Source organism: Halobaculum gomorrense (genome assembly GCF_900129775.1).
In the GTDB taxonomy this organism is placed as follows: Archaea; Halobacteriota; Halobacteria; order Halobacteriales; family Haloferacaceae; genus Halobaculum; species Halobaculum gomorrense.
Genome location: NZ_FQWV01000006.1, coordinates 1 through 56,328, shown reverse-complemented (window position 1 = coordinate 56,328; position 56,328 = coordinate 1). Strand labels below are relative to the sequence as shown.

Below are 56,328 nucleotides of genomic sequence, written 5' to 3'. Positions count from 1 at the left end.
ACGTTCTCCTCGACGGTCCACGACCTCCACGGCGACCGGATCGCAGCCCGGGGGATGGACAACCGCGTCGGCACGTGGGCGGTCGCCGAGGGGCTCCGCCGGGCCGTCGATGCGGACGCCGACGCGACGGTGTACGCCGTCTCGACGGTCCAAGAGGAGATCGGTCTCAACGGCGCGGAGATGGTCGGCTTCGATCTGGACCCGGACGTGGCCGTCGCCGCCGACGTGACGCACGCGACGGATAACCCCGACATGACCGACGCCAACCGCGGCCCCGTCGAGCTGGGCGCCGGCCCCGTCGTCGCCCGCGGCTCGGCCAACCACCCGCGCGTCGTCGAGCTGGCCCGCCGAGCGGCTGACGCCGGCGGGATCGACTACCAGCTGCAGGCGGCGGGAATCCGGACGGGCACCGACGCGGACGCCTTCTTCACCAGCCGCGGCGGGACCCCGTCGCTGAACGTCGGCATCCCGAACCGCTACATGCACACCCCCGTCGAGGTGATCGACGCGGCCGATCTCGTCGCGGTCGCGGACCTGTTCGGCTCGATGGCCGCTCGCGCGCCCGAGTTCGTCCCGTTCGCGGTCGACATCTGAGCCGACCACTCGACCGACTCACAGCCGGTCCCACTCATAAAACCACCACGCCGCGCCGAGCAACAACAGTCCGGCGCCCAACGCCGAGGTCGCCGGCTCCGGGAACACGAACAGCAGGAAGCCGACGATCAGGACGGTCGACGGGGCGATATCGTCCGCCAGCGATGACCAGGAGAGTTCCATCGGTCGACACGTCTCCGGAAGGTCACTTGGTCGTTTCTGCCGGCGCCGCCCGCAGGGGCCACACTGAGGGGCGCGGGCGTCCCGTCCGATCAGCGCCGCCGGAGCTCGATTTCTTGCCCCTCGATGTCCTCGAAGGCGGCGACGAGGCCGCCGACGGTGACGCGCCCGCCGTCCGGGTCGTCGACAGTGAAGGAGGCGACCTGCTCGGAGGCGTCGTACTCGTAGTCGACCACGCTCCCCTCCACGCGGACCTCGTTGCCGGTCTCCACGTCGCGGCCGGTGACGACCGCCTCGAAGTCGCCGCTGACCTCGTGGATGTCCTTCACTGCACGGCGGATGGACGCGTAGGTCCGGGGGAACGGCCGCTTCTCGCCGTCGGTCGAGAGCGTCTCGGCGGTCGACCAGAGAACGGTCCCGAAGAACCCGCTCACGAGGAACCCTAGCGCCGAGCGGTTGAAGATGACGCCGTAGCGGTCGCGGTCGTCGCGGAGCGCGTCCTGGGTCGCGTACACCGAGTACTCGCCGTCGGCGACCGCGATGACGGGTGTGGTGATGCCGCGCCGGCTGCGCGCCTCGGTCGCGACCGCGTCGTAGTCGAATTCGGCGGGTGCGGGCGCCCGGGACGCCGGCGTGACGAGTAGCTCCACGGCGACGCCGTCCTCGATGCGCTGTTGCAGGATCTCGCGGAACCGGCGCAGCAGGTCGGGCGTCAGCGAGACGGCGAGTTCGTACTCGGCCGACTGGATCACCTCTTCGAGATACCGGAGTATCGTCGAGCGCGACTTCACCAGGGACACCGCCTCGGTGTCTCGCGTCGGCGCGGTGTAGCGCGCCTCCAGTTCGTCGACCATCTCCGACAGCGACGAGCGAATGTCCCCGAACGCCTCGTCGGGGTCGACCGCGACGATCTTCATCGGGCGCGACTCCCGAAGCTCCACCTGCCCGCGGTCTGAGAGGCTCCGCACGGTGTCGTACACGCGCGGCTGTGGGATATCCGTCTCCGTCGCGATCTCCGAAGCGGTGAGCTCGCCGTGCTCTAACACCGCGAGGTAGGCGTCGATCTCATACTCCCCGAGGTTGAAGCGCTCGCCGACCCGCTCCATCGTCGTCCTGAGGTCGTCGGTCATACCTCCCTGTTTGCACCCGCACCTAAGGGTTTTACTGAAATCCGAGTAGTACCCGTTTTCGAAAGCGCGTATTCGGGCGGTCGGAGACTGACGGGACTGTGCGGTGCTACATGTACATCCGGTCGGTCGGCTGTTCCTCATCGGCGTGCGCTTCGAGCCGCTCGGCGAGCGTGCGGTAGTACTGGCCGACCTGGGCGGCGAACTCCTCCAGCGGGGCGGTGTCGACCCCGAGGTCGTACACGTGGTCGACGGCGGCGACGAGCCGGACCGCCGCGTCGACGTCCGGGACCTGCGCGTGGACCGGCGTGACGAACACGCATCCCCCGAGGTCAGACTCCATCGCCCGCGCTATCAGCGCCGCGTTGGTCCCGTCGAGGAAGCCGTTCGTCATCGGACGCGCCCCGCCCGGCTCGCCATCGGGTACTGCGTCCGCCTCGGCGGTCGTCGGCTGTCCGCCGTGCTCCTCGTCGTCCCCGCTCGCGGCAGGCGAGCCACTGTCAGGCGCCGACGACACCGGCGCCGCGTCAGGGTCGTGATCGGGAAAGTGCAGCTCCCGGTAGTCGTCGCTGGCGACGTAGAACGCGCGGTGTTCGGTGGGACCGTGCGGGAACGGCGCCCCGGAGAGGACAGCGATCTCTTCGACGGCAGCCTCCTCGGTCCAGCCGAGGATCGCGCGAGAGAACGGCTCGGCCAGCCCGTACGGAACGAACAGCTCGCCCACGAGCACCGTCACATCGAGGTCGTCGCGCGAGAACAGCCGCGTCGGATAGCGCGGTCGACCGTTCTCGAACGGCGTGATCGTCGGCAGCCCCTCGGCGCGAATGTGGCCCGTCTGTTCGAGTTCGAGGTGGTCGACGAGGTAATCGGCCGCGGTCAAGCCGGCCAGTCCGAACTGCGAAAAGCCAGCGATGACGGCGCTGGCGGGTTCGTCCACGGTCGTCACGTGGAAGGTCGTCCCCTCGGCGAACGCGCTCATGTCGCTGGATACGGCCGACACCGTGTTAGCAGTGTCGAGCGCTTCCCCCTTGCGGGTGCGGGACCGTCGCGCCCGCCGAGCGCGTGAGGGGAACGCTTTTTCGGACCGCCGCCGACGCCCGCGGTATGCAGACGGGGACAACGGGACCGCCGGTCGTCCAGTCGCTGCCCGCGGCGCCCGCGCAGATCGGCGGGAACCTGTTGAGCCGCATCGCCGCCAGCTACGAGGCGTTGCTGGCGGTTCCCGGCGTCCAGATCGTGGTCGTCCTCCTGTTTCTCCTCGTGGGGGTGGTCGTCGCGACCTACGTTGTCCGCCTGTTCGCGCGGCCGATCGCACGGCGGTTCGCCCGCGAGTCGGTCGCGCAGGTCGTGCTCCGGGGCGTTCGCTCGGGCGTCGTCCTCCTGTTCGGGTTCGCCGGCCTCAACGCTGCGGGCGTCGAGATCGGGAGCATCGTCCTCTCGGTCGGCGTGTTCTCGGCGGTCGTGGGTATCATCCTCGCGCCGATCGTCGGCTCGATCATCAGCGGCGTGTTCGTGCTCGCAGACCAACCGTTCGAGATCGGCGACATGGTCGAACTTCCCGACGGAACACGCGGGTTCGTGGAGGCGATCACGCTGCGGTACACGAAGGTATTCACCGTCAACAACACCTTCGAGGTGATCCCCAACTCCTACATCCGCGATCACCGCGTGACGAACCTCTCGGCCGAGGACGAACGCACGCGGCTCTCGCTGTCGACGGTCGTGACCTACGAGTCCGACATCGCCCGCGCGCGGAGCCTGATCGAGCGCGCGGCCGCCACCTGCGAGACGGTCATCGAGGGCGGACCGGACATCCGGATCGGCGTCGCGCGCTACCCCGCGAGACCGACCTGCTACATCGACGCATACGGAGACCACGGGGTCGAACTCACGCTGCGCTACTGGGCGAAGAACCCGTACAAGCCGCTCACCGTTCGGTCACAGGTCCAGACTGCAGTCTGGGAGATCCTCGAAGAAGACGGCTCCATCGACGTGGAGTTCGCGTACCCACACAGCCACCTCGTGTTCGATGACACCAGCGGCGTTGCGCAGGTGACGATGCGGGACGGCACCGACACAGACGGGGACCGCTCGGCGCCGGCGACGCCCGGCAAACGACCCGACGGCGGCGACGCTGGCGATGTCGACGCTCGCGGCGACAAGTCCGACGGGGAGGAAGGGGCCGACGCGACGACCGAGACGGCGTGAACGACTCGGGCGCCGCCCGCCCGACGGTCACTCCTGTTGTTCTGCCCGCTGCAACTCGAACGCCACCTCGACTTCCGCTTGGTACTCTCGCCCCTCGACGGCGGCGACCTCGACGCCGAATTCGGTCACCTCGACCCAATGGACCTCGTCGAGCGTCTCTTCCGCGCGGTCGATCGCGTCGTCAGTCGCCTCGTCGAACCCCTCAGTGCTCCGGCCGACGAGCGTGATCTTCTTGAATACCACTCGTCTGTTACCACGTTGTTACAACAGATTGCAGGCTGTCGTACCCTGTGTTTAGTGTTGACATTGCACGCTTCTAGTCGCCGTGTCGTCTAATAAAAATGAGTGCTACTGGTCTTAGGCTCGTTCAATAATTACCAACAGTGTCACGAATTACTCGTCACCTTTTTCGAAGTCGTCGCAGTTGTCGAGGTGTAACAACAAATCGCTCTTAGCCACGTCTCCGTAGGAGTATTTTGACTGACAGCCTCTACACCTCCAAAATCCAGGGTCGTCTTCACATTCGATGAACTGTTCTCGGATTTTTTCTTCTACATTTTTCATACATAAAAGAATGTATTAGAATCCTAAGGGAACTGTGCTGAAATCTAGTCAGTCGTACTTATCCTAATCGTGTGTATTGTGTTCCATGTCGCAGCAGGATTCAGACCCCGATGAAATCGACATGGAGCAACTCTCAGATGAAGCCGTAGAGGAAATTACCAACAGGGTGAGCCGAGAACTGGAGTCGAGGGACAAAGAGCGCGTATCGGCTTCGTTGGGAATGTTCTCGATGCGTATCGACAGCCATGAGTCGCTTACAGAAACCGTAGAAGCGTTTGAGCGTATCTGGGAAGGGCGAATCGAAGAGATGGAACAGTCGAAGCAGGACACGCTGCGTAACAAGCTGGACGAAGACAACTTCGTACTCTTCGGAGGTCAGTGATGTCGGGTGAGCACTGTCAGCAGTGTGGCGAGCAGGTCGAAACTCACTGGCTGCATCAGAATCCTGACGCTGAACCTGCTCAATGCCCTGAGTGTGAAGGATGGGTTTGTGGTGAGTGCTATCCTGAGCTCCCGACGAAGAGCAAGGGTTGGCTCGGTGGTCGTACACTGAGATGGTGCCCCAATTGTAGAGAGCATCGTAATTTTTGATAGAGTGTTCGGGTGGGTCTTCTGGGGGCTGTTGGTAATTTTGGGGTTGGTTGGTGGCGCGCTCTGGCTCGCGTGGTGCCATATCTCGTTGTTTGCCCTACTCTCGCATGAGTTCACACACAAGACATGTGCGCGCGCCCTGGGTATCGAGTATACAGATTTAGGTTGGAACACATCTGGTACTGCGTATCAGCTGAGGCTCGATGAGAGGACCCCGTTGCAGTCGTTGGTGATTTGTTGTGCACCCGTCGCTTTGAGTATCCCATCCGGGCTGTTGCTCTCTTCTGCTGTAAGGTACTTCTCGTGGTCTCTCTCTGGTTTTCTATTGAGTCTGGCACTGCTGGTGTTTGGGTATGAACTCTCCTTGCACAGTCTACCTTCTCACGCTGACTGTCGCTGCGTAACTGATTCCCTGAGCTATTCTAATCCAATTTCTTCTATCATCGCTCTCGCCCTGGTCTCGCCTTTTCTAATCGCTAGTTTACCGGCGCGCTGGGGTCGCTCTTACATATTTTTCGCTGTTCGTCTCTGTTGGATGGGTCTGGTGTTTCTTTTATTTTATAGAGTGGTTTCGTAGTCAGTGGGGGTCCCTTGAGAGGTGTCGCTAAGGGGTTTAGCACTGTCAAAAACGTTAATCTGGTATGTGAATTGAGAGTGTCTAATCTACCAGAGAGTGTTAAATTGGCTTTGTGAAAACTGTAAATTTCAAAACTTAGCCGAGCATCCCGAGTGACTGCATCATCGAGGCAGCCATCTCGTCGCTTTCCCTGCCCAAGTAATTCTGTGTGAACACATCGCGCGAGTCCCATCCTCCCCATCTCATTATGAGGTCGACAGCGTGGTGCGAGTCGAGCGCGTAATAGGTCCGAGTCGCCCACGTACGCCGTAGGTCGTGTGCAGTCAAGTACTGCCAATCGTCGTTGTGTGTCTCTGCGAGGTCTTGCGCGATGTTTCGCACCCAACGCTGCACCGAGCCTTTGTGCACAGATATGAGCTCTTCATCAGCGTGCGCGCTTCTCACGTTCTTCAACATCTTCATACGCTGCACCAGTTCTGTAGAAACAGGAACTTCTCTCCAACCAGTTTTTCCACTTCGCACTCGAAGTTTGTACGCCGAATCTTCGCTGTCGAGTTCTCTTAGATTGTCTGTACAAACATGTTCCAATTCGTCGGCGCGCAGACCGTGTAGCATGGAACGGAGTGCGAGGTCTTTTTCAGGTTCTTCTTCGACTTGTTCAAGTAGTAGTGCTTCTTCACTAGGATTTAACCAGCATCTGAATCCATCTTTGCTAGGATATGGTTCTATTTGCATTGTAAATACTATGTTTGTTTTACTCTAGTATAAGATTAATCCCGACATTCGTTTGTCTGTGAGGACGTTTACCCCCACACTCACGGCTATAAAATTCGATTTAGACGACTCTATGGAACTAAACTGTGCAAGAATAGGTTATTCTCGGACAACAAATCCGAGTTGGAGCTTACAGCTTTATCGTTCGCTCGAATTCTGAGTCCTCAAATACGAGTGAGTCATTACGTTTGACGATACGACCCACTTCTCCCCTGCGATTTTCAACATCCAATTCACGACTCAGCTTCTTCGAAATGTCTCCAGGCATTTCATCTAACTTTTCAAACTTCGCAGAATAGCTAATTGTGCCTGACTCATCGTCCCACGGAGCTTCGTTTATTGAAACAATAATCCCTTCTCCGTCTGATTCCATGAGTTCTTCAATATCAATTCCCATACTGTTCAAATGTGGGAGCAAATAACATAAGTATATGCTTTTAATTATATTTCAGCCTCAATCAGCAGCTAGTCAAACAACACGGGCGCGACACCGTTCAAGAAAATGTAGAAGGGGTCCAACTGCTGGAGTCCACAATTGCACCAGAAAGAGATAAACGGCAGATAGCACATGGTGGCAGTATGGCTTCTAAAGACGAGAGCCTCCTCCAGTATACCGAGGCCGGGGAGACTCTCGAACTCGACACGCTGGAATCTCACCTCTGGGAGGCGGCGGATATTCTCCGTGGAAGTATCGACGCGGCGGACTACAAGAACTACATCTTCGGGCTGCTCTTCCTGAAGCGAATCAACGACCGATTCGAAGAGGAAACGTGGGAAATCGCCGAGGAACTCACCGGCGACGACGAGGAGCCGGACGAAGACCTTCTCGAACAGATTCGAGGCGACCGCGACCTCCACGAGGAGTTCTGGGTTCCCGAGCGTGCTCGCTGGGGACACATCGCCGCGCAGAGCAGCGACATCGGAGCGACGCTGAACAAGGCCCTCGAAGCGGTCGAGGACGAGAACGACGCCATCGCCGACCGCGTTCTCACCTCTGTCGACTTCAACGACAAGGACCGACTCTCGGACGCGACGCTGGAAGAGCTCGTCACGCACTTCTCGAAGCACCGCTACCGGAACGCGGACCTCGATGACCCCGATATCTTCGGGCGGGCGTACGAGTACCTCATTCGGCAGTTCGCCGACGACGCCGGCAAGAAGGGCGGAGAGTTCTACACGCCCCGCGAGGTCGTCCAGCTTCTCGTCGAGTGCGTTGACCCCGAGCCCGGCGACCGCGTGTACGACCCCGCCTGTGGGTCCGGTGGAATGCTCGTCTACTCCGCCCAGCACGTTGAGGACGAAGGTGGCAACCGAGACGATATCTCGCTCTACGGGCAGGAGAAGAATCTGAATACGTGGGCCATCGGTCAGATGAACGTTCTCCTGCACGAGCTGCAGGACGCGACTATCGCAAAGGGAGACACCATTACAGAGACGAAGTTCGTTACCGAGCATGACGAGCTGGAAGTGTTCGACCGCGTCGTCGCCAACCCCCCTTGGAACGACAAGAAGTGGGCGAAAGACTGGGTTCAGGAAAACGAGCCATATAATCGATTCCCCTATGGCCTCCCACCGTCGAACCGTGGCGATTGGGCGTGGATTCAGCTGATGGTCGCCTCATTGTCTGAGCAGGGAAAGGCCGGTATCGTCATGGACAACGGCACATTGTTCCGCTCACGGTCTGAAAAGAAGATTCGCAAACCGTTCCTTGAAGACGACCTTATCGAGGCGGTAATCGCTCTCCCGGAGAATTTGTTTTATAATACCTCCTCGCCGGGATGCCTCCTCATATTCAATAAGAATAAGCCAGAAGAACGCAAGAACAAGGTTCTATTCATATATGCAGAAGACCAGAAACTCCGGAAATCCGGGGCTCAGGTATTTGAAGAACTGTCGAGTCAAAACCAGTTGACCAGTGAGGGTGTTGAATACATCGCGGAGACGTTTCTGACAGGACGCGAGGAGCCACATCATAGTCGACTTGTTGAGATGGACGAAATTGCGGAGAACGACTGGAATCTCAACGTCCCTCGATACGTGGACACGACAGAACCAGAAGAGGAAATCAACGTCAGTGAGAAGCTAGCTGAGTTGGATAGACTCGCAGAGAAGCGTGAGAAGACAGAAGCAGAGTTGGCAGAATACATGGAAGAGCTGAATTATCGATGAAGGAGACACTGGGAACCACGGATAGCCCCGGTGGTTACCGAGAGGTAGAGTTCGGCCCGAAGACGCTTGTCGTCCCAAACGACTGGAGTGTAAGACAATTCGGTGAGGTGTTCCACAGAAGGAGTGAATCCATTAGCGATGAGGAAGGGGAGCCGGTCAAGTACATCGGGCTCAAACATATCAATAGTGGTGAATTAGATATTGCGGGCTATGACGAAGACGGTAGAGGCCGGAGCAGTTCACGCGTGTTCAGGGAAAGCGATGTACTGTTCGGTAAGCTCCGGCCAAACCTAAACAAGGCAGCGGTTGCCCCATTTGATGGAATTTGCTCTTCAGATATTATACCAATATACGCTGAAGACAGTACGCTAAACAACTACTTACCGTATCTGATGCACTCGAAGATTATTCGTGATAGAGTTGTCTCCACGATGGAAGGTACGAACCTCCCCCGAACCTCATGGGATGATTTGGAGTCCACGCCGGTTCCGATTCCACCCGAAGGTGAGCGACGCCGTATCGCGGACGTGCTCTCGACAGTGGAAAACGACATTCAAGAGGCGGACGAAGCGATTGAGCAGGCTAAGAAACTAAAATACGGATTAATGCAAGACCTTCTGATTAAGGGCATTAATCACGACACGTACGAGCAAAAGTATCTCGGGCCTCTGGAGCTCGAAGTCCCAGCCGAGTGGCGAAAGGCACGGCTGAGTGAAGTGAGTGAAATCATCACCCGGGGAAAACAGCCGACGTACGTTGAGGAGGGCGGTGTTCCCGTGCTAAATCAATCGTGTATATACTGGGACGGGTTTCATCTGGGGGCACTGAAGCGTCTTGATAGTGAGGTCGCGTCTGGTTGGAAGGACAAATACTGGGTGAAGAATGGTGACGTGCTAATCAACTCGACGGGAAAAGGAACTCTCGGTCGCGCATTGGAGTGGACCAAGGAGTCCGACACTCACGCGCTTGACTCACATATCACTCGTGTCCACCCTGATGAATCCGTGCTTGACCCAACGTACCTTCGATTCTATCTTGAGTCGAACCACGGCCAAAAGATGTTGTACGCGTTCTGTGTTGCCGGGTCCACTGGACAGATTGAACTTTCGAAAACGGACCTTCAGACGATGCCGATTCTCCTCCCACCAATTGACGAGCAGAGAGAAATCTCTGAAGCATTCTATCGTGCCAATAAACTGACTAACGTGGCGCAGGACGAGAAAAGCGAGCTTCAAGAACTCAAACAGGGGATTATGCAGGACCTCCTTACTGGGACTCGTCGACTCGAAGTAGAGACATAATCTATGAGCGACGAGTACACCGAGACCGAAGGGCCAGCACTCGAATCGCTTCAGACTCTTGGTTGGGAGATTTCCGACCAGCAAGACGCCAGCTGGCAAGACCCACGGGACACCAAGTCCTCGGCTGTACTCGAACCCCGGCTGGGTAATGCTGTCTCTCGTCTAAATCCGTTGCTTTCAGATAACAACCTGAATGCAGTCGTCCGTGAAATTCAGCAGGTTGCCGGGACGAGTCCGATGGACGAGAACGAGCAGATACACGAGAAGCTCGTTCGCCACACGTCAGTAAAACAGGACCGGGGTCACGGCACGAAACACCAGACGGTCAAGTACATTGACTTCGAGAACCCGGAGAACAACGACTTCTTCGCGCTCAGCCAGTTCGACGTAGCAGGCGACATCGAGATTATCAAGCCCGACATCACGCTCTTCGTCAATGGCATCCCGCTCGGTGTCATTGAGTGCAAGGCTCCAACTATCGCGGAACCGAAAAGCGAGGCTCTCGAACAGCTCCAACGATACCAGAACGAACGTACCGAGACCGGGAGCGAAGGGGCGACCGAGCTCTTCCGCTACAATCAGTTCTCGGTCGCGACGTGGTACGAAGGCGCGGTGATGGGAACGTACGGGACACCCAAGAGCCAGTACAAACCGTGGCGCGACACGTACCCGGCGGATGACGACGAGCTCGCCGAGCTCTTCGATATCGACTACGTGTCTCCACAGCATCGGATGCTCTACGCACTCTTCGAGCCTGAGCGTCTCCTCGACCAACTCCGTCACTTCACGGTCTTCGAGACCAAGCAGAGCGGGACCGTGAAGATGGTCGCTCGGTATCAGCAGTACCGAGCGGTTCAGAAGGCCTTGGAGCGTATTGACCATCGGAGCCGTCGGGAAGCACAGGGCGGAGTCGTCTGGCACACGCAGGGCTCTGGCAAGTCGCTCACGATGCTCTTTCTCGGGCTAAAGCTCCGCCGTGAGAAACCTGACCCGACACTGCTGCTCGTTACTGACCGAACGGCTCTCGACAGCCAGATACACGCCACGTTCCAGCGGTGCGGCTTCCCGAACCCGAAGCGGGCGCAGGACAAAGAGGACCTTCGTGAGAAACTGAGCAGCCACGCCGGGGAGACCATCACGACTCTCATCCAGAAGTTCCAGCTTGACGATGACGAGGAGGGTGACTTCCCGGTCCTCTCCAGTGATGACGACATCTTCGTGATGGTCGACGAGGCCCACCGGACGCAGTACGCGACGCTCGCGAACAATATGCGGACCGCACTCCCCAACGCCTACTACATCGGGTTCACGGGGACACCTATCGAGAAAGAGGAACGCGACACCCGTCGGGCGTTCGGGAACTACATCGACACGTACACCATCGACCAGTCGCTCGACGACGACACCACGGTCGAAATCCTCTATCAGGGCCGCCTCGCGGACATCCACCTCGAAGGAGCGAATCTCGACCGCATCTTCGACCGCGTGTTCGCCGACTACTCCGACGAGGAGAAGGCAGAAATCAAGAAGCGGTATGCCCGCGAGCAGGACCTTGCCGAAGCTGAGACACGTGTCGAGGAAGTCGCTCTCGACATCATCGAGCACTACGAGGACGAAATCGCCGACCAGTTCAAGGGGATGGTCGTCACGACCAGCAAGGAGGCCGCCGTCCGCTACAAGAAGAAGCTCGACGAGCTGAACGGCCCTGAATCGCGGGTCGTCATCTCGAAGGGTCACAACGACCCGGAGCACATCAAGGAGTGGACGCCGACGGACAGCGAGATTTCGGAGTACAAGGACTCGTTCGTCGACCCAGAGGGTGAGGTCGAACTGCTCGTTGTCTGTGATATGCTCCTCACGGGGTTCGACGCACCGGTGGCGCAGGTGATGTACCTCGACAAACCGCTGAAAGAGCATAGTCTTCTACAAGCTATCGCCCGTGTCAATCGGCCGTTCCCGGAGAAAAATCACGGCCTCATCGTCGACTACTACGGTGTCTCTGACGACCTCCGCGAGGCGTTGGCGATGTTTAGCGAGGACGACGTGAAGCACGCGATGGTCCCGCTGGAGGACAAGAAGCCTGAGCTCGAAGCTGCCCATCGGAAGGCGAAGTCGTTCTTCGACGACCTCGACGATATGGAGGCGTGTCTGCAGACGCTCGAAGACGAGGACACGCGTATCGAGTTCAAGAACGCCTACAAGCGGTTCTCCAAGCTGATGGACATCGTGCTGCCTAATCCGATGGCGAACCCATACAAGGGCGACCTCGACCGCCTGAGCGAGATTTACGCGAGGGCGAAGCAACGCTATCGTGACGACTCGATGAATCTGGAGGGCACCGGCGAGAAGGTGCGCGAGCTCATCCAGAAGCACATCCGCTCGAAGGGCATCGACGTACTCAACGACGACCCGGTGTCGATAATGGAGGGCGACGAGTTCGATGCTGAACTTGAAGGCCTAGAGAGCGACGAAGCCCGTGCGAGCGAGATGCAACACGCAATCAAGCACGAGATATCCGTCCGGTACGACGAGGACCCCGTTCAGTACGAGTCGTTACAGGAGCGCGTTGAGGAACTCATTGAGAAGTACAAACAGAAACGGCTGAACGACCGCGAAATCATCGAAGAGCTTCGTGAGGTACTTGATGAGATGCGGACACGCGACCAGCAGGCCAAGGCGAAGGGTCTGGAGGACGCCACCGAACTGTCGTTCTACCACGCGCTCGAAGAGGTCCTTCTCACTGAGGACCACGACACCGACCAGCAGGAACTCGTCGAGTTGACGGGCGATATCATTGCCGAGGTGGAGGATGTCGCCGATGTGGTCGAATGGCAGGAGAAGGTCACTGTCCAACAAAAGCTCCGGAAGCGGGTGAAGCTGCGACTGATGAAGGCCGACATACAGATGTCGGGGGAGGAGCGAACCGAGCTCACGAACCGCATCGTCGAACTGGCGCGTGCCCACTACCAGCCATGAGAGAGTATCATATCGGGCAGACGGTGGTCCCGTATGAAGTCGAGTGGAGCCCGGACCGCTCGACTATCGGACTCTCGATGGACTCCTCGATGGAGCTCGTAGTCCGTGCGCCCGTGGAGGCTTCCATTGAGGACGTGGGAGACGTGTTGGAGGAGAAGAAGCAGTGGATACTGGAGACCCTCTACGGCCTCGCCGAGCAGGAAGACCCACCTCTCGACAAGGAGTACCTGAGTGGGGAGAAGCTCCTCTACAACGGGCGGCGGTATCGGCTCAAAGTGTATGAAGACGACGTGCCGGAGCCGAAACTCGACTTCGATGGAACGCGGTTTGAGCTCCGGGTTCCGAACGACTCGCCGGTCAGCGTCAGGCGCAAACGCCAAGCGGTCACTGACTGGTACGTAGAGAAAGCGACTGAAACACTCCCCTCACGTGCAGACCGGTATATCGACAAGTTAGGACTAGCCGACGTAGACATCAGGGTACAGGCACTCCAGCGCCGATGGGGTGAGTATCGACCGGGAGAAGTGGTGCTTCACTGGCGTCTCATACTTGCCCCTCGGAAAATACAGGACTACGTCGTCGCCCACGAACTCGCCCATTTCAGGCACGAAGAACACTCTGACGCGTTCTGGAACACGGTCGGTACGCTCGTCCCGGATTATCGCGACAGGCGAGAGTGGCTTCGGGTGAATGGCAACACGCTTGCTGTCTAATTTCTGACTATAGTGGCAGAAACATACCCAAAGTTTCGATGGCGAACGTTGGAGTTCCTTCCGACGATGAAATAGTTCTAGGTGCTGAGTGTCACAAAGGAGAACATATTCTTGAATCAGTAGTCTATCCTGCTTATTTTGGGTTCTTGTTTGTCTGCGCTACTCAGAAAACACTTAAATTTATATTACACTATTTACTATCATTAATTGATGAATTCGATAGAATACATCTATGACGAGCTGAATAGTACGGGTATATCTGAGAGCGGTTGGCTAATTAACGAGCCAAAATCTGAAAGTGACCGGATAGTACTGTGTGGTATGTCAAGCGATTCGGCTTTCCAAATTCGGATTATCGCTCAGGATTCTGGGGGTATTGTTGTGGAGGGCTCAGAGGGTTCTTACGGGCATTACGGTTTCGTCGACGGCCCGAGTCTGGTTCAGGAACATACGGATTCGCCAGAGGAAGCTTTCAGAACTGCCATGTCTGTTATGTCCGAAATAGAATCAGAGCGGCCACCATATTCCCTCCAACAGACAATAAAAATGCTGAGCGATTGTGGTGCATCTCTAATCACAGTTTACCCAATTTCAGATAGTATCTTACTCGGGACTATCCATACATCAAAGCCACAAAATGAACTCTTACAATTTTCTCAGGAATTGGATGTCGTGGAGATATGTGGAAATGCAATTGACGCTGACTGGTCTGTGACTAATGATTTGAGCCCCGCCCTGAATGCGATTGTCTGCTATAATCCCACCTCAATTGAGGCAGGTCCAGGTCGTATAACGGCGAAAGTCGGGGCTGAGAAGGTAACTCAAATGTATACAGGAAATCAAAGCGTTAGCCCGGTCGACATGTGACGAGGTAGAATTGCTGAACATGCTGAATGAGTTCTGATTGCCGAGTATTTACGCCCATGCTGATGGTTGCTTGGCATCTGGCATGCTGCCGAACGACTCTTGGGTATTAAGACAGATTCACGCTCCGTTGTCGGTACGAGTTCAAGAATATGTTTCTCGGTAGAAATTTCAATGGTGCCAAGCTACTCTTTTTCAACATCCTGCATAATGTTGTGAGCAGTATGTAACGCCAGCCAAAGGTCTGCGTGGTCGTGCGTCTGCGTAGTACTCTCAGTGTGGTCGTGTAGAGTGACTGTCCACTGGCCACCGACTCCTCCCACAACCACTCCTGCATCGACCTCTTCGGGAGGTACTGCTCTTCTGTGGGTGAACACGATACGTACGAATTCAGAATCCTCGCTAATGCGTTCGAGATGCCACGATTTCTCTTTGGGGTTGTACGAGTCACGCGCCGGAGGAAAAGCGAGTACAGACGATGCTACGAGCTTGTGTAAGGTGCGTCTGGTCAGTTCCATGCAGACATATCTACGTAGACAAGTCTACATGAACGACTGACTAGATTTGCAAAAATAAACGGAGAATAGAACTAGGCTTCAGCGTCCCACCAGAAGACCCCCGAATTGTGTTCGAGGGCCAACCGAGCGCGAGTATCCTCACTCGGCTCTGAGGGTCCTGAATCGCCGGATGCGAGTTGGTCTAAGCGCCGTGCAATCTCATCGAGTTCTTCCTGGTTTATGTGTGCCACCATACCCAACAATAACCACCGCTCCCTTATATACTTTCAGGTACAATAGACGCGAAAATAACTAAGAAGATTTCTTAACCAACCAAGTAGCGCATCGGGACTTCGACCACGCTTCCAATTCGACTTCTTGAGACTCCCAATCAATTTGACCAATCTCTGCTCCCACTTTGTGAGGACTCATCCCGAGTTCAGAACCGATATATTTACTTCGCGTAAAGAACTCGCCTTCACGGTCGAGTTTATTGATTAAATACTGTACTATCTCTCGTCTATCTGCTTCGGTACCAACCATATGTTAGAATACGAACTAAAACAACTAAAATGTTTGCGAGGTCTGTAGTGGAATTCATATACAGTATCGAAATCAGTAATCCCTCTCCTTGACATCAGCCCAATCAAACTCATCCACGTTCTGTTCGAGCAACCCAACATCGAACCTGTCACACCTGTTTAGAACGCCGTCTTTGATGCTCCCTAGAGCGTAAGGGTGTGTCCCCTGTTCGTCCCGAGCGCGCTGCTTGTAGGCATTGTGAGAGTCCAAGAGGTCAATATCAGCAACATCGTATTCAACAACGAATTTGCGTAGGATAGGGAAGACCTCGGAGAACTTGAGTCGAATCTCATCTCCATCACCCATTGTCCTCCAGCCTTGTTCTGAACCTATGAACCCTTGCTGTCGTGCTCTTGCGAACAACGTGAAGAATTCATCTAAGTGAGAAATTCGTTGACTGGAACCCATCGAGTTAACGACATCATCCCACGAATTTCTCCATTCATCGTCGGTCGGAGTATCTACAGTAAGTCCAGTGACCGGCAGCGCCACCGATTACGACACCCTCACTGAATTCGATATCGGGTATAGCAGTGCGCTTGTTGAACACGATGCGTAACGTGTCTGAATCTTCGCTAACCCTCTCCAGATGCCATGAGTGTTCAGATACGTCGTAGGTGTCACGGTCGACAGGGAAAGGGAGCACAGACAATCCTACGAGCTTGTAGAGTGTTCTACGAGTGAGGTCCATACAGACAAATAGCGATTGACTGAAAAATAAGAACGACTAGATTTCAATAACAAAACAGAGTATAGAACTAGTCCCAGTCAGACTCCTCAACGAACGCCCCGAGCTCGAATCCATCCACTTGGTCTGCAGCATCATGAGCATCGAAGCAATACGAATTTCCGATAACGTGGTCTGGTGTAGCTTTTTGTGTAGCGTAGTGGTCATCGTCGTCGAATGCGTCACGCAGTCGGTTTTTGTAGTCTCTCGGTGAGTTCAGTAGGTCGTAGCTGTCCAAGTCGTAGTCCTTGACGTAACGAGAGAGCTCGTGGTGCACATCATCAATCCGAAGACGAACTTCACCCGAATCCATCACCCGGTACTCTTCATCTTCTACAAGCCGACCCTTTCGTACGAGCGTGGAAGTGAGGCTAACAAACTCATCGAGGTGTGACGTACGACTCTCCTGACCCATCTTCGAACCGATGTACACCAGTGCGTCTTCAACGTCGTTCTCACCCACGCACAAGTCTGCATTGAACTTCGCGCCTAGTTTGAAGTACATATTCATCCCGAACTGAATCATCGTCAGAGCAGTAAGCTCCAAGTCATCAACACCAGCTATGTTGTGCTCTTCGAGGACGGTGTAGACAGCACTCTGAGCATCTTGCCATGCTTCGTTAGTCGTGCAAGGAGGATTGTCCACAATCCACTGCCAGAGAGCTGTCGCAGCGTCTTCGAAATCAGCTCCGTCTGAGTATGTGACTTGACCATGCTCTGTGTACGAACCACCGAGCAATCGAGCATACGCTTTATTAGTACCTTCAGGCTTCGTTAGCTGTGTCCGAATCATACGTCTCTCCTCGGCGCTACCCTGTATACTCTGTTCGCCACTGAATATCACAGGTGCAGTTAGCCTATAGTTCGTCGTCGTCTGGTCAGCATTTCCGCGTGTCTCACCCCCACAACGAGTGTTCTTTTTGAGGAGGTCCTGCAAGTTGTCGACTTGATATGCACGCATGTCAGATGGTTTGTACTCATCGAACCAGACGGGGACGTTATTCGTTGAGGCCATCCCTTTGATGAGAGCGAAACTAGTGTCTTTAGCTGACCCAGGAGAGCCATTCAAGCCGGTCAGCTTGCTTAGTGTCTGAAGGAACGACGACTTACCCACACCAGTGTCGCCAGACACCATGACCGAAGGTAACTCACCTTCCCATGCTCGGATACTCGGTGCGACCAGCGACGCCATCCACCACCCGAGAGCAGGGACGAAACGCTCCGTATCAGAACGACTCTCAACAATCAGTTCAAGCACTTCAGCGACGTTATGGAAGTCGAACTCACCGTCCGAACCATCGACATCAAGAGCCCACTTGTCATTGATATTTTGGCCAGTATCGAGGTACGTGTGACTGTTACGGAAATCCGTCCAGCAACTACCACCTATGACTCCCTCCGGTGTGACCATCACGCCGTCGTGCAGACCGACCGTAGTGTGGCCCTGGACGTGTTCAGCTGCTTGCTGACCAACGACCTGACGCAGTTCGTTCAAATCGTCAGGAGTCCCACTGAACGTTGTCGTGAGCCCGATACAAACTTCCTCACGGAACGAGCGAGGGTCGTTGAATACACGAGGTGAGACAGTTACACTGAACGACTCTTCACCAGAATCAGGAATCACTTCCATACGAATCTCCAGTTCGCCAGATTGTGTATTTTCGACAAACTCCTGCACATCTAGCACAAAGGATGTGACTGGCTCGAACTCTTTGATGCCACCAGGTAGCTCATCGTTGTCATAGTCGATTTCGATGACACCGTACGTGTTATCACGCACACGTAGGTCTGTGTCGAGACCGTCAGGGATATAGTCAGTGTACGACGCATTCAACCAGCTCATGTTATCTTTCTCGCTCTCAATGAGGTCAGTCCATGTGTCCGCAAGCTCATCGTCATCATATGAGTCAACAGCATCAACAGAGACGAACATCTCTCGCGCCTCATCGAGCGAAGCACCGTGTTCCTCAGCGTAGTCCTTAGCATCGTTAGCCCACTGCTCTAAATCTGAAACTCCGTCTCTGTGCGAAGGACGTAGCTCACCTCTCTCGATAATCATAGTCGAGAGGTAACCTTCATCTTCCGCTAGCGTTTCTACAAGACTTCCCGAATCTTTATTTAACTGCGATACATCATTACTAGTGTCACCTTCTGCAGACATATTTTAATCACCTTTGTTAATCTCTTCTGCCAATTGTTCGATAGCTGCATCTGCTAGACTCCTGAAGCTCGGTTCTCCAGGCGTGGTTTCTTGAATTGCTTGCAGCGTTTCTATACTACTCTCAGATATTCGTACATGTTTTGTTTGGTTACTACTCATCTGTATACATATGTTAACATCGAAGGGTAATAAGTGTTAGGCAACCTTTACATACTAGATTGCAATACCTATTTAATACCCATTTAGGGGGTAAGAATCGCAGTACGGCGAAGTGATTTAATACTTTTAATAGGTTTTCCCAACCACAGCAAGCTATGTATAGAGCTTGAGATGTAATCAGCTCTGACTCTCTCTATAATACACCCTCTATGAAAAAAGTATTAAAAGTATTATAGAGTACTGCCGTACTGCGATTTTCACCCCCTAAACAACCCCCTAAACACCTATTAAATTTAGCACCCTAGCCTAATCAATATCGAGATATGTGCTCACACTTCCTGTGTTAGAATGACCGAGTGTTTCAGCTATCTCTTTCATACTCGCTCCCTGCTCATCAAGCCGTATGCCCAGTGCTTTTCGGAAGCTGTGAACAGCGATTCGGGCTCTCTGAGCACCGTTTTGCATCTCGTCATATTCCTGAATCCCTGCCTCGTCTGCAAGCTCACGAACCGACCTTGTGAGGTTGTGAGGCTGGGGTTTCTCGGAGCTATTGCTCACCCATAGGTATTTGCTTGATTTTCCATATTTAGGCCGTGTCACATCTAGATATTCATCTAACATGAAATAGAGTTCGTTATTAATGGACACAACTCTGGTGTGCTTTTTTCTTTTGGCAGTTTTGACTTTAATATTTTTACTAGTCAGGTTTATATCTGATATTTTTATATTTGCGGCTTCTTTTGCTCGTAGACCTGTCTGCCAGAGTAATTCTGTTAGTAATTCATTTCGAGCCGAAGCGACTTCTCTCATGGCGTCCTTTTCTGACTCTGTGATGGGCCGTACTCCTTTCCCCAAGCGTCCTTTTTGTTCCTCATCATCAGTAAACGAATCTACGGTATCTGACCAATTCACATCTCGTATCAACGATGTGGATACTGCGGATAACCTATCATCGGAAAAGTTGACAATACTATAGTAATGAGATTTTAATGTGTTTTTAGCATATCCTTCTTCAACTTTATCTCTGATATACATTCTAATCTCGTGGTCGGAAACAGATTCTATGTTATTTTTAGCCATCCAGTCAATAAAGTGCTGGATGTTAGTAGAATCTCTGTTCCGTTTGCGATTACCTATACTGAGGAGATATCTGTCCATCTCGTCTCTGAGTTCTTCAGGGGTGAAGTGCGTGAGGTCGTCAATGATTTCATTTAAATCCTCGTCGTTTGCTGCGGCCATCACTTCGAGAGTTGCTTCATCCATCTTCTTCCTCACGTTCTTTGACACCTACAGCTTGCTTTACCACACTTAGCAGTTCGTCGGAATCTATTTGTTCCTGGTAGCTGCGCTCCACTTCTTCTCCGACTGTTTCTACTGCTCTCTGTATTTCTAACAGTAGGTCTACCAACTCTTGGTTGTCTTGCTGGGCCTCATCGTACCTCCCACTGATTTCTTTGGCCACGGCGCCTCTCACAAGTGTGGATAGTCCAGTGTGTTCTGGGTGGTCATCAACGTAGTCCTGCCAGGCTTTCTTTGTTCGTTTGTTGAGGCGTACACGTACCGAATCGTTCAGTTCGTGTTCTTCGTCCTTATCGTGGGCATATGGGACGTTGAGGTATGCCTCTTCACTGGACCACTCCGGAGGTCGCTGGTGTTCGTGTTCTTGGCCGTCGTCTCGGTCAGGCATACACCCACATTGGCTGACTAGTGTTATAACAATGTTGTAATCTTGCAGGTGTAATCTTCTTGAATACCATCCCACATAACTGCTCGTCGTCAGGTGTCAAAAGCGTATCCGTGGGTCCGCCTCGAAGCGTCGAATCCGGTCGCTGATCTGCGAGCTCACTCCGAGCGCGTCTCGCGCCGGCGGTCGAGCCGTTCGGTCACCGCGCCCACCACGTCAGTGAGGTGGGCCGTGCCCCAGACTGCGACGATCACGGCGCCGACAAGGTCGAATATCAGGTCGTAGATCGTGTCGTCGAGCCCGTACTGCGTGAGCACGCTACCGCTTCCCAGGGTCGCGGCCGCGCCGCCGATCGCGAACTCGATGACCTCCCAGAACACGCCGAAGGCGGCGACGAACAGGAGGATGAACGCGAACATGAACCGCGACGGAAGATACACTGCGTCGCTGTGCTCGTCGACGCCGCGGGCGACGGTGTATCCGACGGCGGCGACGACCGACGCCGACAGGGCGTGCGTGAGGTGGTCGTAAAACGGGATCGGGCTCGTCTCGCTGTAGAAGCTCTCGACCACCCCCGGGATGCCGACGACGCCGAGCGCGTGGAGGAAGACCGCCGACGTGACCCACAGCGTCAGGCCCGCGTCCATCGGGAGGTCGAACTCACGTTCGAGCGCGGCCGGGACAAACGTGATCGCGAACGCGACGGCGCCGTTGACGACGACGCCGGTGTTCCCCTTCCACAGCCCGACCGCAACGAACACCGGAAGCAGCAACTGCATCGCGCGTGTCGCCTGCTGCTGGCGGTTTGCAGAAATCCCCACGCCGTCGCGGACTCTCACGCCTCCGGCACCTCCACGACGACCCGCTCGTCGGCGCCGGCACGGCGGCGGAAGTAGTACTCGAACAGTAGCCCCGCCGCGATGCCGGCGACGGTGGCGGCAACGAAGTCCCACATCAGCGCCGTCTCCACGGCGTGTTCTGCCCGTCCGTCCAGGAGGTACGACGTTCCCATGAGGGTGTCGGCGAGGTACCGAACCACCGCCCACACCCCCGCGGCGGCCATGGTGGTCACGGTCACGAAGACGACGGCGAACGCGTAGTTCATACGAACCGGGGTGAACACGTCGAACTCGACGGCGACGACCAGCGCGACCGTCGCGACCGCCAAGTACGTCGTGACGCGCCCCGTGAAAGTGATCCCGCCCACCGTCTCGCCCAGGACGAGCGTGCGGCCGACCGCCGGCAGCGACGCGAGCGCGAGCACTTCCCACGGTAGCATCGCCGTCGCGTCGCGGAAGGCGACCGGTGGGACCACAGCGATTGCGACGGCCCCGAGAACGAGTGCCCCCCACAGCTGTTCACCGACGGCGATCTCCCGGAGCGCGACCGCCGTGATGAACGCCAACACCGTCCATCCGAGGACCGCGTTCGGCCGCCGACTGTCGACGGCTCGACGAAGCCCCGTGTGCCGCTGCATGCCAGCGAGTACGCCGGGGGTGAACCTAAAAACCGCCGGCCGACGGGGACCGTCGGTGCCGGCCGCGACGGGTCAGGGGACCCCCGCGAGGTACGCGACTAGGTACGCGCCCGCCGCGAGCGACACGGCCGTCAGCGCGGTGACGACCGCCCGTTCGGTGCCCGGCGCCGAAAGCTCGGGCGCCAGTGCCGCACGCCCGCGCTCGCGCCAGCGTCCGAGACGGCGGATCCGGATCGGAACCACGGCGACCGCGCCGACCGCCAGCACGGAGAACACGAACGGATACGACAGCTCCAGCGTCGGCGCGGGGATGACGAACGCGCTCGCGGCGTAGCCGGCGCCCGCGAGCGCTCGCGGGTCGAGCCGGTCGCGCAGCCACGCCGGAGCCGCAACACGACCGGCGCGGTCGGCGGCCGCGAGGCGCCCGTCTCGCTGTGCACGGAGTCGGATCCAGACGATCGCTGCGGCCCAGATCGTCGCGAGTTCGATCGCGAAGGCGCCCAGGAGATGGAGCGTCGGGTCCGCCGACAGCGCGACGCGCGCGGAGAGCACCTCGGCGGCGACGGGGTACAACAGCGCCGGCGGCTCGCCCGTGAACACGTCGCCGAACGGATGCGAGACCAGCCCGACGAGCGCGAGCGCGAACGTCGCGCGCGCCGAAAGTTCCGTGCGGGACCGGACTGCCGCCGCCAGCGCCAGCGCGGTCGCGACGAACGCCAGCGTCACCAGCGCGGCCAGCGGACCGCCGACTGCGGCGACGACCGCGACGAGTCCCGCCGCCAGCCCGAGCGCGATCGCCCGGGCGTCCGCCCGCCCGTGAACCCACGCCGCGGCGACGGCGGCGACGACGGGCGCGACCACCAGCGAGTGGGTGACTGCGCGGTGGACGACGTTCCCGGTCGACCAGAACGACTCGGCGAGCCCGAGCGGGCCGGCGCCCCCGCTCGCGCCTGCGGCGACGCCGACGAGGGCGTACCCGATGTCGACATCCGGCGCAGCGGCGAACGCCCCCGCGACGGCGCCGAACGTGAGCGCACGTGCCGGGCGCTCGCCGAGGCGCCGGGCGACGACCGCGACGAGTGCGAACGCCGCCAACGCGTGTCCCACGAACATAACGAACACTACCACCTCATCGGAGTTAAACTCGCGGCAGAACGTGTGTCATGATATTCGGTGACAGTCTATCCGGGGACGGTCGGTCCGAACCGACGATTGGCCCCCCAGTCACGCCGCGTCCAGAATCCGTCCGTTCAGTCGCCCGCGGGTGACGGAGTCTCCTGATCCGCTACGGCGTCCCCGACCTTCGTCCACTTCTTCTCGATCTCGGCGTTCCCGCGGACGACGGTGTCGTCGTCGACCGCGAGGCGAGTCTTGCGCAGTTCGATCGACTTCACGACGCCGACCGTGCCGCCGATGTCGACGGTGTCGCCGGGGTTGAAGTCCTCGTCACGCAGGAGATAGACGCCGGCGACTGCGTCGGCGATCATCCCCGAGGTGGCGTAGGAGATACCGAGCGCAACGAACCCCGCGGCCGTGCCCAGTGAGGTGGCGATGCCGTCGAGCCCGACGATAGAGAGAAACGAGAGACCGACGCCGAACCACAGGAACACCGCGACGATGGTGGCGACGAACTGCCGGTAGACGGGAGATTCGCCGGCGATGGTCCGCTTCAGTGCTTCCCGAAGGGCGGTCATGAACACCTTCATCGCGATGCCCGCGATGAGCAGGAAGACGACGCCGGCGATGACGTTTGGCAGGGCGTCGGCGACATCGGTGAGGAACCGTTCGATCGCCTCCCGTACGAGTGCAGTTCCCGACTGAGCGAGAGGGAGTTCGAGCACGGCCCCGAGTGTGACCGGCCGCCACTTATCTCCCGTGTTCGTTTCCGTTAGTACTGGCTCGCTCGCTTCGCTCCCTCAGCAACACTATTCGTGGGCGGCGTCCCACTCGTCGGGCTTGCGCATGTTGCCGCACTCGTTGCACTCGATGCGGCCCATCGAGTCCATCGCGTTGTTCACCGTCTCGCAGTTCCCGCAGAAGTAGCCCCAGCGGGTCTCGCCCGCTTCGTCCGCGTACACGTGATAGAAGGGCGCTTTCGACCCGCGCTCGCCGCCCGCGCGGTCGACGTACAGCTCGCCGGCCGCCGTCTCGACGACTTCCAGATTCATACCAGACGGAGGCGACGCTGGCTGTTAAAGCGTCTGGGTCGGAGTGCCCCCTGTCGAGACGGACCGACCAGTCGTGAGAATCGGTGGCGTGCGGATCCGATCGTGTGGTCCGTCGGTCCGGCCTACGTTCGGAACGACTCGCCGCAGCCGCACTCGGCCTCGACGTTCGGGTTCTCGACGGTGAATCCCGCGGCCTGCAGCCCCGACTCGTAGTCGAGCGTCGACCCGCCGATGTAGTTCATCGACGCCGGGTCGACGAACACGCGCAGTCCGTGCTGTTGGGTCACGCGGTCGTCCTCCTCGGGTTCGGTGTCGAAGCGCATCCCGTACGACAGCCCCGCGCAGCCGCCCTGCTGGACGAACAGGCGCAGCCCGCCGATGTCCACGTCCATCCCCTCGCCCTCCATGAGCGAGAGCGCCTCCTCGGCCGCCGCCTGCGTGATCGTGACGGCGGAGTCGAGGTCGCCGCCTCCGGACGCGTTGGTACTCATGTATGATCGATTCGGATACTCGGGTAAAACCTTGACGCCGCCTCGCACGGGTCGCCGGTGCCGAGTCGAACGGACGCGCGCTCGAACGCGACGTGCTAGGACTCGTCCCCGAAGTGGGACTCGTCCTCGAAGCGGGCCCGGACGCTCTCGGCGTGCGCCTCCAGGCCCTCGGCCTCCGCGAGCGTCGTCACCGTCCCCGAGAGGTCGCGCAGGGCGTCCTCGGAGAGCCGCTGGACGGTCGACGACCGGAGGAAGGTGTCCGTCGAGAGCCCGCCGAACGCCTTCGCGCCGCCGTTTGTCGGGAGGACGTGGTTGGTCCCGGAGGCGTAGTCGCCGGCGGCGACCGGAGTGTACGGCCCGAGGAACGCCGAGCCGACGTTCGAGATGCGGTCGAGCAGCGCCTCGTCGTCCTCCGCCTGGATCGAGAGGTGCTCGGCGGCGTACTCCTCGGCGAACAGCACCGCCTCGGGCATCGAGCGCGCCACGAGCACGCCCGAGGCGCCGTTGTCGAGGGCGGCCTCGATCGTCTCCGCGCGCTCGCGGTCGGGCGCTCGCGCCTCGACCTCCGCGCAGACCGCCTCCGCCAGCGCCTCGTCGTCGGTCACCGCGACGACCGATGCGTTCGGGTCGTGCTCCGCCTGCGCGATCAGGTCGGCGGCGACGGCCGCCGGGTCGGCCGTCTCGTCGGCGAGCACCAGCACCTCTGAGGGTCCGGCGAGGAAGTCGATCTCCGCGTCGCCGCGGACCTCCGCTTTCGCGGCGGTCACCCACTTGTTTCCCGGGCCGACGATCTTGCGCACGCGCGTCACCGTCTCGGTGCCGTACGCCAGCGCGGCGATCCCCTGTGCGCCCCCGACGGAGTAGACGGCGTCGGCGCCGGCTTCGTGGACCGCCGCCAGCGTCGCCGGGTTGATCTCGTCGGCCGGCGGCGTCACGACCGCGACGTGCTCGACGCCCGCGACGGTGGCCGGGACGACCCCCATGATCGCCGACGAGGGGTACGCGGCGGTGCCGCCGGGGACGTACACGCCGACGCGGTCCAGCGGGCGGAATCGCTTGCCGAGCACGCGGCCATCGTCGAACTCGCGGGTCCAGTCGTCGGGCACCTGCGCCTCGTGGAACTCGCGGACGTTCGCGATCGACTCGCAGATCGCCGCGAGCACGTCGTCGTCGACGGCGTCGACGGCGCGCTCGGCCTCGTCGGTGATGTCGATGTTCGCCACCTCGACGCCGTCGAACTCGCGGGAGAACTTCCGGACCGCGGCGTCTCCCTCGTCGCGGACGCGCTCGACGATGTCGCGCACGTCGCCACGAACCGCGTCGACGCCGGCGTCGCGCTCGAAGAACGTCCGCCGCTCGTCCGGCGAGAGGTCTGCGACCTGTCTCAGCTCCATGTGCGACCACTGGCGGGCCGGGGGTAAACCGTTCCCGGAACGCGCATCGGGGTGGCCACGGGTGGGGGTCGTATGAGTGATGACGCCGCCGGGAGCGCGTCCCCAGACGAAGGCGACCGCGGCGACGAGGGCGACCGGCCCGCACGCGACCCGCGCCGGGAGCACGACGACGTGATCGCAACTCGCGTCGAGTCGACGCGATCGGCCGCGGAACTCCGCCGCCTCCGCGCGGCCGATCCCGCCGTCTCCGATGACCTCGCGGCGCTGGGCGACGACGACGAGACCGGCCGCGCGGTGGAGTGGCGCGAGCGCCTCCCCGACGGTATCTACGGCGGCGACTGGACGGCGCGGGTGTACGGGCGGATCGTCGGCTGAGTCGGCGGCCGAACGGCGGTTGTAGGCGACGAGTCGGGGCGTCGGGAGTCGAGAGATCAGGCGCCGAGTTCGCCGTCGTCCCCGCCGGGTGACTCCTCGGCGGCGTCACACGAGCCCCCCGGTTCGTCCACGCTCCGCCAGTAGAAGCGCGGGCCAAAGACCAGATAGCCGAGCGCGAGGAACAACAGCGCGAACGCGAACGACTCGCCGGCCATCCCCGTGAACGAGATCGCACACGCCTGCACGACCCCCATCACGAGCGCGTCCTGCGGGTGCAGGTCGGGGTACCGGACCGGCGTCACCATCAGCGGCGCCGACGCCGCCGCCAGCCCCAGCACCACCGCGGGCGAGTCCAGCCCCGCGAGCACCGAGGCGGCGATCACCGTCGCCGCGAGCGTCGTCGGGACGCCGTGGGTCGTCTTCGCGCCCTCGTCCTCGACGGTGTAGACGGCCAGCCGGATCACGGCGAACGCGACGTACGCGGCGGGGACGAGCAGCCCGGCGGCGAACGCGAGCGGGGCGGCATCGAGCGGGTACGCGGCCGTCACCGTCGCGGCGACGATCAGTGCAGGGGCGACACCGAAGGAGGCGACGTCCGCGAGGGAGTCCAGGTGGGGACCGACCGCGGTGCCGCCGTAGCGGCGCGCGAGCACGCCGTCGAGCCCGTCGGCGACCGCCCCGAGGAGGACGAGCCGCGCCGCCAGCGTCGGGCCGAACGCCACCGCGGCGGCGGCGAGCGTCCCGAGGGCGGCGTTGCCGGCGGTGACGGCGTCGGCCACTCCCAAGCGGGAGAGGAAGCGCGGCCGGTCGGTCATGTCCGGGGCGACGACGGCGCCGGCCGTATGGCTTTCCATCCCGTCCGACCCGCGCCGGAGGCGGGCGGACCGGCAACGGCAGTTCGCGTGCGCGCTCTTCTCCCGGATCGCGCCGCCTAAACGACTCGGAACCCAACGCGGGCGTATGAACAGACGCCGCTTCCTCGCGGCCGCCGGGGTCGGCGCCTCGATCGGACTCGCCGGCTGTTCGGCCGTCCTTCCCAGCTCGGCCGCAGACGACTACGACATCGGCATGACCGCCCAGGCGTTCCGTCCCTACGAGATCACGGTGTCCGTCGGCGACACCGTCGTCTGGGAGAACACGTCGACTCGCGCGCATTCGGTGACCGCCTACGAGGACCAGATCCCCGAGGGCGCCGACTACTTCGCGACCGGGGGGTACGACTCCGAGGCCGCCGCACGCGAGGCCTGGGACGGGAGCAAGGGCGCGATCTCCGCGAACCAGCGCTTCGAGCACACCTTCGAGGTCCCCGGCGACTACACGTACTTTTGCATCCCGCACGAGCAGGCGGGGATGGTCGGCGTCGTCCGCGTCGAGGAGTAGCCGTCGCTGACCGGCCGCGAGCACACAAAAAACGTCGGTCGTCGGGCGGTCGCTTACTCGTCGACGGCCACGTCGTCGTCGTCCACGTCGACGGCCGCCTCCTCCTCGGCGGCGATCTCCTCGGGCCGTGCCTCAAGCGAGAGCTTCTGGACCTCGACGCGGCGAAGCGGGTACACCGTCTTCGCCTCGCCGTAGATCGCCGACGAGAGGCGTCCCTCGACGACGGAGTCGATGAGCTCCGAGAAGGACCGTTCCTCGGCGGCCTGCTCGACCAGGTCGATCATGATCTGGCGGATGGCCTGCTCCTGCGAGCGGTCGGCCTTCTTCGTCGTGAACGCGACCGGGCTGACGCGGACGCGGTAGTCGTCGGTCGTGCGCACGGTGATGTGCAGGTCGATCTTCGAGGCGCCGCGGCGGACCATCGAGCGGAGGTAATCGCGGGTGAGCTCGTGCTGGATGAACTCGGTGTACGCGGCGTCCGACCCGACGTCCGTGATCTTGAACGTCAGCTTGACGTTGTCCTGTCCTTGGTCACCGGTGATCTCGCCGAGCGTGGTCTCGACCGTGCGGCCGACGACCTGCTCGGGCTCCTCGGCCATCGTGTCGCCGAGTTCGGCTCGGTCGAACTGCTCGGGCGCGAGGACGGTGTACCAGCGTTTCCCCTGTCGTTGTCGTGAGACTGATCGTTCGCTCATGTGTCGTGTGTGTCTGTGTCTGCGGTGTCGCGTGTGTCGTTCATGTCGCGGATACCCTCCGCGTCATTACTCTCGCGGAATCCCTCCGCGTCGTTCGTGTCGCCCTTGTCTCCCCGTCCCGTCGCGACCACGTCGTCGGCCACGTCGAGATTCACGAGATAGTCGTCCACCGAGGCGAGGACGCCGCCGGTCGTCGCCCGCGAGACGCGGGTCACGACCGTCGATCCGTCCGCCTCTGTCCGAATGTCAGCCGTGTTGTCCGGCGAGATGGCCGCGGCGATCGTCGCCGCAGCACCGGCGTCGGCGTGCGTCGTCTCGACCAGCGCGGTGCGCGCGAGGTCGCCAGCGTCGTCGCCGTCGGCGTTCGGGTCGCGGTCGTCGGCCTCGCGCCGTTCGGGCCCGCTCATCGCAGGGCCTCCCTGAACGCGCCGATGAACGCCTGTACGTCGCCGCCGGCGAAGCGCGCCTCGCCGAGGCGGTCGTCGCCGATCACCGCGGCGTGCTCGCCGTCTCGGTCCACGCCGGCGGGGTCGTCCCGGTCGCCTTCGTCGCTGTCCGTCGTGGCATCGACGCCGGCGCCCAGGGCGGCGGTCACGTCGCTCGACCCGTCGCTCGCGGCGGCGGCCGCGTCGTCGGAGACGACGAGTGCCACCGGCTCCGGCGACGCGTAGTCGTGGACGAGCCGCGCGGCGGCCGCGAGCGCCGGCGCGTCGGCCGGCGCCGCCTCGACGCGGGCGACGAACGCGCCGTCGTATCGGCCCGTCGTCGGGTCCGCGAGCGCCTCGTGGACGCGGGCGGCGTGGTCGCGCCACGTCGCCAGCGCCGCGTCGGCCACGTCTCCGCCGAGCGCCAGTGCCACCCCCAGTCCGGGACGCTCGCGGGCCAGCGCACTGAGCACGTCCGCGTGGCCGCCGAGCGTCGCGAACGGCCCGGTCGGCGTCGCGTACGGGCGCAGCGCCCGCTCGACGGCCGAAACGGCCCGCTCGGTCGCGTCGGCGGTCGCGTCGAGTGCGACCGCCGACGCGAGTCGACGGTGGTCGCCCTCGTCGAGGTCGTCGCCGTCGGAATCGGCGATCCCGAGGTCCGCGCACACCTCGCGCGCGGCCTCTGCGTCGCCGGAGTACGGCGTCCGGATGAGCGTCGAGTGCGCGAGTCCGTCGGCGAGGTCCGCCGTGGGGACCGCGACGCCGGGCCGTCGGTCGACGACGCCCCGGCGTTCGGCCTCCTCGAGCAGGCCCCCGCTCGCCCCGTCGCCGGAGACGGTGCCGGCGGCGACGACGCCGGCGAGCCCGACGAGCGGGTCCGGGTCGGCGCCGAGCGCGTCGGCGATCGCGGCCGCGACGGCCGACACCGGACGCGAACCGGGCGCGATCCCGGTGGCGTTCGGCGCGGGCCATCCCACCGCGAGCGCGCTCCCGTCGCCGTCTGGGACCGCGTCACCGCGCGTGGTCCGCACCTGGAACGGCGTGCCGCGCTCGTCGAGCGCGCGGGCGAGGACCCCCGCCGCGGCGAGCGCGTCGCCGGTCGGCCGGGGGTACATGCGGACGAACGCCGCTCCCGACAGCGCCGAGGCTACCCGTTCGGGGTCGGCCTCGGTCGGCGGATCGGCGGCGGTGGACATCTGTGGGTATCGTGGGTGTGGGTCGGGGTCGCTACCTGTCGTCCTCGAGGAGGTCGACGGCGACGTCGTAGCTGTACGTGAACTCCTCGTCGAGTTCGTCGCCGCGGTAGTAGTCGACCAGGCGACGGATCTTCGACTCGGTGTTCTGGAGCGCGCGCTTGTTCTGCGCGTCCTGCTGGTTCTCTTCCATGTGCTCGCGCAGGCGCACCGCGCGGGCCATCAGGTTCCGGAGGTCCTCGGGGAGGTCGTTGGCGGCGTCGTGCTCCTCGAGGATCTCGGTGACCTTCTTGCCGGTCGCGAGCTTCACGTTCGGAACGGGCGTGCCCTTCACGCCTTCGTCGCGCAGTTTCAGGCCGATGACGCTCGGGTCATGGCCCTGTTCGGCGAGTTCGACGACGCGTGCTTCGATGTCGTCGGCGTCCACGTCGCTCCACTCCGGGGGTTCGTCTGCCGCGGGGTTGTCCGAACCGGACGACCCTCGACGGCGGGTGTGCATTCGTGCCATTGTCTGAGGTTGGAACGTCGGCCGCAGAAGCGAGCCACCGCCGGCTGTCGCTCCCGAGCGCGCCGAACCGGCGCGGACCGGGCAACCGACGGGGGCACATCCGCAATCCCAAGCCCACCGCGGGCGAGTCAGAGTTGCGGCCGTGCTGTTCCCAGTACGTTGAACGCGGTCCCGCGCTTAATGGCTTTCCATCCGCGCCTCGACCGTGGTGATCCGTGGCGAGGACGGGCGCAGTCGAAGCTCTTAACTACCGAACCGCGATACTCGGTAGTGTAGGCGGGCTCGTAGATCAGTGGTAGATCGTTCCCTTGGCAGGGGAAAGGCCGTGGGTTCAAATCCCACCGAGTCCACTCCGCTTTTCCGTCGACTCGTCTCGAACAGAATTCGTTCTCTGCCCCCTCAATATCATATGTAATATTAGGGGCGGCACCATTATTACGGAGAACAGCCGTATCGTATCAATACAGTACCGCCGGGGGGCGACTCCCTTCGGGGAGGGCTGTGGAATTAGAGCAATGGACTTCAACGCACTCTTTGACGACGACCGCGCAGTCAGCCCGGTGATCGGCGTGATCCTGATGGTGGCGATCACGGTGATCCTCGCGGCTGTGATAGGCTCGTTCGTCCTGGGCCTGGGGAACAGCGTGCAACAGACGGCACCGAGCGCGAACTTCCAGTTCGATTTCGAAAGTGGAAATGTGACGGCTACTCACACTGGCGGGGATTCAATTCCCGGTGACCAACTGAACATCACTGATGGAACGAACAGCGAGGCATTCCCGCAAACATCTGTGACTGCGGGCGATACATCAGATAAGCTTACATACACCGGTGACACAGTCCGCGTCATCTGGACCTCCGAGAACGGCGACACCTCGCAGACGCTGGCCGAGGAATCGACACCGTAGTTCAGGCTTCAGTCGTACCGAGATTCGGCATTTTTCGACGCGCGTGACAGCTACGGAGAGGCGATTCCGTCTCACGGTCGGAAGCGAACGGACTCGATGTTGATACTCTGAGACGAACCCTTATTACGGTCGTTTGCGGATCCCTTCTTATGGCGTCTTGGGGGGGAGACGACCGCCGAGCGCAGGGTGACGTGATCAGCGTCGTGCTCCTGCTGGCGATCACCGTCGCGGGCGCGAGCGCGGTCGTCGCGCTCGGCGGCGACGCCATCGGCGGCATTCAGGAGTCCGCCACCATGGGCGCGGCCGAGCAGTCGATGACGCAGTTCGACTCGAAGGCGAGCCTCGTCGCGCACGGGGAAAGCGACGCACAGCGCGTACGACTCTCGGGCAGCCCTACCGCCGTCCGCAGCGTTCGCGCCGACCGGGGGTGGCTGAACGTTACCGTTCGGAACGTGACAGACGGGAGCGTCGAACGGGTGTTGACGAACACGACCCTCGGCGTGGTCGAGTACCGCGACGGCGACGCGACGATCGCGTACCAGGGCGGCGGCGTCTGGCGCAGCAGCGAGGGCGGGACGACGATGGTCTCCCCGCCGGAGTTCCACTACCAGGGGACGACGCTGACGCTTCCGCTGGTCACGGTCGCGGGTGACGAGCGCCTTGACGGCGACGTGATCGTGCGTCAGTCCGGCGAGTCCACCGGCGTGTACCCGAACGCGAGCGACGATCTGCGAAATCCACTCCAGAGCGGCGAGGTCGTCGTCACCGTCAAGAGCCGCTACTACGAGGCGTGGGGCCGATTCTTCGAGCAGCGGACCGGCGGCGACGTGACCATCGATCACGCGAACGGCACCGCGACGATCACGCTGCGAACGCCGCCGCAAGTCAGGCCCATCTCCAGCGCCGTCGCCGCGACCGCCGCCGGCGACGACCTCGACATGCAGGGCAGCGGATCCTTCCCCGCGTTCACCGACAGCTACAACTCTTCGAACGGGAACTACACCGAGACCGCCGCCTCAAACGGAACCGTCGTCACCGCGGGGACGGTGAAGCTGAGCGGGAACAGCCTCGTTGAAGGGAACGTTCGTGCCGGCGGCGCGGTCGAACTGAGCGGGACGGCGGAGCTCAACGGGTCGGCCGAGTGGACCACGGGGTTCAGCGCATCCGGCGGTGCGTCGTACGTCTCCGAACGACAGATCGACGGCGTCGAGGCAGCCGACCCGGTCGACAGCTTCACCAGGACCCGGATCTCCGAACTCCGCTCGTCGAACGACAACGACGACACGTCCGCGATCTCCGGTGACCGTCTCAACGATAGCGGGTCGACGGTCACGCTGTCGGCCGGTCAGTACTTCCTGTCGGGGATCGACATGAACGGAGAGACGCTCGTCGTCGACACCGCCGACGGGCTGGTGGAGATCGCCGTCGAAGAAGACCTCTCGCTTGACGACGCGAGCATCACCGTGCAAGGTGGCGGAACGGTCCGGTTCTACGTCGGGGACGACATCTCGGTCGCAAGCGGCTCGAACGTTTCCGTGCCGGGCGAACGATCGACCGGCGCCTGGTTCTACGGAACCGATGACACGGGGACCGTTATCTCCGGGAGCCAGGGGGACACCACCAGGTTCGTCGGCGTGTTGTACGCTCCGTCGGCGAGCAACGACGTGTCGGTACGCCACGCCGACGTGTACGGTGGACTCGTCGCCGGCGAAGTCGATATCGAGACCGGCGGCGCCGTCCACTACGACCAGTCGCTGTCGACGCGCACGCCGCTCCCGGCGGACGCGAACGTCCCGCGGATCACCTACCTCCACATTTCCGTGACCGAGATCTCTGTCTCGGAAGACTGATCCGGTCCGGACTACCGTCGGAGCTCCACGGCGACCGACGTTCGAGTGACGGTGAGCCGGTCGACCTCGAACTGATAGGTGATCTGGCCGTCGTCGGTGTCCCCCTCTAGTTCGGTCAGTCCGGCTGACTCCAGATAGCGCTTCCACGCCTCGACGCGCGGGGATGTCACAGTGAGATTGACGCGGGCCTGGCTCCCCGCGCCGGTGTCGAAGTCGGTGACGAGGCGCCTGGCCCGGACGGTTCCCGCGACAAGCACCGTCGAGCGCCCGCCGAGCGCCGTCGTGTCGCCGCTGTGTGTCGTCACCACCAGCGGTACCAACGCGTGGTCGTCGTCGATCGCCCACCCCGGGTCCGAGCGCATCACCGCGGCGTCCCCGTCCTCGCGGAGAACGGCCCCGAACGACAGCGCGACGGTCGAGCTATCGTGCGTGTACGAGATCGGTCGGGTCGTCGCGCTGACGGTCGCGTTATCCGCCGAATTCGAGGTGTTCACCGCTCGCATCGTAATGGTCGTCGCCCCGTCGACCGCGAGGGTCCCCCCCGTGAGCTTGATTTCGGTTGCCCGACTGGGTGCGCCCTCGTGCGCCATCTCGTCGACGTTGTCGGCGAGCACGTCGAACGCACGCTCCATGTTGTCGAGCTGCTCGTCGGATCGGAGATCCTGAAGTGCCCCGAACCCGGTGGCGTACACCGTTCCCACGGTCAGGATGATGATCGAGAAGACGAGCACGAATCCGATCGCGTCGCTTTGGGCGCGGGTCACCGCGATCGCACCTCCAACGCCCCGCCGGCGTACACGATCGCGACATCGCCGCCCGAGACGGTTCCGGCGGCGACCGTCGCGTTCGTCGCGACCGAGACGGTGACCGAGGCATCGACGCTCCGCGCAGTCAGCGTCAGCGTCGTCGGCGACCCCGGATCTATCTCGATCGCATACGACGAACCGGTGAGCGTCTCGGGGAAGGTCCCGCGGACCGTCACTTCCGTCGCGCCCGCAGCGACCAGCCTGTCGGCCGCGGCCAGCCGCGAACCGACCTGTTGGCCAACCACCTCCATGGCGTCCTGGGTCGTGGCGCGCCGTTGGTCTTCGACGAGTCCGCCGCCGGCGACGAGTAGTCCGCTCGCAAGGAGCGCGGTGATCGACAGCGTAAGCACGTACGAGAGAGCCGTCGTCGTCCCGCGGTCGCGCCGGGGCGACCGTGAGGGATTCGGATTCGAACTCGGTCTCCCGGAGCGGCACCGCCTCCACGGCGCGCTCTCACGCATCGGACTCACCCGGGGCCACCCGAATATCCGTCTCGTACTCCAGTTCGCTCGTCTCGTAGCGGATCGTCGCCTCGACGGCGTACACCGCGGGGACGAAGTACGGGGACTCGGGGTCGTCGCTGGCGGTGCCGTCGGCGATCGCCGCGTCGTTCACTGCGCCGACGCCGCCGCGGACGGTGAGATCGTACGTCCCCGCGGCGCTCGTTCCGTTCCGGAACCGAAGGTCGTAGGCGTCGTCGACGCCGCCGCGCCAGTCCAGTCCGGCACACGCCTCGCCGGCGAGCGTCCCGGTGGTGAACCCGACGGTCGCGCTCGAGGCGTCGACGGAGCACACCTCCGTCGCGCCCGCGGCTCCGACGGGGCTCACCGCGACCGCGATGTGGCCGGTCGTCGCGTTCTCGTACACGTACGCGGTCCACTCGTCGCTGCTGGCGTTCCCCTCGACGACGACGGCGAACGCGTCGTCGAGCGTCGCAGCCTCCGTTCGTGCCAGCGACGAACGATCGACCGTCGCCGCGAACGCCCGCGTTCGATTCACGTCGGTTGCGACCGTCCAGTCGGCCGATTCGGCGGCCGAGACGAACCCGCTGCTCTCGTTGCGGTGTCGGACGAGGACGCCGTCGACGTAGCTGAGCGACGACCGGTTCACGCGTGCGCTCGTGGCGCGGATCGCGGCTGTCCGTCCGATCGCGTCGTCGAACCGGACGACTCCGGCGGTGACGTTCGCGGTCAGCTCGTCGCGATCGGCGTACTCAGCGGCGTTCTCGCGCTCGACGATCCCGCCGACACCGTCGATCACGGTCGCACGGTAGCCGAGCGCCTCGGTGTCGCCGACGCCGCGGTCCCGGGTCGCGAGGTTGTCGGTGAAGATCGCGGTGTTCGTCACGAGCACCAGCGCGACCAGGACGACCGCCAGCGCGAGCCCCGTGATCAAGACGAGCTGTCCGCGATCGCCCCGGCCGCTCCCGTCGCCGCGGTCGTCGGGCGCGGGGTTCAGATCCGCCATACGACGATGCGCACCTCCATGACGTTGAACAGCGGACCGTCGGGATCCGCGTCGGATGCGTAGAACGACCCCGAGGCGGCGGCCGACGAGACGTTCCCCGAGCCGTCCCCGAGCGGGTCGTTGTCGAACACCGCGACCGTCCGGCTGGCGAACACGGCGTTGTCGCTCGGCGACCCCATTCGGATCACCTGTGTCGACTCCGACTCGCCCGTCGCGGTGCGGTAGCCGATCTCCACGTTGAACGCGACGCGGTCGGCTCCGAACGTTCGGTTCAGCGTCGCGCCGAACGGCGTCGGCGGACCTCCGTTCGCGAACACGCCGTCCGACCCGGAGCCGATGAACCGCTCCCCAGAACTGTTCCAGTGCAACAGCGTCGGCGCGAGCGTCCCGTTCGCCTCCGCGGCCGCGAGCGTCCCCTCCGCGACGGCCGCCTGCTGGTTCTCGATGTGTTGGTTGGAGGTGCTGGCCGTCAGCGGCGTCACCGCCGTCGCCTGCAGCGCGAAGACGACGCCGCTCAACACCACGATCGCCGCCGCGAACCCCTCCAGTGTGTGTGCTTGCGCCCTCATAATTACCAGACCCTGACCGCGAGCGAGTACGTTTCACCCGCCAGTAGCGTCGCCCGACGGGCCACTGATACCTCGGCGCCGGGGGGCGGCGATGCGCCAACTGCGAGCGTCGTTCCGTCGACCGTCGCGATCGTCTCACCCGATCTGACGGTCACGTTGAGCGACGGCGCCGACGAGCCGAGTCCGAGCGCCTTGACGAGGTCGCTCCCGTCGGTGTCGTACCGGCACCCGTCCGGCGGAGCGGCGCCGTCGGCGTCGAAGAACGCCGCCGTGCACGTCTCGTTCAACACGCTGGGGGCGGTCGGGTCGTCGACCAGCAAGTCGTTCGCGAGACGGTCGGCGGCGCGGTCGGCGACGACGACCGAGGCGGTGTCGTCGCTCGTGAACGGGCCGACGAGCGACGGGACGAACGCGAACACGAACGCGACGACGAGCAGGAACACGCTCACGCCGACGGCGTAATCGATCGTCGTCTGCCCGCGGTCGCCTTCGAGCCTCGTTCCCGTCACGCGCCCGCGGACGCTCACGCGACCACCACCCACACCCCGAGTGCGACGGTGAGCAGTACGACGACGAACTTCATCCCAGCGACGATGTCGGCGCTGCGGATGTACCCCGCGATGATGCCCGAGAGCACGGCCTGGATCGTCACCGCGTGGAAGAACAGCACCGAGAGGCGGTCGATGTTGACGCCGCCGGCGAAGCCGCCGGAGCCGAGCCCGCCCCCACCACCGCCACCCGTCTCTGCGCCGCCGGCCTGCGCGGTCAGCCCCGCGAGCACGTCGAGGAACCGGAGCTTCAGGATCGCCATCACCGCCAGCAGCGTGAGGTACGTCATCAGGATGATCGCCACCTGCATCCGGGTGCGCGACTTCCGCTCGCGCTCGATGTCGTCTTGATTCTCGGAGGCCTGCGCCGCCGTCGTCAACACGTCGGTGATCTGGCTCGACGCCTGCTGGGCCTCGGAAATGAGCTTCACCGTCCGTGCGAGCCGCGGGATGTGGTACTTGTTGTTGAACTCGACGAGCGCCTCCCGGAGGCTCATCCCGTAGTTCACCTTCGCGTACATCACCTCGAACTCCTCGGCGAGCTTTCCGCTCGACGTGTCGGCGGTCGTTCGGATAGACTCCAACAGCGTCTGCCCGGTGTCGTTGGCCGACGACAGCTTCCGGAGGTTGTCAGAGAGCTTGCCGGTGATCCCGCCACGGCGGAGCTGGTGCCACTCGTAGAAGACCACTAGCGGAATCAGCGTGACGTAGGCGGGGACGTACACCCACACGAACGTCGACCACACGGGGTTGTCGATGAACCCCTGGAACGACAGCGGCGCGTCGCCGGAGGCGATCGCGAACCCGACCAGCACGAGCGCGGCGGGACCGGTCAGCGCAAGCGTGAACAGGGGGTTGTCGCGGAAGAACAGGTGCGGCGCCTTCAGCAGTTGTCCGGTCTTGTAGGTCCCCTCGCGCGACCGGATCCGGTCGAACATCGAGTACTTCCCGGTGAACACCTCGACGAGTCCGAGGTGGAGTAGCCCCTCGCGCTGCTCCTCCGCGAAATGGTCGTCGATGCCGCCGGGGTCGAGGTAGCCGTCGCCGACCTCGTCCTGCTTGACCGTGGAGACGAGCACCAGGAAGCCGACGCCGATGAGCGGCGTGAGGAGGTAGACGGTCGCTGTCAGCAGGAAGTCCTTCCCCTGCCCGAGCATCGACATGATGACGAGGATGATGATGAGCAGGAGGGGAAACAGCGACAGCGTCATGTACATCTCGCCGAACAGCTCCAGCGTCTCCAGCGTCAGCTCCTGCTGCTGTTTCGCCGTGCGGAGGTGCTTTTCTTTTTTGTCGTAGAGGAACCGCTCCATGTCGCCGCCGGAATTGATGATCGACAGCATGTCCGTGAGGAACTGTGAGAACTCCTCGCTGGGCGTTTCGATGGACTGCTGGCGGACCGCGTTGCGGTAGTCCGTGCCGAAGTAGCTCGTCTCTTGGACGATGCTCTGGAACTCTTTTGCGACCTCCCCGTACGTGTCGTCGGCCTGCGCCATCGCCTCGAAGATCTCCAGTTGGTTCAGCCCGCCCACGGAGAGGGCGTACATGAACGAGACGGCGTCGGCCAGGAGCATGTTGATCTCACGCTTTCGGGCGTCGGCGCGCTGGTACGGGATCGCGAGCAGGGTGCCGAAGCCGAGCCCGAAGCCGACACCCCCGAAGACGACGCCGCTGACGAGCACGGCCGCGGGCTCGGTGAGCGACTCCAGCAGCGCCGCCTGCTCCGGGGAACTCGCCGGGATCCCGAGGCCGATCGACTCCGCCTGGATGATCCCGAACGCGAACAGTCCCCACCCCAACACCGTCCCGATCAGCCACAGCAGCAGCCCGACGAGGACGCCGACGCCGAGCGCGCGCGAGATGTACAGCTCGACGGGCTGGTTCATCCGCGCTTGCGTCAGCTTCTCACCGACCGTGGCGACGAAGTCACCCTCCTCGTCGAACAGGAGCCGAAACAGCGGATAGAAGGCGTCGGCGAACCCCCGCGCGCTCTCGAACCCCGCGTCTCTGTCCAGGCTCATCTCCCCGTCCTCCCATCTCCTGAGCCCTCGCCGTCGGTGTCGACGAGGTCGCTGTCGTCGGCGTTGCTGTCGCTGTTGTCGGCGTCGCTCCCGCCGTCGGCGTCGCTCTCATCGTTGTTGTTCCCGCCGTCGTCACTCTCGTCGGCGGACGCGACCTCGCCGAATCCCCAGTCGTCGATCGCCCCCTCGTCGACGGCGTCGGAGCCGTCGGTTCCGGTCGCCCCGGAGTCCGCGTCGGAGCGCGCTTCCCCGCCGTTCAGTTCGTAGTCGGCGTCGATCCGCTCGGCCGGCGCCGTGGACTCGCCGCCCTCGTCGAGGTCGGTCGGACCGTCGGCGTCGTCGAACTGGTCGATCGCATCGAACGCGTCGATCCCGTCGTCCCGGCCGGTGGCGTCGGTACCTCCGCCCACGTCGCCTTCGGCCGCGTCCGGGTCGCCCACGGAGCGGCCGATGTCGAGCGGCTCGGGACCGATGCCGTCGAACGGCGCGCCGGCGTCGTCCGCGAGGTCCGCGCCCGCACCGGGGTCGGCGGCGACATCGCCGGCGGGTTCGACGGCCCCGAGGGCCGCCGCGACGCCGTCGGAGCGATCACCGCGGAACTCCTCGAGGATCGACTCCGCCTCCTCGAGGATCGACTCCGCCTCCGCGGCCTGTTTCTCGGAGGGGTCGGGTCGAGGCACCATCTCCTCTTTGTCCTCGTCGACGTCGATCAGGACCGACTCCATCTCCCGGAGGTCGTCGAGGCTCGCCTCCAGCCGCTCGTTGGCCATCAGCGAGAGGATCGTCTCGGGGTCGTTGATGAACGCCTGCAGCGTCGCCGCGACCTGCGTGTACGTGTTGAGACCGCGGTCGATGAGGTACGCTATCACCGCGCGGCGCTTGAGCAGTTCATCTTCGAGCGTCTGGATATCCCACCCGCGGTCGAACATGATCTCCTCGAGGGTGTTCGAGTCCCCCATGTGGAGGAACTCGTCGGTCTCGGCCTGCCACTGGTACACGTCTTGGACGTTGATCTCGTCGTTCTCTGCGTCGTAGTGGTTGATCTCCGTGAGCGACTTGTTCCGGCGGACCTTGCTCCCCTGCACCCGCGTCGACGTCTGCACCGACACGAGATCCAGCGCCGTGAACATCGTCTTCGAGACGTTGATCGGCTCGGTCGTGAACCGCTTGAGCACCTCGCCGACGTTGTCCGCGTGGAAGGTGGTGTAGGTCGTGTGGCCGGTCGACATGACCTGAAACAGCGTGCGTCCCTCCTCGCCACGAATCTCGCCCATCACGATGTAGTCGGGGCGCTGGCGCAGCGCGGCCTCCAGCAGGTCGAATTCGTCCACGTCGCCGCCGTCGTCGTCCGCGAACGACGGCCGGGTGACGGAGGCGATCCAGTTGCGCTGGGGCAACTCCACCTCGCGGGTGTCCTCGATGGAGACGATCTTCGAGTTCGACGGAATGAACAGCGAGACCGCGTTCAGGCTCGTCGTCTTCCCGGAGGCGGTGCCGCCCGCGAAGATCAGGCTCTTGTGGTTCTCGATGCACAGCCACAGGAACGCCATCTCGTCGAGGCTGAACGTGTTCCAGTTGATGAGGTCGATCGGCGTGAACGGGACGTCCTTGAACTGCCGGATCGTGTAGTTCGTCCCGTGATCGGACACCTCTTTCCCGAGGGTCAACTGAGCGCGAGAGCCGTCAGGGAGCGTGGCGTCCACCTGCGGACGACGCTTGGAGATGCCCTTTCCGGAGCGCTGTGCGAGCTTGACGACGAAGTCGTCGAGCTCCTGTTCGCCGTGGTAGACGTTCGAGATGATCTGCTCGTAATCGGAGTGGTAGACGAAGACCGGCGAGTTGTACCCGTCGACGGAAATGTCCTCGACGTTGATGTCGTGTTTGAGGCCGTCGATGCGCTCGTAGCCGATGAAATCGCGCTCGAGGTAGTACAGCGCCTTCGTCACGGTGTACTCGGTGAGCGTGTCGGGGTCCTCCGCGAGGATCGCGGGTTCGGGTCGCGCGGCGATCCCGTCGATCTCGCCGTCCGTCTCCCGCGGTGCGACGCCGAGCGCACGGATCAGCCGCCCCGCAGTACCCTTGTCGTCGACGTCGACGCCGAACAGATCCGCGAGCCTGTCGCCGAGCCCCAGCCCCTCCTCGCGGGTGTAGAGGTCGTAGCGCTCGAGGAGGTCGTACGTCTCTTCGCGGATCGTCAGCTTGCGGTGATCGTCGTCGGCCGCGACCACACCCTCGTCGGCGTACTTGATCGCCGACCGGAGCTTCCCTTCGAGGAACTCGATCAGGTCCGTCTCGATGGCGTTGCGGTACGGCTCGACCACGTAGTACTTCTTTTCGTTCTCTTTCGTCGAGTGGAAGACGATCACGAACGAGTACGGCTCGTTCACCCAGTACCGCTCCACCTCGCGGAAGTGGCGCTTCTTCGGCATCGGCACCGCCTTCTCCAAGTCGTAGCGGTTCGCAATCGTCGTCGCGCCCGCGGCGTCGCTGAAGAACGCCTCCTCGTCGATGTCGTCGGCGATGTCGACGGTTCGCTCGTCGACCACCGCGTCGAGCTCTGGGGCCCGCTTCGAGAGGTGTCCCAGCGTCTCCTCGACGCGGTTCGGGTCGAAGCCGAGCGCCTCGGCTTTGTCGGCGTCAGTGAACTCCAGCGGTTCGTCTTCCTCGTCGGTCGGCGGATTCCCGTTCTCGTCGAGGAAGTACTCCTCGCGGTAGTCGTCCCACGTGTAGATGTCCTTCCACACGGGCGTCTCGTCGTACGCGAGGAGCGGGTGCCGGCCGGCGATGTCCGTACCGAGCGCGCCGGCCCTCCCGACGGTCCCGGGAACCTCGACGGGGTCGATCCCCAACGCGTCGGCTGCGATATCGGTGACACCCAGCGCGTCGAGGTCCGCTGCGGTCGCCGGGCGGACCTCGATCCGAACGACCTCCTCGCCGTCGTCGTCCTCCTCGACGACCTCGGTTCGGAGGCGGTCATCGAGGGCGTCGGCGACGTTCTCGTGTCCGTGTTCGCGCAGGAAATCCGGCCAGGTGTACTCCCCGACGACAGCCGCATCCCCCGCTTGCGACACCGGACCGATCCCGTCCTCGAACCCGGGGTCGGCGGTCGCATCACCGTCGTCGGTAGCCATTGGGGTGACTCAGCCCTGGCGCCACGTTAAATGCTTGCCCTCTGTATCACTGGTGAGAAAACCCGAATACCGACCCAAAGCGGCGATTTGCGCTGCAGATCTGGATCAGTCGTGTCCGATTATTAATCATTGTGCGAGATCGGAATGAATTGGGTTGTTCGGGTCCCAACACGCTGTCGGGTCTCACCCCACCGAGTGCACTCGCCTACTCCGAATCCACACGCTACGCTATCGGTTTCGCTACACTCGACACGACAGCAAGCGTGACGGGATTCGAACCACGGTCGGACGTGCTCGCTCCGCTGCGCGCGACCTCCCTGATTAGAATCCCGCCTGCCGGTTCGATCACTGCGTTCGCTGCACGGGCGTGACGGGAGTCACGCGAGCGAGGGGAGCGAACGAGTGTGACAACGTCGCGACCGTCGAGTGACCGAAGGAAATGAAGACGGGCGTGACGGGATTCGAACCCGCGATCTAGCGGTTAGGAACCGCTCGCCGTATCCGCTTGGCCACACGCCCCGCGACGGGGAGTGTTCGGCGCGCGCGTAAAAACGGTCCGGGACGGCGCCTCAGTTCTTCTCGGCGTCGGTCTCGACTTCGGCGTCGGTCGACTCCGTCGAGTCGGCCGCGATCTGCGCGTCTTCGTCGGCGGTCTCTCCCTCCTGCATCTCCTGAAGCTCCTCTTCGACTTGCTCGCGGCCTTTCTTGAACTCGCCCATCGCCTGCCCGGTCGAACGGGCCAGCTTGGGGATCTTGTTCGCGCCGAACAGCAGCACCAACACGAGCAGGATAATGAGCATCTCCGGACCGCCCGGGATGGCGCCGAACAGGGGTAGGGTGGTGAGCATCTCTACTCCCGGCTTACCCGGTGGCAATTATAGGCTTTTTGGACCGAACGGTATCACGATTACAGCCGTTCACTCACCCGAACAGCGGCAGAACCACGAACTGAGGAGGGCGATCATATTGGATCCGTAACACGACCCGCCGGTCCCGTGATCGGGAACCTGAACGCACGCAGCGGTCGTCCGATCGCCGTTCGGTCGTGACGGTTCGAACGAGCTGCATCCATCCCGAAGCGAGTGGACGGCGAACGACGGGTACCGTCCGACCCGGAATCCGCTACGCGAACATCAGCGCACCGAAGGCCATCCCCACGACGAGGCTGAGGCCCCCCCAGGCGATCAGCGCGATGCCGTGCGTCTCGTCGTGGTTCTGGTAGACCTGATATCCACAGTACACGGCGATCGGACCGAAGACGATGGGGAGAAGCACGAACCCGACCAGTCCGGAGACGATCCCGCCGACAGTGTACTTCGTCTTCCCCGAGGAGGATCCGCCGGTCGTCCCTCGTGCCGAAGACGTCCCCGTCGTCGAGACGCCGCCGGCCCCACCGTCGGTGGCGACGCCGCAGTCCGGACAGATCTCCGCCCGCTTCTTGATGACCGCCCCGCAGAACGAGCAGAACATCTCGTTGGGTCCCTTCTGGCGCGTCTCAGTCGAGGGGGACTCGACTGCTGCCTCGGCGGTCTCCGAGTCCTCGTGTTCTCCCACTGACTCGTCGACATCGGATTTCTCGACGGATTCCCCGTCGACGCTGTCGCTCGGGCTCCCGACGGATTCGGCGGACTCCTCCTTCTCGTCGGTCGGTTCGGCGGACATGGCTGGCGTGTCTCCGCGCCCAACTGTAAATGTTTCGTCATGATGAGTACCGGACCGACCCGTGCGTGACCCTGTTGGTCGTGCCGGCGGCCGACCGACGGTGGGCACCGGCGGTTCCGCTCACGGGGCCACAGGGCTCACGCGGCCGCAGGTGTGCGAGGGCTTTTGCGGGCGTCGCCCCTCCGCCGTGGTATGAGCGACGACGCCGGTTCGACGGAGAGGAGTTCCAAGGACGGACGAGCCGACGACCCCAACAAGATGAGCGTCCGCCAGTACCACCCCGACGCCGACCACGGCTTCCCCGACGACCGCGTGAACGAGGTGCTGGAGGCGATCGAGTCCGACCCCGAGATCCGGACGTACCTCCGCGCGCAGAACGTTAACGCCGTCACGCGCAAGGGATACAACGACCACGGCGCCAAGCACATCGAGATCGTCCGCAACCGCGCGCTGCGCCTGTACGACCTGCTCAAGCGCGGTGGAGTCGAGTTCAACGGCGCGAGCCAGCAGGGGCTCGACGAGGCCGACGAGCCGGTGATCGTGGCGCTCGCGGCGACGATCCACGACATCGGCCACGTCGTCCACCGCGACGACCACGCCTACTACTCGATCCCGCTCGCCGCCGATCTGCTGGACCGGTTCCTCCCGCAGTTCGACTACTACGGAACCGAGGAGGTCGTCCGCGTGAAAGCCGAGGTGCTGCACGCCATTCTCTGTCACCACACCGAGGAGACGCCGCTCACCCGCGAGGCCGGCGTCATCCGCGTCGCCGACGCGCTCGACATGGAGCGCGGTCGGTCGCGGATCCCCTACGAGAAGGGCGGACGCGGCATCAACACGCTCTCCTCGCAGGCGATCAGCAACGTCGAACTCAAGCAGGGCAGCGAAACCGACGGCGACGACGGCGACGCGATGCCCGTGCTCGTCGAGATCGAGATGGTGAACGCCGCCGGCGTCTACCAGGTCGACAACCTCCTGAAGGCGAAGCTGCGCGACTCGCTCATCGAGGATCTCGTGCGCATCGTCGCGATCAACACAAAAAGCGACGACCAGCTCGTCGAGCGGATCGAACTGTAAGGGCGACGAACGCGAAATTCCCGACCACCGCGGTCCGCCGCGGGCGCCGCGCGAGAACACCCCGTCGCCGGCCGCGATGAGGGCATTTAAGCGCCCGCTGCGTATTTCGGAACGTAACAGTGGTGCAGTTCGGCAACTCCGTCGCCCTCCTGCGCGACAAGGAGTTCTCGGCGCTGGCGGGCACGGCGTTCGCGCGGAGTCAGGCGTATTCGACGCTGCTCATCGCGCTGGCGCTGTACGCCGGAGACTTCGGCACAACCGGCACGGTCGAGGGGCTGTTCGGCACGGCCTTCGCCGTCGTCCAGCTGCTCATCGTCCTCCCGCTCGGGCGGAAGATCGACACGAGCAACGCGAAACACTGGCTGCTCCTCGGACTCGCGGTGAACGCCGTCGTCTTCTTCGGCTTCATGCTCGTCGAGAGCGCGACCCACGTCATCCTCGTCCGGGTGCTCCAAGGCGTCGGCGCGTCGATCCTCTGGATCACGGGGTCGACCGTCGTGGGGACCATCGCGCCCGACGACCAGAACGGGCGCTGGCTGGGGTCGTACAACCAGGTCGCGGCGCTCTCCAGCCTCGCGGGCGACGTGGTCGGCGGCTATCTCCTGTTCGCCGAAGGATACACCTTCACCTACGTGGTCCTCACCGCGGTCACGATCCTCGCGTTCGTCCTCGTGCTCGTCAACCTCCGCGACGACCCCGGGGGCGGAGCCGAGAACGACGCCGGCGGCGGCGTCGCGACGCTGAAGGCGCTGCTGGATCTCCCGATGATCCGCGCGCTCGTCGTCTTCCGACTCGCCTTCTCGGTCGGCAAGATGGCCGTGATCATTTTCCTCCCCATCCTCGCGCGCACCGAGTTCGGAACGACCGCGTTCGCCATCGGGTGGATCCTCGCGGGCGGGAAGCTCACGAAATCGGTCACCCAGGGGTACGTCGGCGACCTCTCCGACCGCGTCGGCAACAAGGAGTACTTCGTCGTCGCCGGCGCGCTCCTGTACGGCCTCGGGACGGCGCTCATCCCGTTCAGCTACTACTTCGAGGGGACGATCGACCCGGTCCGGTTCGCCGCGTTCGGCGGCGAGCAAGTGCTCGGCGGCGCGTTCTTCAGCCTCTTCACGGCGTACATGGTGCTGGGCGTCGCCGACTCGATCCGGCTGCCGGCGTCGATGTCGCTGTTCGTCGAGGAGGGCGAGCGCTACGACTCGGTCGCCTCGGCGATGAGCCTTCGGTCGATCTCCTGGAAAGTCGGGCAGGTCGCCGGGCCGGTCGGGATCGGCGCGATCAAGCAGTACGTCTCCACGAGCGCCGCATTCTACACCGCCGCGGGGTTCATCATCGTCGCCTCCGGCGTCTTCTGGGTCGTCTTCCGGCGGGCGTCGGCGCGCGATGCGGCGCTGGCGGACCTCGAAGACGCGGATCCGGCGGACGACTGACCGCAGCGCCGTCGCTGCGGGCTCGAGGTCGACGAGAAGATGCGCCGGCGGGGATTTGAACCCCGGTCGTTGGCTTGGAAGGCCAAAGTCATACCAGCTAGACCACCGGCGCGCATCGCTCGCTCCGCTCGTGCGCCGTGCCTCGCGACCATTCGGGGTCGCTCATCGTCGGCGCGCCGGAGCTACCCCGTGCTTTCCGGTCCAAGGATAAGGGGTTTACCGTTTGCGTCGGCCGGTGGTCGGGGCTGCCCCGATCAGTCGTCGGCCGCCGCTTCGCCGTCCACGGTCTCTGCCTCTGATCGCGGCCCCGCGGCGTGTCCTTCGTGGGCGACGGCGGTCGCCATGAGTTCCGGAGAGATCGCGGGGACCTCGCTGTCGTTGACGGGACCCAGCTCGCCGATCTCCTCGGTCGAGCGCGGGAACGCGCGCATGTCCATGTGGATCGCGATGCCGCACTTGGCGCCCTCGCCCATCGCGACGGGGATCTGGTTGTGGCCGGGCGTCAGGTCGCCGACGGCGTACACCCCTTCGACGGAGGTGCGGCCGTGATCGTCGACGGCGACCTCGCCGGAGTCCTCGCGCTCCAGGCCGAGCGCGTCCGCCAGTTCCGCGTTGTAGTCCGAGCCGTACATGGGGAATCCGCCTTTGTACTCGCGGACGGTGCCGTCCTCGAACTCGAAGCTCTCCAGCCAGCCGTCGTCGTCCTTGCTCATCTCCGCGATCTCCTCGGAAACAACGTCGATCGGATGGTTCTCCACCATCTCTGCGGTGTCCTCGGACCACGTCGGCTCCTCGTCGCGCAGGAGGACGTCGACCTCGTCGGTGAAGTTGAGCATGATCATGGCAACGTGGGCGGCGGAGTCACCCGTGCCCATCACGTACACCGGCTCGTCGACGAACATGTACGCGTCGCAGTGGAGGCAGTAGTGCAGCCCCATGCCGGTCCGCGGGAGCGGTGGGTCGGGCCGCTCGTCAGAGAACCCCGTCGCGAGCACCACCCGGCGCGTCGTCAGTTCGTCGTCGCCGGTGTCGACGTGGAAGCCGTCTGGACCCCCGTCGCCGTCGTCGTCTCCGTCGCCGCCGCCGAGGGCCTCGATGTCCTCGACGAAGCCGCGGCGATACTCGCCGCCGTAGCTTTGGACCTGTTCTTGGGCGGTCTGGAGGAACTCGTTGCCGGAGGTCTCCTCGGTGACGCCGATGACGTTGTGGGTGTCGCGCATCATCGCCGCGCGGCCGCCGCCGCGGTTCACGACGAGCGTGTCCAGCCCCAATCGGGTCGCGTACAGCGCGCTCGTCAACCCCGCCGGACCGCCGCCGACAACCGTCACGTCGAAGTCGAACTCATCGTCGGGTGTCATCTACACGTCCGTTGCGGCGGCGGCCGTATAAAAACGCGTCCGGTCGTGCGGCGGGGGCATCCACCCGCGAACGGCTCACACAGTGAGACGTTCACACGACATACAGTGAGACGTTTACACGACATACAGTGAGACGTTCACACGACATACAGTGAGACGTTTACACGGATCGCGATCGGCGTCGGCACCGGTCGGTCGCGGCCTCACTCGGACGCGACGACCGCGTAGCAGTTGCCACTGGAGACGACCGACTCGACGATCCGGAGGTCGCTCGCGGTCAGGTCCGCGTCGAACTCTGCCGGCGCGTAGACGTGATAGAAGCGCGGGACCGTCTCCCCGCCAGGCAGCGTCCAGTCGACCGTCGTGTCGAATCCCTCGTCGGCGCCGGCGTCGGCGTCGAACCGGTCGTGGGCGGTGCTCCACGCGCTCACCAGCGCGCGTCCGCCCGGCGCGAGCACCCGCGACAGCTCAGACAGCGAGGCGACCCGGCGCTCGCGCGGGCGGAGGTGATGCAGCGCGGCGACGTACGCCGCTAGATCCACGCGGTCGCTGTCGATGGGGAGCGCGGCGGCGTCGCCGCGGACGAAGGAGACGCCCGCTGCGTAGCCCCGCTCGCGCGCCCGTGATCGCGCCTCGCCGAGCAGTCGTCGGCTCACGTCGACGCCGACGACGCGGTCGGTCCGTTCGCACAGCGGTTCGCAGTGGCGACCGTTGCCGCAGCCGACATCCAGCCCGACCGCGCCCGAGCGGTCGTCGAGAAACGACGCCACCTCCGGCCAGGCGTGTTCGCGCGTCTTCGAGAAGTGGGCCGCGATCCGGTCGTACGTGGCCGCGGTCTCCGCGACCGGAGTCGGCCGGGTCATCCGACGACCACGAACGTGAGGTACGCGAGCAGGAGCATGACCGTCGCGTGTTTTGCTCCGTCGCTGACGCTTCCCTCCCCCAACTGGCCGGCGATGAGCCCGGATGCGACCCCCTGGATCGCCGCGGCGTGGTAAAACAGCAACACGTACCGGCTCGTGTTGACGCTGCCGAGCCCACCGAACACGCCCGTGGAGACGCCGGTGACGCCTCCGGGCGCCGAGAGCTGTGCTCCCTCGACGGCCGGGATGAACGCGACCGTCAGGGCGGCGATGATCCCGAGGAACACGGCGAAGGAGACGTAGATGACGAGCAGGTACGTCAGCATGACCTGCCGACGCTCGCGGCGGAGTCGCCGCGTCGCGCGCGCCTCGTCGGCGGCGATCTCGAGGACCGGCGCCACGTCGCCGCTCACCTCGACGGCGTTCGTGACGAGCGCGACCGCCCGCGACACCATCGGGGATCGAACCCGGTCCCGGAGGCGACCTAGCGCCGTCGTGACGGTTGCGCCCCACTGCACGTCGCGCCACGCCCGCTGCACCTCCGCGGAGAAGTCGTCCAGATTGGAGCGTGCCAGGCGGCCGAGCGCTTCGACGACGCTCACGCCGGCGTCGTTGACGCTGGCCATCCGGTCGAGGAAGTTCGGGACCGCACGCTCGACCGCCCGCGTCCGTCGCTTCTCGATCTCGTAGGCGAGTCCGTACGCCCCGAGCACCAACAGCGCCGCTTCGATCACCGGCGAGTCAATCGCCCGCGCGAACGCGAGGGGGGACGGGCGGAACGACGGCGCGCGTATCCACACCCACACCGCTCCGACCGGGAGGGTGACGAGCGCCGTCAGACCCGGGCGGTCGAGCACGATCTCGCCCGGTCGCTTCGCGGCGTCGAGCAGCGATTCGATCCGGTCGTACGCGGCCAGCCGCTGCCTGCTGGCGGCCCAGCTCTCCGTCGACGCCGCCTCCATCCCCCGCGACCCCGCCGGCGCGCTCGCCGCGCCGCCGTCGGCTCGGGCGACGGGGGCTCCGCTTGAGTCGGCGGCGTTCGACGCGGCGAGAGCCACGACGCGCGGGTCGCGGACCGGGTCGGCGTCCGGGCTCACGTCCCCGGTCGATCGGGTGATCGAGTCGATGTACACCGCGAACCCGACGCTCGCCAGCGGGATCGCGAGGTACACGACCGCACGCAACAGCGCGAGCGTGTCCGAGAGGACGATCCCGATGACGACCAGGATCGTGATGAAAAACAGCGGCCCGGCGACCAGCACCGTCACGTACGCCTCGGCGAACGTCGAGACGAGTTCGAGGTACTGTTCCTGTTGGGACTCGGCCTCCTCCTGGTAGCGTTCGTACTGGTCGCGGAGGAACGAGGAGAGCTCCTGGCCGCTGCCGAGCACGGACGCGAGGTTCTCGCCGAACTCGGCCATGTTTTGTGAGGGCGTGCGCGCGGACATCCGCTCGAGGGCAGTGATCACGTCCGTCCCGAAGGTGTCCATGTCGCGAACGGCGACGCCGAGCTCGCGAGCGGCCTCACCGTACACCGCCTCGTTGTGCGACAGCGTGGACAACACCGCCGGCAGCGACATGCCCGAGCGCGACAGCGCGTACACGAACGCGACCGTCCGCGGAAGCGTCGCTTCGATCCGGCCGGCCCGAGCCTGTGCGCGCTGATCCAATATCTCCCACCGGAGGAGGTACGTTCCGGCGGCCGACCCGATTCCCACCGTCGCCGAGGAGAACAAAAGCAGCGGGAACAGCTCCGCGGCGGTCAACTCGCCGAGCCGGGTGATGTTCGCGAGGAACGCCAGCCCCGCCGGCAGCGACGCCCGGACCGCCTCTCCGCCGATCCGGAGCAGCGCCAGCGCCGCAGCGGCGACGTAGACGCCGAGAACGCTCCCCGAGAGACCCGCGACGGCCGCGTACATGATCGTCTTCGACGCATACGACCGGTGGGTGACGCCGACGTGCGCCGCCCGAAGCCGGTCTTGCTGTCGATGCCTCCGGGGCCGATCGGTGGCGACGTAGTCGCCGAAGGCGTGGACAGCGACCCGCGTCACCGCGAGGTTCGCCGACCTGCTGACGGGCGCCGCCGCGACGGGCGACAGGAGCACGAGCGCGCCGACGAGCGGGAGGAACGACAGCACCATCGGTCACTCCCCGCCGTCGGCGCCCGGTTCCCCCTCACCCCCGTCCGGGCCACCATCGGCGGTGGTCGATCCTCCGGCGGACCCGCCCGTCGGCTCCGCCGCCGTCGCGTCGTCGCCCCCGCGGTCGGTCCGCGCGGCGCCGTACGCCAACTCCTCGCCATCGGCGCCGGCGTCGATCCGGTCCATCACGCGGCTCGGGTCGGCGTAGTACTCGTTGACGAGGGCGGTGAAGCGGCGGTAGTCGGTGACGCCGTTGTCCCGGAGGTGCCCGAGGAAGCGCTGGCGGTCGCGAAGCTCCGAGAGCAACTCCGAGCGGTTCCAGCCCCGCTCCGACTGGATCTCGTCGAGCAGCGACGAGTCCCGCTGGCGGAAGCTGTCGGAGTTGGCCTCCCACTCGAACACCGACGAGTAGTCCAACTCGCCGGTGCGCTGGTCGATCCCGCCGATCTCGCCGACGGTCTTCGCGCGGCGCACGCGCTCGCCCTCGAAGCGGGTGAGCGTCTGCACCGACAGCAGGTCCAGCGAGCGGACCATGGCCCGTGGAACGTTGATCGGCTCGTTCTCCAGGCGGTTGATCACCGTCTCGATGGAGTCGGCGTGCATCGTCGAGAAGGTCGTGTGTCCGGTGTTCATTGCTTGAAACAGCGTGAGCGCCTCCTCGCCGCGCACCTCCCCGACGACGATGTACTCCGGGCGGTGGCGCAGCGCAGAGCGTAGCAGGTCGTACATGTCGATGTCCTCGCCGTCGCCCATCCGTTCGCGGGTGACCGACGAGAGCCAATTGTCGTGATACAGCGACAGCTCGCGGGTGTCCTCGATGGTAAGCACCTTCGACCGCGGCGGGATGAACATCGACACCGCGTTCATCGAGGTGGTCTTCCCGGAGGCGGTGCCGCCCGCGAAGATGAGGCTCTTGTTGTGCTCGATGCACAGCCAGAAGTACGCCATCTGCTCGATCGAGAACGTCCCGTAGTTGATCAGGTCGATCGGCGTGAAGGGCTCCTCTGCGTACTGCCGGATCGTGAACGCCGAGCCGCGCGGCGTGACCTCCTCGCCGAGCGCCAATTCCGCGCGCGAGCCGTCCGGGAGCGTGGTCTCGACGATGGGGTCGCCGACGGAGATGTGACGCCCGGACTGCTGGGCGAGCTTGATCACGTAGTTGTCGAGCTCTTCGGGTCCGAAGGCAACGTTCGTCTCGATGTCGGTGTACGTGTCGTGGTAGACGAAGATCGGGAGGTCGTAGCCGTCGCAGGAGATGTCCTCGATGTGGCGGTCCGACAGGAGCGCGTCGACCTTCCCGAAGCCCCGGAAGTCCCGCCGGAGGTAGTACAGGAGAGTGTGAAAGGTCCGCATCGACGCGTCGACGCCGTACTGTTCGAGCAGCACCGTCAGCTCCGTCCGGAGCGTCTCGTCGTCCGCCTCGCCGACGTCGTCGCGGTACAACAGCGGGTCGCGGATGTCGTTGACGACGCGTTGGAGGAGGTCGAACTCGAAGTCGTCGAGCTCGGGCTCGACGACGTGATACACGTGGTTGTCGGACTCGGTGTCGTAGGTGACGACGACGTAGGCGTAGGGCGCGTTCACCCAGTAGCGCTCCACCTCGTCGTGTCCGGTCGGCGGGTCGAACGACGAAAGCGGGCCGTCCTCGCCGGGGAGGAACGGCCGAACGTCGAAATCGGCGCCTCTGAGGACCTCGAGCGTCCGTTCGAGGCGGCGCCTGAGCGTCGACAGAGGGCGGTCGTCGGCCGGCGAGTCAGCGGCGTTCCCCGACATCGGTGATTGCAGGGCGTAGGGAAGTCCGGTACTTAACTTCACCACCACAGGTCACAGCAGTGATTCTTGGGGCCCCTCACCGGACACGGTCGGCCCGAAGCAGGACGGCGCCGAGCGCGAGCTGCAGCACGGCGCCCACCGGGATCGACACGCCGGGGAATCCGCCGCCGACGCCGAAGCCGATCCCCAAGAATTGCTCGGGAAAGAGCACGGAGGCGACAAAAAACAGCACCGCCGCGGCGACGAGCAGGCCGCCGAGCACGTCGACGGGATCGGTCGCCCAGGCGTCGGCGCGCTCCTCCTCGCGGTAGTAGTACAGCGAGACGGCGAGCGCGAGGAGGTACACGAGCGCGCCGACGAGCCAGAGGCCGTAGGCGACCTGGACCGAGGTTCCCGACTGGAGGAGGTACGCCGACACCGGGGAGGAGACGCTCGTCGCGCGGACGAACGGGACCCCGAACGCGTAGCGGATCTGAAACAGCGGGAAGCGGACGAACAGCACCGTCCCGCCGGCGACGGCGCCGTAGAACACGTTCCACGGGAGCAGCGCGGCGACCCACGTCGAGAGGACGGCCAGTTCCCCCGCGTACTCCGACCGGACCCAGACCATACTCCCCGGAGCAGTCCGCGTCGGGATAAATCGATTGGACCGTCGACCTGACAGGCCGACGCCCGAGCATGCGTGCGTTCCCGGGGGCGTTACGTACTTACACACAGATACCCTACGTCGTCGTACGGAATGAGGCGCGATTACTTCGAGCTGGCTGTGGAGCACGTGGACTGGGTCGATACCGACGCGGACCCCGCCAAGCCGCACGTGTATATCGACTTTCGCGGCCCCGAGGATCTCCTTCGGGAGCGCCTCACTCGGACGGACGGCGACCTGCTCGACGCCGAGGAGACCGACGTGGCGTTCAGGCTCCAGTCCGACCACGAGCGCGACCCCGACGCGACCGGTGTCGTCGGCGTGACGAACCGCCACACGGGAGACTTCGTCCTCGAACTCAACGAGTCCGCCGACGACGTGCTCCGGTTCATCCGGGCGGCCCGCGAGTACGGCCGCGCGAGCGACGGCGACGGTCGCTACCGCGTCGAGATCGAGGTCGACGGCGACCCCCTGGTGGCCTACGAGAAGGAGACGTTCCTCGTGTACGACGCCGAGGGGAACCTCCTGCGTCGCGAGAGCCTGATCCCGTCGGGCGTGGAACTGTAGTCCGGCCCGTCGGCCCGATCCGCATCCGAATCCACCCGCTCGGTCGGCGCGGACCGAAACCGGTTTGCAGCGCTCGCTTCCTACACGGTGTCGTGAAGAACGTCACCGATCGCGTGTCGAACCCGTTCGGACTGTCGCCCGAGTGCGATCGGTTCGTCCCCGGCTACGGCGACGCGAACGCCGACTTCCACGTCATCGGCGACCACCCCGGCGTCCACGGCGGTCTGGAACACGGCGTCCCGTTCACCGGTACGGCTGGCGGCGAGCGGCTCCTCAACGCGCTCGTCCGTGCCGGCCTGCTTGCGGAGGCCGGCGACGCACCGGCCGTCGACTCGACGTACCTCTCGTACCTCCACATGTGCGAGGCCACGGGCGACCGCCGCGGCGGCGACGGCGCGCCGACGCCGTCGTCCTACGGGGACATGGAGCGGTTCTTCGACGCGGAGGTTCGCGCCATCGCCGCCCACGTGCTGCTCCCGGTGGGCGAGCGCGCGACCCGACACGTGCTGGAGCAGTACACCACCCAGGCGCACAAGACGGCGATCGAGATGGACGAGCTTCACGGCCGCGAGATCCGCGGCTCCGGGTGGCTCGTGCTCCCTATCAAAGACCCCGGGGCGTGGACCGACGGCGACGCCGAACCGGAGCCGAACGGCGGAGCCGACGCCGACCGCGCGGGCGATGCCGACCGGCTCGTCGAGGCACTCGACACGCTCCAGGCGACCGACTACCGTCGGGAGTCCGACCTCGGACGCTTCATCGCCGGCTCGGAGCCGTACATGGTCCGGTGATCGGTCGGGAGAGCCGTCCCGACACCGCAGGGAGACGGTTCCGTGAGAGTCGTCGCTCGGCCGCTCACCGTGGCGGGTCGGCGGCCGGCAGCCGTACCGTGACAGCCGTTCCCGTCTCGTCGATGTCGAATTCGACGCTCCCGCCGGACTCCTCGACGAGCCAGACGACGAGCCACAGCCCGAACCCCGACGAGTGGGTGAGCTGCGTCTCCCTGCCAGCGCGGAACGTCGCCAGTTCCTGGTCCGGAATCCCGGGTCCGTCGTCAGCGACGACGATCTCGACGTGTTCGTCCGCCTCGCGGACGGTCACCTCGACGGTCGGGTGCTCGCGATGGCTGTGGACGACGGCGTTCTCGAGGAGGTTGTCGAACGCCGAATCGACGATGTCGACCGCCGAGACCCACGCGGTTCCCGGGCAGTTGAGCGTCACGTCCGCTTCGGGGTGTTGCAACTCCAGCGAGTCCGTCAACGCAGTCAGAAGCCCCACAACATCCAGCGTGGTCCGGGCGGACTCCGTCGCGTCGACCGTCGCCTCCACCTCGCGGACCTGATCGGCCAGATCGAGCAGGGTCGTCCCCACCTCATGGATCCGATCGACGGGAGACGGTCCGTCGTCGTCTTCGGTCGTGTGTTCCCCGCTGATGCCGTCGGCTGACCGGCTCTGGTCGGTCCGGTTTGAGGGCCGCGTACTGTCCGGTCTGCTCCGTCCGCGTTCGGTGTCTGTCACGGGGGAGCCTCCACTCAGCGGGTCGCCCAACGGGGCTTGATCCGCTCGACGGTCCGCTCGGCCTTGCAGCCGCTCTTCCAGCACCTCGGCGTAGCCGAGGATTACGTTCATCTTGTTGCGCAGGTCGTGACGAAGGACGCGATTGAGGACGCCGAGCCGTCGACGGTGTCGCTGTCTGTCGGTAACGTCTCGAAGCGAGAGGATCCGCCCCGAGCGACTCTCGGCCTCGAACGACGAGACTGCGACCTCGTATTGTCGGTTCTCCCCATCTCCGCTCCCGAGGATAGTTCCGACCACCGCTCTTTCCGAAGACGCGTCCCCGACGGGGTCATCGCGTGTCGTGTCTCGGTCGGTACGCCGACTCTGACCGGTCGGCCGTGAGTCCGGTTCGAGGTCCGCCTCGTCGACGACCGAAGCGAGGTCCGGGGCGACCGATTCGAGCGGTTCACCGATCGCCCGATCGGAACTGAGACCTAACGTCCGTCTGGCCGCGGGGTTGCAGTCCAGCACCGCTTCGTCCTCGTTGACGACGACGATCCCGTCGCTCAGCGTTTCGACGACGAGCCCCCGGATCGGGTCGCTGTTCACGGGGATCTCTCCCAGCGGTTCTCGGACCGCGGAGACGGAGCTGTGTCGCGGATGCTCGGTTCCACTCTGAAGTAGCAAGTGATACAACGATTATAAAGTTGTCCGACTGATCGCTGACGCTCGTCGGGCGCCGGATGGCCACCCGGTCTCGTACCGAAGACTCCTCGCGTGAGAGCGCCACACATCTCGCGCCACCGGACGACCCCGCGGCCTCCGGATCGCGCCGGCGTGGCCGACCGACGGTGACCGGGGGCGCGCACTACGGGAATTGCCGGAATCGGCGTACAGCGTTCTATTCGGCGAAGACCATCGCCGTCGTCGGTCACAAGATGAGCAGCCCGACTCCGTGCACGAGCGACGCACCGAGCAGGGCAGTCCCCCCGGCGTACGCGTGGATCCGCAGCGCGCGCCGCCGGTCGGCTCGCCGCGCGTCGGGATCGGTGACGGGCGTTCGATCGCCTCCCTCGTCGGCCACGTTGTACACGCCCAGAAGCGCGTAGCCCGCGCAGAACTGATAGCGACCCTGATAGTACCCCTCCGCCGCGCCGAACAGCGGCAGGAAGGTGGCGAGCGCGAGCGTCTTGGGAAGGTTCGCCGCGTAGATGGCGAACAGGAGCCCCAGCGTCGCCGCGAACGAGACCGCACCGAGCGCGTACCGTCGCCGCTGTTCTCCGGCGCCGATGTTGCAGACGCCCGGTTCGTACTCGGCCATGTACTGGTGTATTGGTCCCGTCGAATATGCCTGTTGTGCCCGATGGCGGTGTTCAGATAAGGATGAAGAGTGAGGCGGAACGATCTTTGAGTGATCTATGCTCGAAATCGCCCGCCTCAACGGAGGTAGCGACTGCTTC

General features: G+C 63.5%; 56 protein-coding genes and 3 tRNA genes (1 of these 59 only partly in view). 17 read left to right on the top strand and 42 right to left on the bottom strand.

Annotated elements, in window-relative coordinates:
• Nucleotides 1-594, top strand: the 3' portion of a protein-coding gene (locus BUE16_RS11325; RefSeq protein WP_073309744.1) for a zinc-binding metallopeptidase family protein. It extends 471 nt beyond the left edge of the window; the window shows 594 of its 1,065 coding nt (coding positions 472-1,065); the start codon falls outside the window, past its left edge; its stop codon occupies nt 592-594.
• An 18-nt stretch (nt 595-612) separates the two neighbouring features.
• Here the strand turns inward: BUE16_RS11325 and BUE16_RS16980 are convergent, their stop codons facing one another.
• The 3 genes from BUE16_RS16980 to BUE16_RS11315 form a co-directional block, all read right to left on the bottom strand.
• Nucleotides 613-777, bottom strand: coding sequence for a hypothetical protein (locus BUE16_RS16980; protein ID WP_200778424.1), 165 nt, complete (start codon nt 775-777; stop codon nt 613-615).
• 89 nt (nt 778-866) lie between these two features.
• Nucleotides 867-1,904 carry an HTH-type sugar sensing transcriptional regulator TrmB gene (gene trmB / locus BUE16_RS11320; RefSeq protein WP_073309742.1) on the bottom strand — a complete coding sequence of 346 codons (1,038 nt, stop codon included), beginning with the start codon at nt 1,902-1,904 and terminating at the stop codon, nt 867-869.
• Nucleotides 1,905-2,010: 106 nt separating this feature from the next.
• Complete coding sequence (locus tag BUE16_RS11315) at nt 2,011-2,880, bottom strand: proteasome assembly chaperone family protein (RefSeq protein ID WP_073309739.1); 870 nt, start codon at nt 2,878-2,880, stop codon at nt 2,011-2,013.
• 125 nt (nt 2,881-3,005) lie between these two features.
• Between BUE16_RS11315 and BUE16_RS11310 the strand changes: the two genes are divergently transcribed.
• Entirely contained in the window at nt 3,006-4,109 is a 1,104-nt protein-coding gene (locus tag BUE16_RS11310; RefSeq protein WP_073309737.1) for a mechanosensitive ion channel family protein, read from the top strand.
• Nucleotides 4,110-4,136: 27 nt separating this feature from the next.
• Here BUE16_RS11310 and BUE16_RS11305 read toward each other — a convergent pair whose 3' ends face one another.
• On the bottom strand, nt 4,137-4,352 hold the full coding sequence (locus tag BUE16_RS11305) for a dodecin (protein WP_073309735.1): 216 nt from the start codon (nt 4,350-4,352) through the stop codon (nt 4,137-4,139).
• Nucleotides 4,353-4,758: 406 nt separating this feature from the next.
• Between BUE16_RS11305 and BUE16_RS11300 the strand changes: the two genes are divergently transcribed.
• Complete coding sequence (locus BUE16_RS11300; protein WP_073309733.1) at nt 4,759-5,055, top strand: hypothetical protein; 297 nt, start codon at nt 4,759-4,761, stop codon at nt 5,053-5,055.
• Nucleotides 5,056-5,976: 921 nt separating this feature from the next.
• Here BUE16_RS11300 and BUE16_RS11295 read toward each other — a convergent pair.
• Nucleotides 5,977-6,456: a tyrosine-type recombinase/integrase gene (locus BUE16_RS11295; protein WP_394327442.1), complete on the bottom strand. Its 480-nt coding sequence runs from the start codon at nt 6,454-6,456 to the stop codon at nt 5,977-5,979.
• Between the two features lie 289 nt (nt 6,457-6,745).
• Nucleotides 6,746-7,012 (bottom strand): hypothetical protein, encoded by a 267-nt coding sequence (locus BUE16_RS16415; protein ID WP_143165424.1) that lies wholly within the window; start codon nt 7,010-7,012, stop codon nt 6,746-6,748.
• A 182-nt stretch (nt 7,013-7,194) separates the two neighbouring features.
• Here BUE16_RS16415 and BUE16_RS11290 point away from each other — a divergent pair, with 182 nt between their 5' ends.
• From BUE16_RS11290 to BUE16_RS16410, 5 genes are all read left to right on the top strand, one after another.
• On the top strand, nt 7,195-8,784 hold the full coding sequence (locus BUE16_RS11290; RefSeq protein WP_073309729.1) for a type I restriction-modification system subunit M: 1,590 nt from the start codon (nt 7,195-7,197) through the stop codon (nt 8,782-8,784).
• Complete coding sequence (locus tag BUE16_RS11285; protein WP_073309727.1) at nt 8,781-10,085, top strand: restriction endonuclease subunit S; 1,305 nt, start codon at nt 8,781-8,783, stop codon at nt 10,083-10,085. The genes BUE16_RS11290 and BUE16_RS11285 overlap by 4 nt, the downstream gene beginning before the upstream one ends.
• 3 nt (nt 10,086-10,088) lie before the next feature.
• Complete coding sequence (locus BUE16_RS11280) at nt 10,089-13,061, top strand: type I restriction endonuclease subunit R (RefSeq protein WP_073309725.1); 2,973 nt, start codon at nt 10,089-10,091, stop codon at nt 13,059-13,061.
• Nucleotides 13,058-13,774: a M48 family metallopeptidase gene (locus BUE16_RS11275; protein ID WP_073309723.1), complete on the top strand. Its 717-nt coding sequence runs from the start codon at nt 13,058-13,060 to the stop codon at nt 13,772-13,774. The genes BUE16_RS11280 and BUE16_RS11275 overlap by 4 nt, the downstream gene beginning before the upstream one ends.
• A 210-nt stretch (nt 13,775-13,984) precedes the next feature.
• Entirely contained in the window at nt 13,985-14,641 is a 657-nt protein-coding gene (locus tag BUE16_RS16410; protein WP_143165423.1) for a hypothetical protein, read from the top strand.
• Between the two features lie 806 nt (nt 14,642-15,447).
• On the opposite strand, the gene BUE16_RS16405 is transcribed toward BUE16_RS16410, so the two are convergent.
• From BUE16_RS16405 to hisD, 13 genes are all read right to left on the bottom strand, one after another.
• Nucleotides 15,448-15,678, bottom strand: coding sequence for a hypothetical protein (locus BUE16_RS16405; RefSeq protein ID WP_073309722.1), 231 nt, complete (start codon nt 15,676-15,678; stop codon nt 15,448-15,450).
• 72 nt (nt 15,679-15,750) lie between these two features.
• On the bottom strand, nt 15,751-16,023 hold the full coding sequence (locus BUE16_RS11265) for a hypothetical protein (RefSeq protein WP_073309720.1): 273 nt from the start codon (nt 16,021-16,023) through the stop codon (nt 15,751-15,753).
• 452 nt (nt 16,024-16,475) lie between these two features.
• Nucleotides 16,476-18,605 carry a hypothetical protein gene (locus BUE16_RS16400; protein WP_143165422.1) on the bottom strand — a complete coding sequence of 710 codons (2,130 nt, stop codon included), beginning with the start codon at nt 18,603-18,605 and terminating at the stop codon, nt 16,476-16,478.
• Nucleotides 18,606-18,608: 3 nt separating this feature from the next.
• Nucleotides 18,609-18,764: a hypothetical protein gene (locus tag BUE16_RS16720; RefSeq protein WP_159435761.1), complete on the bottom strand. Its 156-nt coding sequence runs from the start codon at nt 18,762-18,764 to the stop codon at nt 18,609-18,611.
• Nucleotides 18,765-19,070: 306 nt separating this feature from the next.
• Nucleotides 19,071-20,051, bottom strand: a complete 981-nt coding sequence (locus BUE16_RS16075; protein WP_143165421.1) for a tyrosine-type recombinase/integrase — start codon at nt 20,049-20,051, stop codon at nt 19,071-19,073.
• Nucleotides 20,020-20,451, bottom strand: coding sequence for a hypothetical protein (locus BUE16_RS16395; protein WP_143165420.1), 432 nt, complete (start codon nt 20,449-20,451; stop codon nt 20,020-20,022). The genes BUE16_RS16075 and BUE16_RS16395 overlap by 32 nt, the downstream gene beginning before the upstream one ends.
• Before the next feature lie 155 nt (nt 20,452-20,606).
• Complete coding sequence (locus tag BUE16_RS11240; RefSeq protein WP_073309708.1) at nt 20,607-21,287, bottom strand: hypothetical protein; 681 nt, start codon at nt 21,285-21,287, stop codon at nt 20,607-20,609.
• A complete protein-coding gene (locus BUE16_RS11235; protein WP_073309706.1) occupies nt 21,284-21,925 on the bottom strand; it encodes a hypothetical protein in 642 nt (213 codons plus the stop codon). Before BUE16_RS11235 ends, BUE16_RS11240 begins: the two co-directional genes overlap by 4 nt.
• A gap of 72 nt (nt 21,926-21,997) precedes the next feature.
• Nucleotides 21,998-23,038: a metal-dependent hydrolase gene (locus tag BUE16_RS11230; protein ID WP_073309704.1), complete on the bottom strand. Its 1,041-nt coding sequence runs from the start codon at nt 23,036-23,038 to the stop codon at nt 21,998-22,000.
• Between the two features lie 137 nt (nt 23,039-23,175).
• Nucleotides 23,176-23,766 carry a mechanosensitive ion channel domain-containing protein gene (locus BUE16_RS11225; protein ID WP_073309702.1) on the bottom strand — a complete coding sequence of 197 codons (591 nt, stop codon included), beginning with the start codon at nt 23,764-23,766 and terminating at the stop codon, nt 23,176-23,178.
• 84 nt (nt 23,767-23,850) lie between these two features.
• Complete coding sequence (locus tag BUE16_RS11220) at nt 23,851-24,093, bottom strand: DUF5816 domain-containing protein (RefSeq protein WP_073309700.1); 243 nt, start codon at nt 24,091-24,093, stop codon at nt 23,851-23,853.
• Between the two features lie 122 nt (nt 24,094-24,215).
• Nucleotides 24,216-24,584, bottom strand: coding sequence for a HesB/IscA family protein (locus BUE16_RS11215; RefSeq protein WP_073309698.1), 369 nt, complete (start codon nt 24,582-24,584; stop codon nt 24,216-24,218).
• 95 nt (nt 24,585-24,679) lie between these two features.
• A complete protein-coding gene (gene hisD / locus BUE16_RS11210) occupies nt 24,680-25,978 on the bottom strand; it encodes a histidinol dehydrogenase (RefSeq protein ID WP_073309696.1) in 1,299 nt (432 codons plus the stop codon).
• A gap of 72 nt (nt 25,979-26,050) precedes the next feature.
• Between hisD and BUE16_RS11205 the strand changes: the two genes are divergently transcribed.
• The gene (locus BUE16_RS11205) at nt 26,051-26,353 is read left to right on the top strand and encodes a hypothetical protein (protein ID WP_073309694.1); all 303 of its coding nucleotides are present in this window, start codon (nt 26,051-26,053) and stop codon (nt 26,351-26,353) included.
• Nucleotides 26,354-26,409: 56 nt separating this feature from the next.
• On the opposite strand, the gene BUE16_RS11200 is transcribed toward BUE16_RS11205, so the two are convergent.
• Complete coding sequence (locus BUE16_RS11200) at nt 26,410-27,168, bottom strand: protein sorting system archaetidylserine synthase (RefSeq protein WP_073310055.1); 759 nt, start codon at nt 27,166-27,168, stop codon at nt 26,410-26,412.
• 145 nt (nt 27,169-27,313) lie between these two features.
• Between BUE16_RS11200 and BUE16_RS11195 the strand changes: the two genes are divergently transcribed.
• Nucleotides 27,314-27,733 (top strand): cupredoxin domain-containing protein, encoded by a 420-nt coding sequence (locus tag BUE16_RS11195; protein ID WP_073309692.1) that lies wholly within the window; start codon nt 27,314-27,316, stop codon nt 27,731-27,733.
• 53 nt (nt 27,734-27,786) lie between these two features.
• Here the strand turns inward: BUE16_RS11195 and BUE16_RS11190 are convergent, their stop codons facing one another.
• The 4 genes from BUE16_RS11190 to BUE16_RS11175 are packed head-to-tail and all read right to left on the bottom strand — an operon-like array spanning nt 27,787 to nt 30,554.
• Entirely contained in the window at nt 27,787-28,428 is a 642-nt protein-coding gene (locus tag BUE16_RS11190; protein WP_073309690.1) for a 30S ribosomal protein S3ae, read from the bottom strand.
• Nucleotides 28,425-28,835, bottom strand: a complete 411-nt coding sequence (locus BUE16_RS11185; protein ID WP_073309688.1) for a KEOPS complex subunit Pcc1 — start codon at nt 28,833-28,835, stop codon at nt 28,425-28,427. Before BUE16_RS11185 ends, BUE16_RS11190 begins: the two co-directional genes overlap by 4 nt.
• Nucleotides 28,832-30,049, bottom strand: a complete 1,218-nt coding sequence (locus BUE16_RS11180; RefSeq protein ID WP_073309686.1) for a hypothetical protein — start codon at nt 30,047-30,049, stop codon at nt 28,832-28,834. The genes BUE16_RS11185 and BUE16_RS11180 overlap by 4 nt, the downstream gene beginning before the upstream one ends.
• Nucleotides 30,050-30,080: 31 nt before the next feature.
• Nucleotides 30,081-30,554 (bottom strand): 30S ribosomal protein S15, encoded by a 474-nt coding sequence (locus BUE16_RS11175; RefSeq protein WP_073309684.1) that lies wholly within the window; start codon nt 30,552-30,554, stop codon nt 30,081-30,083.
• Between the two features lie 278 nt (nt 30,555-30,832).
• On the opposite strand from BUE16_RS11175, the gene BUE16_RS11170 reads away from it, so the two are divergent.
• From BUE16_RS11170 to BUE16_RS11160, 3 genes are all read left to right on the top strand, one after another.
• Nucleotides 30,833-30,904: transfer RNA gene (locus tag BUE16_RS11170), tRNA-Ala, on the top strand.
• Between the two features lie 165 nt (nt 30,905-31,069).
• Entirely contained in the window at nt 31,070-31,462 is a 393-nt protein-coding gene (locus BUE16_RS11165) for a type IV pilin (RefSeq protein ID WP_073309682.1), read from the top strand.
• 149 nt (nt 31,463-31,611) lie between these two features.
• Complete coding sequence (locus BUE16_RS11160; protein ID WP_073309680.1) at nt 31,612-33,312, top strand: DUF7289 family protein; 1,701 nt, start codon at nt 31,612-31,614, stop codon at nt 33,310-33,312.
• Between the two features lie 11 nt (nt 33,313-33,323).
• On the opposite strand, the gene BUE16_RS11155 is transcribed toward BUE16_RS11160, so the two are convergent.
• The 10 genes from BUE16_RS11155 to BUE16_RS17235 all read right to left on the bottom strand — a co-directional run bounded on the left by BUE16_RS11155 (nt 33,324) and on the right by BUE16_RS17235 (nt 43,516).
• Complete coding sequence (locus tag BUE16_RS11155) at nt 33,324-34,076, bottom strand: DUF7289 family protein (RefSeq protein ID WP_073309678.1); 753 nt, start codon at nt 34,074-34,076, stop codon at nt 33,324-33,326.
• Complete coding sequence (locus BUE16_RS16390; RefSeq protein ID WP_449404995.1) at nt 34,073-34,579, bottom strand: DUF7266 family protein; 507 nt, start codon at nt 34,577-34,579, stop codon at nt 34,073-34,075. Before BUE16_RS16390 ends, BUE16_RS11155 begins: the two co-directional genes overlap by 4 nt.
• On the bottom strand, nt 34,572-35,585 hold the full coding sequence (locus tag BUE16_RS11145; protein WP_073309674.1) for a hypothetical protein: 1,014 nt from the start codon (nt 35,583-35,585) through the stop codon (nt 34,572-34,574). The genes BUE16_RS16390 and BUE16_RS11145 overlap by 8 nt, the downstream gene beginning before the upstream one ends.
• Complete coding sequence (locus BUE16_RS11140; protein WP_073309672.1) at nt 35,573-36,154, bottom strand: DUF7288 family protein; 582 nt, start codon at nt 36,152-36,154, stop codon at nt 35,573-35,575. The genes BUE16_RS11145 and BUE16_RS11140 overlap by 13 nt, the downstream gene beginning before the upstream one ends.
• A gap of 2 nt (nt 36,155-36,156) precedes the next feature.
• Complete coding sequence (locus tag BUE16_RS11135) at nt 36,157-36,681, bottom strand: DUF7287 family protein (RefSeq protein WP_073309670.1); 525 nt, start codon at nt 36,679-36,681, stop codon at nt 36,157-36,159.
• The gene (locus BUE16_RS11130) at nt 36,678-38,723 is read right to left on the bottom strand and encodes a type II secretion system F family protein (protein WP_073309667.1); all 2,046 of its coding nucleotides are present in this window, start codon (nt 38,721-38,723) and stop codon (nt 36,678-36,680) included. Before BUE16_RS11130 ends, BUE16_RS11135 begins: the two co-directional genes overlap by 4 nt.
• Nucleotides 38,720-41,854: a type II/IV secretion system ATPase subunit gene (locus tag BUE16_RS11125; RefSeq protein ID WP_073309665.1), complete on the bottom strand. Its 3,135-nt coding sequence runs from the start codon at nt 41,852-41,854 to the stop codon at nt 38,720-38,722. Before BUE16_RS11125 ends, BUE16_RS11130 begins: the two co-directional genes overlap by 4 nt.
• 446 nt (nt 41,855-42,300) lie before the next feature.
• Nucleotides 42,301-42,373, bottom strand: a tRNA-Arg gene (locus tag BUE16_RS11120).
• 50 nt (nt 42,374-42,423) lie between these two features.
• A complete protein-coding gene (locus BUE16_RS11115; protein WP_073309663.1) occupies nt 42,424-42,702 on the bottom strand; it encodes a Sec-independent protein translocase subunit TatA/TatB in 279 nt (92 codons plus the stop codon).
• A 274-nt stretch (nt 42,703-42,976) separates the two neighbouring features.
• The gene (locus BUE16_RS17235; protein ID WP_073309661.1) at nt 42,977-43,516 is read right to left on the bottom strand and encodes an eL43 family ribosomal protein; all 540 of its coding nucleotides are present in this window, start codon (nt 43,514-43,516) and stop codon (nt 42,977-42,979) included.
• Nucleotides 43,517-43,774: 258 nt separating this feature from the next.
• Here BUE16_RS17235 and BUE16_RS11105 point away from each other — a divergent pair, with 258 nt between their 5' ends.
• Nucleotides 43,775-44,593 (top strand): HD domain-containing protein, encoded by an 819-nt coding sequence (locus BUE16_RS11105; protein ID WP_073310053.1) that lies wholly within the window; start codon nt 43,775-43,777, stop codon nt 44,591-44,593.
• 119 nt (nt 44,594-44,712) lie between these two features.
• Nucleotides 44,713-46,023 (top strand): MFS transporter, encoded by a 1,311-nt coding sequence (locus tag BUE16_RS11100; protein WP_073309659.1) that lies wholly within the window; start codon nt 44,713-44,715, stop codon nt 46,021-46,023.
• Between the two features lie 40 nt (nt 46,024-46,063).
• Here BUE16_RS11100 and BUE16_RS11095 read toward each other — a convergent pair.
• The 6 genes from BUE16_RS11095 to BUE16_RS11070 all read right to left on the bottom strand — a co-directional run bounded on the left by BUE16_RS11095 (nt 46,064) and on the right by BUE16_RS11070 (nt 52,768).
• Nucleotides 46,064-46,135, bottom strand: a tRNA-Gly gene (locus BUE16_RS11095).
• Between the two features lie 142 nt (nt 46,136-46,277).
• Nucleotides 46,278-47,381 carry an NAD(P)/FAD-dependent oxidoreductase gene (locus BUE16_RS11090; RefSeq protein WP_073309657.1) on the bottom strand — a complete coding sequence of 368 codons (1,104 nt, stop codon included), beginning with the start codon at nt 47,379-47,381 and terminating at the stop codon, nt 46,278-46,280.
• A gap of 203 nt (nt 47,382-47,584) precedes the next feature.
• A complete protein-coding gene (locus tag BUE16_RS11085) occupies nt 47,585-48,244 on the bottom strand; it encodes a class I SAM-dependent methyltransferase (RefSeq protein ID WP_073309655.1) in 660 nt (219 codons plus the stop codon).
• Nucleotides 48,241-50,385 carry a type II secretion system F family protein gene (locus BUE16_RS11080; RefSeq protein ID WP_143165419.1) on the bottom strand — a complete coding sequence of 715 codons (2,145 nt, stop codon included), beginning with the start codon at nt 50,383-50,385 and terminating at the stop codon, nt 48,241-48,243. Before BUE16_RS11080 ends, BUE16_RS11085 begins: the two co-directional genes overlap by 4 nt.
• A gap of 3 nt (nt 50,386-50,388) precedes the next feature.
• The gene (locus BUE16_RS11075) at nt 50,389-52,158 is read right to left on the bottom strand and encodes a type II/IV secretion system ATPase subunit (protein WP_073309653.1); all 1,770 of its coding nucleotides are present in this window, start codon (nt 52,156-52,158) and stop codon (nt 50,389-50,391) included.
• Nucleotides 52,159-52,234: 76 nt separating this feature from the next.
• Nucleotides 52,235-52,768, bottom strand: coding sequence for a DUF7549 family protein (locus BUE16_RS11070; protein WP_073309651.1), 534 nt, complete (start codon nt 52,766-52,768; stop codon nt 52,235-52,237).
• A gap of 129 nt (nt 52,769-52,897) precedes the next feature.
• On the opposite strand from BUE16_RS11070, the gene BUE16_RS11065 reads away from it, so the two are divergent.
• Both BUE16_RS11065 and BUE16_RS11060 read left to right on the top strand, forming a co-directional pair.
• On the top strand, nt 52,898-53,371 hold the full coding sequence (locus tag BUE16_RS11065) for a DUF5793 family protein (RefSeq protein WP_073309649.1): 474 nt from the start codon (nt 52,898-52,900) through the stop codon (nt 53,369-53,371).
• A 92-nt stretch (nt 53,372-53,463) separates the two neighbouring features.
• Nucleotides 53,464-54,162 carry a uracil-DNA glycosylase family protein gene (locus BUE16_RS11060; RefSeq protein ID WP_073309647.1) on the top strand — a complete coding sequence of 233 codons (699 nt, stop codon included), beginning with the start codon at nt 53,464-53,466 and terminating at the stop codon, nt 54,160-54,162.
• Between the two features lie 64 nt (nt 54,163-54,226).
• Here the strand turns inward: BUE16_RS11060 and BUE16_RS11055 are convergent, their stop codons facing one another.
• Both BUE16_RS11055 and BUE16_RS11050 read right to left on the bottom strand, forming a co-directional pair.
• Complete coding sequence (locus BUE16_RS11055) at nt 54,227-55,477, bottom strand: sensor histidine kinase (protein WP_073309645.1); 1,251 nt, start codon at nt 55,475-55,477, stop codon at nt 54,227-54,229.
• A 322-nt stretch (nt 55,478-55,799) separates the two neighbouring features.
• Complete coding sequence (locus BUE16_RS11050; protein ID WP_073309643.1) at nt 55,800-56,189, bottom strand: hypothetical protein; 390 nt, start codon at nt 56,187-56,189, stop codon at nt 55,800-55,802.
• Nucleotides 56,190-56,328 lie beyond the last annotated feature (139 nt).

Coding starts and splice junctions, on each gene's coding strand:
- BUE16_RS11165 (WP_073309682.1), top strand. CDS start 31,070: ATGGACTTCAACGCACTCTTTGACGACGACCGCGCAGTCAGCCCGGTG.
- BUE16_RS11105 (WP_073310053.1), top strand. CDS start 43,775: ATGAGCGTCCGCCAGTACCACCCCGACGCCGACCACGGCTTCCCCGAC.
- BUE16_RS11180 (WP_073309686.1), bottom strand. CDS start 30,049: ATGTCCACCGCCGCCGATCCGCCGACCGAGGCCGACCCCGAACGGGTA.
- hisD (WP_073309696.1), bottom strand. CDS start 25,978: ATGGAGCTGAGACAGGTCGCAGACCTCTCGCCGGACGAGCGGCGGACG.
- BUE16_RS16395 (WP_143165420.1), bottom strand. CDS start 20,451: ATGCCTGACCGAGACGACGGCCAAGAACACGAACACCAGCGACCTCCG.
- BUE16_RS11115 (WP_073309663.1), bottom strand. CDS start 42,702: ATGCTCACCACCCTACCCCTGTTCGGCGCCATCCCGGGCGGTCCGGAG.
- BUE16_RS11220 (WP_073309700.1), bottom strand. CDS start 24,093: ATGAATCTGGAAGTCGTCGAGACGGCGGCCGGCGAGCTGTACGTCGAC.
- BUE16_RS11215 (WP_073309698.1), bottom strand. CDS start 24,584: ATGAGTACCAACGCGTCCGGAGGCGGCGACCTCGACTCCGCCGTCACG.
- BUE16_RS11075 (WP_073309653.1), bottom strand. CDS start 52,158: ATGTCGGGGAACGCCGCTGACTCGCCGGCCGACGACCGCCCTCTGTCG.
- BUE16_RS11090 (WP_073309657.1), bottom strand. CDS start 47,381: ATGACACCCGACGATGAGTTCGACTTCGACGTGACGGTTGTCGGCGGC.
- BUE16_RS16410 (WP_143165423.1), top strand. CDS start 13,985: ATGAATTCGATAGAATACATCTATGACGAGCTGAATAGTACGGGTATA.
- BUE16_RS11185 (WP_073309688.1), bottom strand. CDS start 28,835: ATGAGCGGGCCCGAACGGCGCGAGGCCGACGACCGCGACCCGAACGCC.
- BUE16_RS11235 (WP_073309706.1), bottom strand. CDS start 21,925: ATGCAGCGGCACACGGGGCTTCGTCGAGCCGTCGACAGTCGGCGGCCG.
- BUE16_RS11310 (WP_073309737.1), top strand. CDS start 3,006: ATGCAGACGGGGACAACGGGACCGCCGGTCGTCCAGTCGCTGCCCGCG.
- trmB (WP_073309742.1), bottom strand. CDS start 1,904: ATGACCGACGACCTCAGGACGACGATGGAGCGGGTCGGCGAGCGCTTC.
- BUE16_RS11175 (WP_073309684.1), bottom strand. CDS start 30,554: ATGGCACGAATGCACACCCGCCGTCGAGGGTCGTCCGGTTCGGACAAC.
- BUE16_RS11200 (WP_073310055.1), bottom strand. CDS start 27,168: ATGACCGACCGGCCGCGCTTCCTCTCCCGCTTGGGAGTGGCCGACGCC.
- BUE16_RS11080 (WP_143165419.1), bottom strand. CDS start 50,385: ATGGTGCTGTCGTTCCTCCCGCTCGTCGGCGCGCTCGTGCTCCTGTCG.
- BUE16_RS11125 (WP_073309665.1), bottom strand. CDS start 41,854: ATGGCTACCGACGACGGTGATGCGACCGCCGACCCCGGGTTCGAGGAC.
- BUE16_RS11265 (WP_073309720.1), bottom strand. CDS start 16,023: ATGGGTGATGGAGATGAGATTCGACTCAAGTTCTCCGAGGTCTTCCCT.
- BUE16_RS11145 (WP_073309674.1), bottom strand. CDS start 35,585: ATGGCGGATCTGAACCCCGCGCCCGACGACCGCGGCGACGGGAGCGGC.
- BUE16_RS11230 (WP_073309704.1), bottom strand. CDS start 23,038: ATGTTCGTGGGACACGCGTTGGCGGCGTTCGCACTCGTCGCGGTCGTC.
- BUE16_RS11140 (WP_073309672.1), bottom strand. CDS start 36,154: ATGAGGGCGCAAGCACACACACTGGAGGGGTTCGCGGCGGCGATCGTG.
- BUE16_RS11295 (WP_394327442.1), bottom strand. CDS start 6,456: ATGCTACACGGTCTGCGCGCCGACGAATTGGAACATGTTTGTACAGAC.
- BUE16_RS11085 (WP_073309655.1), bottom strand. CDS start 48,244: ATGACCCGGCCGACTCCGGTCGCGGAGACCGCGGCCACGTACGACCGG.
- BUE16_RS11130 (WP_073309667.1), bottom strand. CDS start 38,723: ATGAGCCTGGACAGAGACGCGGGGTTCGAGAGCGCGCGGGGGTTCGCC.
- BUE16_RS11290 (WP_073309729.1), top strand. CDS start 7,195: ATGGCTTCTAAAGACGAGAGCCTCCTCCAGTATACCGAGGCCGGGGAG.
- BUE16_RS11065 (WP_073309649.1), top strand. CDS start 52,898: ATGAGGCGCGATTACTTCGAGCTGGCTGTGGAGCACGTGGACTGGGTC.
- BUE16_RS17235 (WP_073309661.1), bottom strand. CDS start 43,516: ATGTCCGCCGAACCGACCGACGAGAAGGAGGAGTCCGCCGAATCCGTC.
- BUE16_RS11070 (WP_073309651.1), bottom strand. CDS start 52,768: ATGGTCTGGGTCCGGTCGGAGTACGCGGGGGAACTGGCCGTCCTCTCG.
- BUE16_RS11275 (WP_073309723.1), top strand. CDS start 13,058: ATGAGAGAGTATCATATCGGGCAGACGGTGGTCCCGTATGAAGTCGAG.
- BUE16_RS11280 (WP_073309725.1), top strand. CDS start 10,089: ATGAGCGACGAGTACACCGAGACCGAAGGGCCAGCACTCGAATCGCTT.
- BUE16_RS16720 (WP_159435761.1), bottom strand. CDS start 18,764: ATGAGTAGTAACCAAACAAAACATGTACGAATATCTGAGAGTAGTATA.
- BUE16_RS11205 (WP_073309694.1), top strand. CDS start 26,051: ATGAGTGATGACGCCGCCGGGAGCGCGTCCCCAGACGAAGGCGACCGC.
- BUE16_RS16415 (WP_143165424.1), bottom strand. CDS start 7,012: ATGGGAATTGATATTGAAGAACTCATGGAATCAGACGGAGAAGGGATT.
- BUE16_RS11050 (WP_073309643.1), bottom strand. CDS start 56,189: ATGGCCGAGTACGAACCGGGCGTCTGCAACATCGGCGCCGGAGAACAG.
- BUE16_RS11190 (WP_073309690.1), bottom strand. CDS start 28,428: ATGAGCGAACGATCAGTCTCACGACAACGACAGGGGAAACGCTGGTAC.
- BUE16_RS11160 (WP_073309680.1), top strand. CDS start 31,612: ATGGCGTCTTGGGGGGGAGACGACCGCCGAGCGCAGGGTGACGTGATC.
- BUE16_RS16980 (WP_200778424.1), bottom strand. CDS start 777: ATGGAACTCTCCTGGTCATCGCTGGCGGACGATATCGCCCCGTCGACC.
- BUE16_RS11195 (WP_073309692.1), top strand. CDS start 27,314: ATGAACAGACGCCGCTTCCTCGCGGCCGCCGGGGTCGGCGCCTCGATC.
- BUE16_RS16390 (WP_449404995.1), bottom strand. CDS start 34,579: ATGCGTGAGAGCGCGCCGTGGAGGCGGTGCCGCTCCGGGAGACCGAGT.
- BUE16_RS11315 (WP_073309739.1), bottom strand. CDS start 2,880: ATGAGCGCGTTCGCCGAGGGGACGACCTTCCACGTGACGACCGTGGAC.
- BUE16_RS11285 (WP_073309727.1), top strand. CDS start 8,781: ATGAAGGAGACACTGGGAACCACGGATAGCCCCGGTGGTTACCGAGAG.
- BUE16_RS16400 (WP_143165422.1), bottom strand. CDS start 18,605: ATGTCTGCAGAAGGTGACACTAGTAATGATGTATCGCAGTTAAATAAA.
- BUE16_RS16405 (WP_073309722.1), bottom strand. CDS start 15,678: ATGGTTGGTACCGAAGCAGATAGACGAGAGATAGTACAGTATTTAATC.
- BUE16_RS11300 (WP_073309733.1), top strand. CDS start 4,759: ATGTCGCAGCAGGATTCAGACCCCGATGAAATCGACATGGAGCAACTC.